The sequence below is a fragment of the Shewanella psychrophila genome, assembly GCF_002005305.1.
Taxonomy (GTDB): Bacteria; Pseudomonadota; Gammaproteobacteria; order Enterobacterales; family Shewanellaceae; genus Shewanella; species Shewanella psychrophila.
On the sequence record NZ_CP014782.1, the window covers coordinates 1,153,432 to 1,211,102 of the forward strand.

Annotated in this window: 50 protein-coding genes and 6 tRNA genes (2 of these 56 only partly in view); 21 read left to right on the forward strand and 35 right to left on the reverse strand. The window is 44.9% G+C overall.

From position 1 onward, the window contains the following. From tssM to sps_RS05210, 15 genes are all read right to left on the reverse strand, one after another. On the reverse strand, nt 1-3,404 hold the 5' portion of the coding sequence (gene tssM / locus sps_RS05140; protein WP_077751548.1) for a type VI secretion system membrane subunit TssM. It extends 160 nt beyond the left edge of the window; the window shows 3,404 of its 3,564 coding nt (coding positions 1-3,404); the start codon lies at nt 3,402-3,404; its stop codon lies off the left edge, out of view. 18 nt (nt 3,405-3,422) lie between these two features. Further along, nucleotides 3,423-4,826: a type VI secretion system protein TssA gene (gene tssA, locus sps_RS05145; RefSeq protein WP_077751549.1), complete on the reverse strand. Its 1,404-nt coding sequence runs from the start codon at nt 4,824-4,826 to the stop codon at nt 3,423-3,425. A gap of 5 nt (nt 4,827-4,831) precedes the next feature. Next, nucleotides 4,832-5,470 carry a type VI secretion system-associated protein VasI gene (gene vasI / locus sps_RS05150; protein ID WP_169915686.1) on the reverse strand — a complete coding sequence of 213 codons (639 nt, stop codon included), beginning with the start codon at nt 5,468-5,470 and terminating at the stop codon, nt 4,832-4,834. Beyond that, the gene (locus sps_RS05155) at nt 5,470-7,029 is read right to left on the reverse strand and encodes a sigma-54-dependent Fis family transcriptional regulator (RefSeq protein ID WP_077751551.1); all 1,560 of its coding nucleotides are present in this window, start codon (nt 7,027-7,029) and stop codon (nt 5,470-5,472) included. The genes vasI and sps_RS05155 overlap by 1 nt, the downstream gene beginning before the upstream one ends. After that, the gene (tssH, locus tag sps_RS05160) at nt 7,029-9,614 is read right to left on the reverse strand and encodes a type VI secretion system ATPase TssH (RefSeq protein WP_077751552.1); all 2,586 of its coding nucleotides are present in this window, start codon (nt 9,612-9,614) and stop codon (nt 7,029-7,031) included. The genes sps_RS05155 and tssH overlap by 1 nt, the downstream gene beginning before the upstream one ends. A gap of 9 nt (nt 9,615-9,623) precedes the next feature. Continuing rightward, nucleotides 9,624-10,409 (reverse strand): type IVB secretion system protein IcmH/DotU, encoded by a 786-nt coding sequence (gene icmH, locus sps_RS05165; RefSeq protein WP_077751553.1) that lies wholly within the window; start codon nt 10,407-10,409, stop codon nt 9,624-9,626. A 4-nt stretch (nt 10,410-10,413) separates the two neighbouring features. Further along, the gene (gene tssK, locus sps_RS05170; RefSeq protein WP_077751554.1) at nt 10,414-11,748 is read right to left on the reverse strand and encodes a type VI secretion system baseplate subunit TssK; all 1,335 of its coding nucleotides are present in this window, start codon (nt 11,746-11,748) and stop codon (nt 10,414-10,416) included. A 2-nt stretch (nt 11,749-11,750) separates the two neighbouring features. Continuing rightward, nucleotides 11,751-12,224 (reverse strand): type VI secretion system lipoprotein TssJ, encoded by a 474-nt coding sequence (gene tssJ, locus sps_RS05175; protein ID WP_077751555.1) that lies wholly within the window; start codon nt 12,222-12,224, stop codon nt 11,751-11,753. Continuing rightward, nucleotides 12,224-13,576 (reverse strand): type VI secretion system-associated FHA domain protein TagH, encoded by a 1,353-nt coding sequence (gene tagH, locus sps_RS05180; RefSeq protein WP_077751556.1) that lies wholly within the window; start codon nt 13,574-13,576, stop codon nt 12,224-12,226. The genes tssJ and tagH overlap by 1 nt, the downstream gene beginning before the upstream one ends. An 11-nt stretch (nt 13,577-13,587) precedes the next feature. After that, a complete protein-coding gene (gene tssG / locus sps_RS05185; RefSeq protein WP_077751557.1) occupies nt 13,588-14,595 on the reverse strand; it encodes a type VI secretion system baseplate subunit TssG in 1,008 nt (335 codons plus the stop codon). Further along, the gene (tssF, locus tag sps_RS05190) at nt 14,559-16,325 is read right to left on the reverse strand and encodes a type VI secretion system baseplate subunit TssF (RefSeq protein ID WP_077751558.1); all 1,767 of its coding nucleotides are present in this window, start codon (nt 16,323-16,325) and stop codon (nt 14,559-14,561) included. Before tssF ends, tssG begins: the two co-directional genes overlap by 37 nt. 1 nt (nt 16,326) lies before the next feature. Next, entirely contained in the window at nt 16,327-16,752 is a 426-nt protein-coding gene (tssE, locus tag sps_RS05195; RefSeq protein WP_077751559.1) for a type VI secretion system baseplate subunit TssE, read from the reverse strand. A gap of 4 nt (nt 16,753-16,756) precedes the next feature. Next, nucleotides 16,757-18,232: a type VI secretion system contractile sheath large subunit gene (tssC, locus tag sps_RS05200; protein WP_077751560.1), complete on the reverse strand. Its 1,476-nt coding sequence runs from the start codon at nt 18,230-18,232 to the stop codon at nt 16,757-16,759. Between the two features lie 88 nt (nt 18,233-18,320). Continuing rightward, nucleotides 18,321-18,809 (reverse strand): type VI secretion system contractile sheath small subunit, encoded by a 489-nt coding sequence (tssB, locus tag sps_RS05205; protein WP_077751561.1) that lies wholly within the window; start codon nt 18,807-18,809, stop codon nt 18,321-18,323. Nucleotides 18,810-19,655: 846 nt separating this feature from the next. Next, a complete protein-coding gene (locus tag sps_RS05210) occupies nt 19,656-20,030 on the reverse strand; it encodes a hypothetical protein (RefSeq protein WP_077751562.1) in 375 nt (124 codons plus the stop codon). Between the two features lie 436 nt (nt 20,031-20,466). Between sps_RS05210 and sps_RS05215 the strand changes: the two genes are divergently transcribed. Together sps_RS05215 and sps_RS05220 are read left to right on the forward strand one after the other, a co-directional pair. Then, a complete protein-coding gene (locus tag sps_RS05215; protein WP_077751563.1) occupies nt 20,467-21,660 on the forward strand; it encodes an efflux RND transporter periplasmic adaptor subunit in 1,194 nt (397 codons plus the stop codon). Between the two features lie 3 nt (nt 21,661-21,663). Beyond that, nucleotides 21,664-24,885 (forward strand): efflux RND transporter permease subunit, encoded by a 3,222-nt coding sequence (locus sps_RS05220; protein ID WP_077751564.1) that lies wholly within the window; start codon nt 21,664-21,666, stop codon nt 24,883-24,885. A 106-nt stretch (nt 24,886-24,991) separates the two neighbouring features. On the opposite strand, the gene sps_RS05225 is transcribed toward sps_RS05220, so the two are convergent. From sps_RS05225 to punC, 3 genes are all read right to left on the reverse strand, one after another. Then, complete coding sequence (locus sps_RS05225) at nt 24,992-25,846, reverse strand: META domain-containing protein (RefSeq protein WP_077751565.1); 855 nt, start codon at nt 25,844-25,846, stop codon at nt 24,992-24,994. A gap of 382 nt (nt 25,847-26,228) precedes the next feature. After that, nucleotides 26,229-26,319: transfer RNA gene (locus sps_RS05230), tRNA-Ser, on the reverse strand. Nucleotides 26,320-26,440: 121 nt separating this feature from the next. Beyond that, entirely contained in the window at nt 26,441-27,700 is a 1,260-nt protein-coding gene (gene punC / locus sps_RS05235) for a purine nucleoside transporter PunC (RefSeq protein ID WP_077751566.1), read from the reverse strand. Between the two features lie 131 nt (nt 27,701-27,831). On the opposite strand from punC, the gene punR reads away from it, so the two are divergent. The 6 genes from punR to sps_RS05265 all read left to right on the forward strand — a co-directional run bounded on the left by punR (nt 27,832) and on the right by sps_RS05265 (nt 31,101). Continuing rightward, nucleotides 27,832-28,734 (forward strand): DNA-binding transcriptional activator PunR, encoded by a 903-nt coding sequence (gene punR / locus sps_RS05240; protein WP_077751567.1) that lies wholly within the window; start codon nt 27,832-27,834, stop codon nt 28,732-28,734. A 204-nt stretch (nt 28,735-28,938) separates the two neighbouring features. Next, nucleotides 28,939-29,601 carry a Bax inhibitor-1/YccA family protein gene (locus sps_RS05245; protein WP_077751568.1) on the forward strand — a complete coding sequence of 221 codons (663 nt, stop codon included), beginning with the start codon at nt 28,939-28,941 and terminating at the stop codon, nt 29,599-29,601. A 141-nt stretch (nt 29,602-29,742) separates the two neighbouring features. Then, nucleotides 29,743-30,132: a sulfurtransferase complex subunit TusD gene (gene tusD / locus sps_RS05250; protein ID WP_077751569.1), complete on the forward strand. Its 390-nt coding sequence runs from the start codon at nt 29,743-29,745 to the stop codon at nt 30,130-30,132. Continuing rightward, a complete protein-coding gene (gene tusC, locus sps_RS05255; protein WP_077751570.1) occupies nt 30,132-30,488 on the forward strand; it encodes a sulfurtransferase complex subunit TusC in 357 nt (118 codons plus the stop codon). Before tusD ends, tusC begins: the two co-directional genes overlap by 1 nt. Beyond that, a complete protein-coding gene (tusB, locus tag sps_RS05260; RefSeq protein ID WP_077751571.1) occupies nt 30,488-30,769 on the forward strand; it encodes a sulfurtransferase complex subunit TusB in 282 nt (93 codons plus the stop codon). Before tusC ends, tusB begins: the two co-directional genes overlap by 1 nt. Further along, nucleotides 30,766-31,101, forward strand: coding sequence for a TusE/DsrC/DsvC family sulfur relay protein (locus sps_RS05265; RefSeq protein ID WP_077751572.1), 336 nt, complete (start codon nt 30,766-30,768; stop codon nt 31,099-31,101). The genes tusB and sps_RS05265 overlap by 4 nt, the downstream gene beginning before the upstream one ends. 99 nt (nt 31,102-31,200) lie before the next feature. Here sps_RS05265 and sps_RS29060 read toward each other — a convergent pair whose 3' ends face one another. The 7 genes from sps_RS29060 to lrp all read right to left on the reverse strand — a co-directional run bounded on the left by sps_RS29060 (nt 31,201) and on the right by lrp (nt 38,373). Next, the gene (locus sps_RS29060; RefSeq protein WP_257788642.1) at nt 31,201-31,323 is read right to left on the reverse strand and encodes a hypothetical protein; all 123 of its coding nucleotides are present in this window, start codon (nt 31,321-31,323) and stop codon (nt 31,201-31,203) included. 125 nt (nt 31,324-31,448) lie between these two features. After that, the gene (gene serS, locus sps_RS05270) at nt 31,449-32,735 is read right to left on the reverse strand and encodes a serine--tRNA ligase (protein WP_077751573.1); all 1,287 of its coding nucleotides are present in this window, start codon (nt 32,733-32,735) and stop codon (nt 31,449-31,451) included. Between the two features lie 18 nt (nt 32,736-32,753). After that, nucleotides 32,754-33,128: a fluoride efflux transporter CrcB gene (crcB, locus tag sps_RS05275; RefSeq protein WP_077751574.1), complete on the reverse strand. Its 375-nt coding sequence runs from the start codon at nt 33,126-33,128 to the stop codon at nt 32,754-32,756. Then, nucleotides 33,121-34,452, reverse strand: coding sequence for a replication-associated recombination protein A (locus sps_RS05280; protein ID WP_077751575.1), 1,332 nt, complete (start codon nt 34,450-34,452; stop codon nt 33,121-33,123). The genes crcB and sps_RS05280 overlap by 8 nt, the downstream gene beginning before the upstream one ends. Before the next feature lie 16 nt (nt 34,453-34,468). Then, a complete protein-coding gene (lolA, locus tag sps_RS05285) occupies nt 34,469-35,095 on the reverse strand; it encodes an outer membrane lipoprotein periplasmic chaperone LolA (protein ID WP_077751576.1) in 627 nt (208 codons plus the stop codon). A 70-nt stretch (nt 35,096-35,165) separates the two neighbouring features. Next, nucleotides 35,166-37,685 carry a DNA translocase FtsK gene (locus sps_RS05290; RefSeq protein WP_149027218.1) on the reverse strand — a complete coding sequence of 840 codons (2,520 nt, stop codon included), beginning with the start codon at nt 37,683-37,685 and terminating at the stop codon, nt 35,166-35,168. A 181-nt stretch (nt 37,686-37,866) separates the two neighbouring features. Then, a complete protein-coding gene (gene lrp / locus sps_RS05295; protein ID WP_077751578.1) occupies nt 37,867-38,373 on the reverse strand; it encodes a leucine-responsive transcriptional regulator Lrp in 507 nt (168 codons plus the stop codon). A 179-nt stretch (nt 38,374-38,552) separates the two neighbouring features. Here lrp and ald point away from each other — a divergent pair, with 179 nt between their 5' ends. Then, the gene (gene ald / locus sps_RS05300; protein ID WP_077751579.1) at nt 38,553-39,668 is read left to right on the forward strand and encodes an alanine dehydrogenase; all 1,116 of its coding nucleotides are present in this window, start codon (nt 38,553-38,555) and stop codon (nt 39,666-39,668) included. Between the two features lie 147 nt (nt 39,669-39,815). Next, entirely contained in the window at nt 39,816-40,769 is a 954-nt protein-coding gene (gene trxB / locus sps_RS05305) for a thioredoxin-disulfide reductase (protein ID WP_077751580.1), read from the forward strand. A 147-nt stretch (nt 40,770-40,916) separates the two neighbouring features. On the opposite strand, the gene rplT is transcribed toward trxB, so the two are convergent. From rplT to thrS, 4 genes are all read right to left on the reverse strand, one after another. After that, nucleotides 40,917-41,276, reverse strand: a complete 360-nt coding sequence (gene rplT, locus sps_RS05310; protein ID WP_077751581.1) for a 50S ribosomal protein L20 — start codon at nt 41,274-41,276, stop codon at nt 40,917-40,919. A gap of 17 nt (nt 41,277-41,293) precedes the next feature. Then, nucleotides 41,294-41,488, reverse strand: a complete 195-nt coding sequence (gene rpmI / locus sps_RS05315; protein ID WP_005503401.1) for a 50S ribosomal protein L35 — start codon at nt 41,486-41,488, stop codon at nt 41,294-41,296. A gap of 84 nt (nt 41,489-41,572) precedes the next feature. Then, nucleotides 41,573-42,115: a translation initiation factor IF-3 gene (gene infC, locus sps_RS05320; protein ID WP_077751582.1), complete on the reverse strand. Its 543-nt coding sequence runs from the start codon at nt 42,113-42,115 to the stop codon at nt 41,573-41,575. A gap of 3 nt (nt 42,116-42,118) precedes the next feature. Continuing rightward, the gene (gene thrS / locus sps_RS05325) at nt 42,119-44,047 is read right to left on the reverse strand and encodes a threonine--tRNA ligase (protein ID WP_077751583.1); all 1,929 of its coding nucleotides are present in this window, start codon (nt 44,045-44,047) and stop codon (nt 42,119-42,121) included. Between the two features lie 299 nt (nt 44,048-44,346). Between thrS and sps_RS05330 the strand changes: the two genes are divergently transcribed. The 3 genes from sps_RS05330 to sps_RS05340 all read left to right on the forward strand — a co-directional run bounded on the left by sps_RS05330 (nt 44,347) and on the right by sps_RS05340 (nt 45,682). Continuing rightward, nucleotides 44,347-44,607 carry a hypothetical protein gene (locus tag sps_RS05330; protein ID WP_077751584.1) on the forward strand — a complete coding sequence of 87 codons (261 nt, stop codon included), beginning with the start codon at nt 44,347-44,349 and terminating at the stop codon, nt 44,605-44,607. Between the two features lie 121 nt (nt 44,608-44,728). Then, the gene (locus sps_RS05335) at nt 44,729-45,460 is read left to right on the forward strand and encodes a pteridine reductase (RefSeq protein WP_077751585.1); all 732 of its coding nucleotides are present in this window, start codon (nt 44,729-44,731) and stop codon (nt 45,458-45,460) included. A 21-nt stretch (nt 45,461-45,481) separates the two neighbouring features. Then, the gene (locus sps_RS05340; RefSeq protein ID WP_077751586.1) at nt 45,482-45,682 is read left to right on the forward strand and encodes a CPXCG motif-containing cysteine-rich protein; all 201 of its coding nucleotides are present in this window, start codon (nt 45,482-45,484) and stop codon (nt 45,680-45,682) included. 47 nt (nt 45,683-45,729) lie between these two features. Here sps_RS05340 and sps_RS05345 read toward each other — a convergent pair whose 3' ends face one another. After that, nucleotides 45,730-46,344 (reverse strand): riboflavin synthase subunit alpha, encoded by a 615-nt coding sequence (locus sps_RS05345; protein ID WP_077751587.1) that lies wholly within the window; start codon nt 46,342-46,344, stop codon nt 45,730-45,732. A gap of 32 nt (nt 46,345-46,376) precedes the next feature. Here sps_RS05345 and sps_RS05350 point away from each other — a divergent pair, with 32 nt between their 5' ends. The 6 genes from sps_RS05350 to sps_RS05375 all read left to right on the forward strand — a co-directional run bounded on the left by sps_RS05350 (nt 46,377) and on the right by sps_RS05375 (nt 48,720). Then, entirely contained in the window at nt 46,377-47,753 is a 1,377-nt protein-coding gene (locus tag sps_RS05350) for an MATE family efflux transporter (RefSeq protein WP_077751588.1), read from the forward strand. A 357-nt stretch (nt 47,754-48,110) separates the two neighbouring features. Beyond that, a tRNA-Val gene (locus sps_RS05355) sits at nt 48,111-48,187 on the forward strand. A gap of 32 nt (nt 48,188-48,219) precedes the next feature. Continuing rightward, nucleotides 48,220-48,296, forward strand: a tRNA-Val gene (locus tag sps_RS05360). A 44-nt stretch (nt 48,297-48,340) separates the two neighbouring features. Then, nucleotides 48,341-48,417, forward strand: a tRNA-Met gene (locus sps_RS05365). 44 nt (nt 48,418-48,461) lie between these two features. Next, nucleotides 48,462-48,538 (forward strand) — tRNA-Met (locus sps_RS05370). Nucleotides 48,539-48,643: 105 nt separating this feature from the next. Continuing rightward, nucleotides 48,644-48,720: transfer RNA gene (locus sps_RS05375), tRNA-Val, on the forward strand. 196 nt (nt 48,721-48,916) lie between these two features. Here sps_RS05375 and sps_RS05380 read toward each other — a convergent pair. Both sps_RS05380 and sps_RS05385 read right to left on the reverse strand, forming a co-directional pair. Next, on the reverse strand, nt 48,917-50,158 hold the full coding sequence (locus tag sps_RS05380; RefSeq protein WP_077751589.1) for a malic enzyme-like NAD(P)-binding protein: 1,242 nt from the start codon (nt 50,156-50,158) through the stop codon (nt 48,917-48,919). A gap of 244 nt (nt 50,159-50,402) precedes the next feature. Beyond that, the gene (locus tag sps_RS05385; protein WP_237157995.1) at nt 50,403-51,245 is read right to left on the reverse strand and encodes an outer membrane protein OmpK; all 843 of its coding nucleotides are present in this window, start codon (nt 51,243-51,245) and stop codon (nt 50,403-50,405) included. Between the two features lie 305 nt (nt 51,246-51,550). On the opposite strand from sps_RS05385, the gene sps_RS05390 reads away from it, so the two are divergent. Next, the gene (locus sps_RS05390; protein WP_077751591.1) at nt 51,551-52,672 is read left to right on the forward strand and encodes a pyridoxal-phosphate-dependent aminotransferase family protein; all 1,122 of its coding nucleotides are present in this window, start codon (nt 51,551-51,553) and stop codon (nt 52,670-52,672) included. An 801-nt stretch (nt 52,673-53,473) separates the two neighbouring features. Here sps_RS05390 and sps_RS05395 read toward each other — a convergent pair. The 3 genes from sps_RS05395 to sps_RS05405 form a co-directional block, all read right to left on the reverse strand. Further along, on the reverse strand, nt 53,474-54,910 hold the full coding sequence (locus sps_RS05395; RefSeq protein WP_077751592.1) for an NCS2 family permease: 1,437 nt from the start codon (nt 54,908-54,910) through the stop codon (nt 53,474-53,476). Between the two features lie 578 nt (nt 54,911-55,488). After that, a complete protein-coding gene (locus sps_RS05400; protein WP_077751593.1) occupies nt 55,489-55,923 on the reverse strand; it encodes a GlcG/HbpS family heme-binding protein in 435 nt (144 codons plus the stop codon). A gap of 135 nt (nt 55,924-56,058) precedes the next feature. Further along, a complete protein-coding gene (locus sps_RS05405) occupies nt 56,059-56,859 on the reverse strand; it encodes an IclR family transcriptional regulator (RefSeq protein WP_077751594.1) in 801 nt (266 codons plus the stop codon). A 338-nt stretch (nt 56,860-57,197) separates the two neighbouring features. Between sps_RS05405 and bhcB the strand changes: the two genes are divergently transcribed. Then, nucleotides 57,198-57,671, forward strand: partial view of a beta-hydroxyaspartate dehydratase BhcB gene (gene bhcB / locus sps_RS05410; protein ID WP_077751595.1) — the beginning only. The gene runs 504 nt beyond the window's last position; 474 of the gene's 978 nt are visible here — the first part of the coding sequence; the start codon lies at nt 57,198-57,200; the stop codon falls past the right edge of the window.

Genomic DNA, 57,671 nt, shown 5'->3' on the forward strand with positions numbered 1-57,671 from the left:
AGCAGTCTGAAAAACGCCCAAGGCCCCTCGAATACCAAAGATCTAGGCGAAGCATCGGTCTTACTCGGTACCAGTGTCAGCTTGCTTACCGCCGAGTCCCGTAACGTGTTGGGCCACACCAGCGCGACTCCACGATGAGGACCATGGGTATACTCGACAAATTGGCCATCGATGTTCATCACACTGCGGCGTTTATTGGGGCTCATCTGCAGTGTCTCCAAAGAAAACTCTACATCCAAATTACCCTTGGGATTGAAGAAGGCCTGCTGGATACGTTTAGCTTGCTCCAGAGACTGCAACACCTCTTTACGCACTAAGGTCGAATCATCTTTACTGAACTGATTCAGCGCATCGAAATTTTCTTCAAGAAACATCTTCATCTGATCGTTGTAGAAGTTGTTTAATGTGCCCTTAGGACCGAAGAAGCGTTCGAAATCATCGATAGAGACTTGTTTATTCGATTTAGGGTTAAACGGATAGCGTGAAGCCAGGTTTTGTTGAAAATCCTGGAATACTTCGTTATACCAGCGCACCTCTAAATGCTTGATGGCACTTTGCAGCACCACTTTCCAACTCTCACTGGCCAACTTACTCACCATGGCATCCACAGGTTTAGGCAAGCTTGTGGCAATACGCTCTAAGGCATAGATAGGATCGGCGTCGTTGAGTGTCAGGCGCTCCTGGGCCGCCTTGAGTGCAGCCTTACCCACATCCGGTGCGTCCTGAATCGATTTAAGATAGGCGTGCAATCGCTCAATAGACCCCATGACTTCGTCAAGGTAAGCGGGCTGCTTCCCTTCACCCTTGAGCAGATGGTTCAGAGCGGTAAAATCACTGTCTATCTTTGCCGCTATCTGATAACGGGGAGATTCCATGATGACATCACGGGCACTGGCATCATCCGGCATGGAGGGGAATAGCTCAGTGTTGGTGGTCAAGGTGTCTAACAAACGATTGATAGGACGATTGCTGATAGCAAAGTTATCAATCACCATGACCCCATGATTAATATCCCGAAAATCTTTCAATTCGAAATCATTGAGTCCCCTACGCCAAGATGACTTGTAATCTAAAGTATACTGATTGATGATCTTGTTTCTCAGGGCTATCTTGTCTGCATCACTGAAATCTGTCGTATCGGACTGACCCAGTACCCAACTGTCTATCAGCGCCAGATCTGCCACCGAATCAGACTTAGGAATAAAGTAGCGCTCAAACCCTTGCTTGCTGAGCAAACGGGGGATCTTCATCCCATCACCATGATTCTTTATCTCTTTACGCTCTTCAAACACCAGTTCATAGGCCGGTCCCGTGGCCAACTTCAGATCCAATGCCCCGCCTAACTCGGCCGAGGCCGATTGCCTAAGTTGCCTGTAGACCCTCTGTTCGATGGGCAAGGTGCTCAATTCCGCCTGAGTCTTAGCGATCAACTTATCGTATGATTTGAGTGTATCTTCCGCTTCTATGACGCCGGCTAACCTCATGGCCTGAAGATCCGTATGCAACAAAGCATAATCCAAATGCTCCATCAGCTGAGTCTGCAAGATGCGATCGCCTTCGTAAGTCTTCTGCCACACCTTAGAGAAATATGCCTTAACAAACTCATCCTGACGGCCGCTTTTATCCACCATCATGCGAAACACCCTGAGGATAGCCAGTTTTTCATTACTGTTCTGGGGCGCGTCAGACATGTCGATGGCAACTTGTTTAAGCAATGCCGGTAGGTAGCGGTATGACAATAACCTCAGGTAGGTCTCCTCTACTTTAGGGCCTATGGTGTGTCCCTGATAGAGACCGAAATCTGAGATCAATCTTGGCTTATCGCGGAAGAAACCAAACTCTAAGGTGGCTGCCCGTATGGTATTTAAGGGTGGTATGATGCTCTTACCCAGTAGATCGAAGCTGGAAAGTTCATTGAGTTCATTAAACTCGGTCACCTTGTTTAATACGGCATCCGCCTGCTCACCGTTGAGTAGATAATATCTGTGCCAGGTGCCGATTAAGAGGACTGAGGCTATGGTGCATGCCACAAAAGATAGGGTCATCAGACGACGTTTCTGTTTCGCCACCTTGAAATTATCCGATGCCAGTCCTGCCTCGGGATAGATGATCTGCTTAAACAGAGATTGAATGAAATAAGTCGTCGAGTTCTCACTCTTCTGGGCACTGTTGATTGACTCCCTCAGGCCATATCGACGTGAGGCACTGTCTACATAGGCATTAGTCGGCACACCTTGTTGATAAACCGAGGTGAAATAAACACCACGGACCAGTGCTGAGGTAGAAAATTGATCGCTGGCCAGCGCATCGCTAAAGAACTCTTGTAACACCTGATGAGAACCCGCTATCTGACGAGTAAAGCTATAGATGGCCGCCCGCTCTTCCTTATCACGGCACTGCAACAGTGCACGGGGAAGATGTGCATTGATACGCTCAATAAAACCAGAGTAGTCTTCATCGAACTCCTTGAGCCAACTGTCCAGATCGTTGACCGAATTGAGTGAGAAGGTGAACCCCATGATCTCATCTCTCTGGGCCTGATTGTAGTGGCGGAAGAAGGGCTCGAAGCCAAGCAAGAGATCTAATTTAGTTAAAGTGATATAGACGGGCAGACGTGTAGACAGGGTCTCCATCAATTCACGCAGACGAGTTCGAAGTAGTAAAGCATACGCCTTACGTTCAGACGTCGCCGAGCCGATAACGTTAGCCATATCCAGCGCCAACACCACACCATTGAGAGGCCTGCGACTACGGGTACTCTCGAGCCACTCGACAAAATTAATCCACAGACGCCTTGTCATCTCGCCTTCGTTACTGCCTTCCACCTTTTTCTGCGTCAGCAGCTCACCATCGGGATCGATAAGCACGGCATTATCACTGATCCACCAATCGAATGAGTAAGGGTTTTCAGACTTCTTACCCGAAGCGCGCATCACTGAGGAGAACACAAATTTCTGCCCCGAACGGTTTATCATACTGGTTTTACCGGCATTCTCGATCCCGAGCACCAGATACCAAGGTAAGGCGTAGAGGTAGTTGCGAGTGTTGAGACTCTCTTTGAGGCCTGACATTACATCATTAAGCTCGACCTCTTGACGCTCAACCATGCCCTTAATAGGATCATCTTTGAGCTGCTGAACCTTCTCATTATCTGCATTATATTGGTTCAATTTACGCCATTGAAAGAAGCCCCATAGGGCGAAACACGACAGCGAGAAGATAGTGCTGGCCACCACTCGGGAACCGACACTTTCGAGCACATGCTCGGAGTCAATCTCCAACCAAGGTCCAGCCCACCATATCCCCACATTGAGCAACACAAAAATGGCCACCAATAAAATGGGTAATGCCGATTTAAACTCTGGTAATAGCTTGATAAAAAATGATTTCAGCTTCGACCACATATACTTAATTCCCTGTACTTAATCCAAATTTGCTTTTTGTTTGAGGCGAGCCATTAGACCTGGCTCCCAGTCTGCCAGAGCCGTGCTATTGGCCTGCTCATATAAGATCCGATAATCGATATCGGCCATGGCTGACAGTTGATGATCGCTCTTGAGATCTGCTGCCAATAGGCGCAGATAAAAATTGTCTCTGGGCTCAGATGCCCGCTGCAGATGGTCATTGAGGCTGGCAAATGCCATGGATAAACCACCGGACTCGGCTAATTCCATCACCTCATTACCTTGCAGTTCCCATCCCTGGCCGCCACCATCTGCCGTTGCTCTGCCATAGCCTTGCTCAAGCCAGGCCTGAGTGTCCTTACTAGCAAAAGGCAATCCGCCCTTGAACGACATGTTCAACAACTTAGGTAACCTGTCTACAAAGGCGGCAGTATCTTCATGAATGGCCTTGGCCCACTGCGTTTGACCCAGCGCCACCGCGATACGGGCGCTGAGGTGATGGCCGTCGAGCCAGAACGGACTCAGAGTAAGGCTAAGCTCTACCCTTCTCAACAAAGCCATATCTGCGCCTCTCTCTAATTGACTCAGATATTCGCTGACTCTGTCGGCGGCGATCGGCATCAAACTGGTTTCCCCTGCGGCATTGGCATTCTCGGGCACTCCGGCCACGGAAAACCAAGTGGCAAACCTGCGGATTTTGAGACTGAGCCCGGTTCCAGTTTCAAATTCACTAATAAAATCAGCCACCTTAAGTAGAGTCTGCTTGGTCGCTTTGTCATTGCTAGAGTCTATTTCCAACTTAGGCGCGATGACTTGAGCCGTCGCAGTTGTAGAAGTGGTCTGACTCACGGCGCTGACTACTGTCGCCTTGGATTCACCTTGCTCAAACTGGCGAGTAAGACGCACCTTGAGCCCGTCGAGTGCATCAATTGGCAATTCCAGCCCTTCGGCCGTGTCCATTAACTCACTCAGCCAGCTCAGCAGTTGCGCTTTACTGTCCGGATCGCTAAATTGACTATCGAGGTTTTCACCAGCTTTAACTGTGCGCTGAACGATTTGCGCGAAGTACTTACGTCTAGGCAACACGCCTCTGGGACCAGGAGCCGGGAAACAGGTTTCCCAATAACACTTCATGAATTCATTGAGACTCGTCAATGACAGGCTGAATCTGTCGATACTGGCCTGATGTTGCAAGCACTGCATCAGGTAAGTGATCAACTTGAGATCTTTACTGCGGGTCTCAAGCAAGGTCATCACGCCGGATTCGACCTCCCCCCACTGCACTTCGCTATGAGACAGAGAACCTACCTTCATTAGCTGAGCTTCGACAAAGTCGAATAATGCATCATCGTGCAAGCGATCGCCCACTGGGCTTGCCGCACTGATGGGCTCGACTATTTTTTTAAGATATTGTTGTGACATATTATTTACCAGCGACAAACTTTTCGTAAGGGCGTGATCGCCTGCTTCAGCCCAGTGGTATCGAACTGCAAGCCATCAATCTCTTCGGTGTCTGAGTGTAATATCAGTGCGTTATCCGCCAACATGGACTTCATAACTTTAATGGCTGGCAGGCCACGTCCGGTTCTGAAAATATAACCTGAGTTATCGCTCTGCCAACGTTGGCCCTTACTGGCAGCGCTATTGACAGCTACCTGCATCGAGCCCGTTTCGAAATAGTGCGATAACACTATCTCCACCCGACTGATCCCATCGATACAACTCAACATCAATATGGGTCTCGGCGGCACTGCACCTATGGCAGAAGCGGTTAACCAGACATTGTCGTTATCCTCTTCACGACCGAGAAAGAAACTTGAACCAGCTTGCCTTTGCTCTTCGTTTTTTGTGGCACGTAACCACTCCACTGCATGTGTCGATGTCTGAAGTGCTGTGTGTTGTGCCATCAGAGGTGTTGCAAACACCTGATCGAAACAATATAAGCGTTCGAGTTTACTGGTGATGTTGACGCAAAGCTGGGCATCTTTGAGCACTTGTGGCGCTGCGTGACACATAGCCGGTAACAACAATAATCCTGTCAGGATCCATCCCTTCACCTGTGACATTATTCGTTTATCTCCAACTTTAAGCATTTATGCGAGAAGGTCCGTTTGGGCATGCCCAGACTCATGGCGGCCTTGGCCCTGTCGCCCTTAAATTTATCCAGCCTGTCACGGATCACCTGTCGTTCAAATTCCGCCACCGCGAGCCTAAGATCTTCGATATCACCAAAGTCTCCCTCAACAGACGAGATACATCCAATGTCGATTAACTCAGCAGATTCAAACTCGGGTAATGCAGATACCTCTAGCTCACCATGGTGACTCGTCAGGGCGCAGGCATACTCGATAATGTTACGCAACTCACGTACATTGCCAGGATAACTGTGACGCTTGAGTTTGAGCAGCGTCTCGTAACGTACCCCTGTGATCTCTCTCCTGTGGTGACGATTAAAACCATTGATAAAATGATTCACTAGCAGAGACAGATCATCGAGACGCTCATTTAACGCTGGCACATGAATGGGGAACTGGCACAGACGGTAGTAAAGATCTCGGCGAAACTCGCCGTCATCGACTCTCTGTTTGAGGTTCACATGAGTCGCAGCGACTAAGCGAAAATTTGAGTGTTCCTCTTTCGATGCGCCCAAGGCCCGAAAGTGGCCTGACTCGAGTACCCGTAATAACTTAGATTGCAGGTTAAGTGGCATATCACCGATCTCATCGAGAAACAGTGTGCCCTTATCCGCCTGGGCTATCAGTCCCCTCTTTTTGGCATGAGCACCGGAAAAGGCGCCCTTTTCATAGCCAAACAGCTCAGATTCAAGCAAGTTTTCCGGAATGGCGGCGCAGTTGATAGCAACAAATGGTTCATCATGACGCAAGGAGTGATCGTGAATGGCTTTGGCTACCAACTCCTTGCCAGTCCCGGTGGCTCCCTGCACCATCACGGACAGATCGGTACCCGAGACGCGTAAGATCTCACCCCGCAGCTTATACATTTTATCAGCTTCGCCCACCAGAACCTGTGACAGGGCCTTAAGGCTCTTCTGATGACGAATTTCATCCTTGGCTTGGGACAATGAGTCGGCAAGAAAACTGGCTTGGCCCGACTGACTCGCCACGGTACTGAGCAGCTGCCAGTGGCGCATAAATACACCACAGTAATGTTGCCATTGCTGATCCTGTAACATCTCCTTAGTATCCGCCACCGAGACCGCAAAAATCAGCAAGCCAGAAACATGCCTGTCTTGGATCAAGGGAAACATCAGCAGATTGATCTCCTGAGGAAGTCCTGACACCAGCTGAACAAACTTAACTTCCTCGCGCCAGTAAGCCAAGCTAAAATAATCCAGCACCATAGGCTTACCCGTCTGTAACACATGGGCAAAAGGATGACTAAAATCAGTGACATCCCATTCGGCCTGGGGATCAACCTTGAGGCAGTTATCAGACCTAAACTGCGACAGAATTAAGCGTCGACCATCCACAGAAGGCACCAGTAAGACACAGTCACTCAGGCCCAGCTGTTGCTGTAGCGTCTCCATCAACTGAGCCGTTAACTCATGCTTTTGGGTGCATTCGAGCAGACTTGAGGTCTGCTCTAGCCACTGCTTACTGGTCACTAACTAACCTCTCCAACAAACTCACCATGATGACACGCTAAACGGATCTCATTCACGGACTGCTTATTGGCAAGCTTATTGAGTAATGCCAAGGCGATGGGAGGTAACATCTGCCCATCTATGATGGCTTCAAGCATACGAGCACCGTTTTCAGTGCGGCCGGTACGATTGATTATTTCATCGACAAGCGCCGGGTCGCACTCTACCCGCGCCTTGTATCTGAGCTCGAGTCGCTCAGTCAGGGCGGCGAGTTTAGACTCGACTATCTGTCTTAATACGGCTTCACCTAATGGCAGATAAGGCACTATCTCCATGCGCGCCAGCAGAGCAGGCTTAAAGAAATCGGCTAACTCAGGATAAAGCTTATCTTCCAGGACCTCCGGCTCATCGGCATGCTCGACTATGGTCTGATAGCCTAGGTTAGAGGTCATAAAGAAGAGAATATTCTGGCAATCTATTAAACGCCCCTCGCCGTCGGCCAGCTCACCCTTGTCAAATGCCTGATAAAAGAGATTGAGCACATCGGGATGGGCCTTCTCCACTTCATCGAGCAACACGATAGAGTAAGGCATTTTCCTGATAGACTCGGTCAGGATCCCCCCTTCGCCGAAACCCACGTAACCTGGAGGCGAGCCTATAAGGCGAGATACCGTATGCTTCTCTTGATACTCAGACATATTGATGGTGGTCAAAAATTGCTTGCCGCCATATAACTGCTCGGCGATCTGGATAACCGTTTCGGTTTTACCCACTCCGCTGGGGCCCACAAGCAAGAAGGCACCTTTAGGTCTCCCCGCCTTGCGCAGATCGGCGCGCGCCGTCAGCATATTTTTATGCAAACGGGAGATGGCAATTTCCTGTCCCTTAACCGATGCACTCAGAAGTTCTGGTAAATGAGTGATTTTATGCAGCTCATCACTGTTCATCTGTTCAACAGGAACACCTGTCCAATCGGCGATCACTGCGGCTATCTGCTGTTCATCCACCTGAGGGATAATGAGTTTATGAGCCTGACTCATCTCATCGAGCACAGACTCTATGGCCTGAAGTTCGCTGCGCAGTGTTGAATCATCCGTTTGTTCATCCTCGAGTATCGCTTGCCTCAAAGATATGATCTTCTCGACGATCTCCTTTTGCTGATACCAAGATGACTCGAGCAGCTGATATTCTTCACGGGCAGTGGCGATATCTTCAGCAAGCTTAGTCAGATACTCCTCATCCACGGCCTGACCTAGATTGAGCTGGCGGGTCAAAAGCGCCACCTCAACTTCTGTCTGGTGGATCTGCCCTTCTAATTCAGCCAAACGACGAGGCGGAGAGCTAAGATTGATGGCGATGCGAGCACATGCAGTGTCCAGCACGTCGATGGCCTTATCTGGCAGTTGACGGCCCGAGATGTAACGATTAGACAGATGCGCCGCGGCTTTCAGCGCGCAATCTTGTATCAACACCTTATGAGCCGATTCATAGACGCCGTGTAGACCGCGCATGATGGTCACAGCCTGCTCAGGTGTCGGCTCATCGAGTTTGACCAATTGAAAACGTCGGGTCAGCGCCGGATCTTTCTCGAAGTACTTCTTATATTCTTTCCAGGTCGTGGCACCTATGGTGCGCAGCTCGCCGCGGGCCAATGCAGGCTTAAGCAGGTTAGCCGCGTCGCCGCCCCCCTCCTGATTACCCGCGCCAATCAAGGTATGTGCCTCATCGATAAAGAGTATGATGGGCGTCGCCGATAGCTTAACTTCTTCTATCACGCCCTTGAGGCGCTTCTCAAACTCACCTTTCACCGATGCCCCCGCCTGTAACAGGCCAAGATCTAAAGAGAGAAGCTCGACCCCCTTGAGTGAGTCCGGCACCTTGCCAGCGACTATTCGCAACGCCAGTCCTTCGACCACGGCGCTCTTACCCACACCGGCATCACCCACCACTATGGGGTTGTTCTTACGACGCCTGGACAGGATGTCGATCATCAGGTTGATCTCATCATCTCGGCATAAAACCGGATCCAGCTCCTCATCACGGGCCTGCTGAGTGAAACTGCTGGTGAATTTATCCAGTGCTGAGTTTGCCGTCGCCACAGCTTGAGTTTGTGGTTGACTCGATTGACTCTCAGACTCAGAAGAGCTTGCGGTCAACGCATCGAAGTCTTTGCGCAGGCTTTCACGATTGATATCGGCGAAATAGTTTGTCAGCTCAAAAGGCAAATAACGACTCGACTGCATCAGCGCTGCAATAAAAATCGCGCCGGATCTCAACTGAGTCTGTCCCAGCTCAGTGGTGGACAGTAACCAGGCATCCTGAAGTAGCTCCACCAACAAAGGCGAGAATGACGGATAAGTATCTAAGCTCTCGCCCCTTGGCAAAGCCTCCCCGAGTACCGATTTGAGCTCGTCTAAATTACAATCGGCTTGCTTAAGGATCACCCTCACATCTGACAGGGGATTTTCCAATAGGCTATATAGCAGATGCGCTAAAGTTATCTCTTCATTTCTTCTGCTGATACAGAAAGAAGCGGCCTCTTCCATGGCTAATTTATTGATAGGATTTAATTTAGTAATGAGCGTACTCAATTCTATACGGATCATAAAACGTCCTTAATTTAAGATCTGATAAAGTTTGTCCAACACGCCGGCAGACTTATTGGCAAGGGACACAGAATAAAAGATGAAGATCACGGTTAGCATGGCAAAAAATCCTGCAAACACGGTCCAAATGGGCATCTGTCTGCCGATCTGAAAGCGGGTATTGACCACATGTTCGGTGGCACTGGTGAGCAGCTGTGGCTCCTCCTCCCTTAAGTTCCTTAAGGTCTCAAACAGGCGATTGACTATCTTGTCAAACTCTTCTCGCCCATTAGCCATGACCTTATATCTGCCTTCAAAACCCAGGCAGAAACACAGATAGATGAACTCAAGCAACTCCTGATAGGTTCCAGGCTCAGTCTCCAGGCGTTGTAAAATGCTGAAGACTTTCTCGCCGCCCCAAGTTTCATTATGAAATCGGGTCAAGAGTGAGTGTTCGGCCCAGACACTATCGGCTCCCCAGGCGGTGTTCATCACGGCCTCATCGATAAAGCAGCACAGCACATAGCGATAAGCCAATATAATGGCACGGTCATAACCGGACTCGGTGAGCTCTGCTTCTATTGCGGAGATATCATCGACACTATTATCGTAAAGTTGTTGCACATCCTGTAAGTCCGCCAGTTTCCTGACCCTGAGCACCATGCCAATCAAAGGAGACGCCGCATCTATCAGTTGATTGATGTTGTCGCCGCGCAATTGGAACCAATACTCTTTATCGGCGTCGATATTGCTCACTTCATCGAACAAGACATCGTCCAGTTGTTGCTCGGTGAGGGATTGTTTCTGTGGTTTCATCGCATTAACTCCTTATTGCCCAGAACTGAAGTTCCAGCTCCGGGAAATCACCGGCAACGTGGAAGGCAAAACCACTGGAATGATTCAGCATCTGCCATGATGGGCTTGAGCGGTCTAACTGAAAGTAGGTATAACCTGCGTGATACGGTAACTGCCTAGGAGCGACAGGCAGAGGCGTCAGACCCACACCCGGTAGTTGCAGTGAAATAAGTTCACGGATTTTCTCAACCGAGGCAATTTTGGTCTGCTGAATAAACAATTTCTTCAGCTCCTCCAATGGGATCTTGGCTCGAACCGCCAGGATAAAGTCGGCATCCTTGATGAGTTCAGGATCCTGAACCGGCGCTACCATCAGACCATACTTACGCTTATGCAGCTGAAGAGACACGGCTTTTGGCTCGAGAACGATACTCAACGACTGACGCAACATGGACATCAGCAGTGAGAAAGACTTTACCGGCATGTCATGATCATAGGGGCTGAATGTGGGGGCTAATCGGCTGTCGTCGGTGAATGAAAATAATTCACCACAAATACTGACTAACTGCAGATAAAGCTGCTCCGGATGCAGGCTTTTTAATTGAGAAATATGTTGCAGGATGGGCTGCATACGGTTCAGTGACTGGAGTAGCATGAAATCGGACACATCTGCCACACCACCTTGACTGGGAGACCCGATACGTTGAGCGATATTTTTTGCTCGTTCGCGCATCATACCCGCCATCTCACCGATGAAACGGTGCAGAAATGGCACCCCGACAACATTGAGATTACAAGGAATAAAATTGGGGTCCAGTACCACACTGCCATCGGGACGCTTTTCCAATATCTTAGCGATGGCTACCGAACTATAGGCACTACGATCTTCCTTCTCCAGCATCAAGCGCATATGCAGCGGACTCACTTCTATTGTAGAAAAATCCCCCTGTGAGCTGTGTAAATCACGTACTTCGTGGCGGCGCATCACATAGCGGGAATTACCAGACTCTGAGGTTTCGGCTACCTCGGTTATCGAATCACTGCGAAGGGACAAGGCCAGGTAAACAATCTGGTTAGCCAGGGATCCATCCACGACCTCCAGGGCATTAGGGAGGAGATCTTCCTGAGGCATATTAAACACAGTGCCATCGGGCATCACTCCCTTGGCTCTTTGTATGGCGATACGACCGAAACTCAGGTACTCAGGATTCAATTCCAGTTCAGAAATTCCATATAGATATCCGTTTACCGAAGACAACCTCACATCGGTAACATATTCAAAATATCTTTGCTGCTGCTGAAAATGTTGTGGTTTGATGAATAGACCTTCGGCCCAAATTACTCTATTTCTTGACGACATGTTTATTCCACTTTATCCAGTATGACTTCCTGTTCTTTAAGCAAGATCAGTAGATGGTACTCACGGCCAATTGATTTTATTTTGATGACCTTCTTCCATTGAGACACTTCAGGATCGCCGTATTGAGCCATCACACCGATATAACGAGTGTCTTCATCGATAGCTTTAGGCTCGATAAACTTAAATTGGCCCGGGAGCATGGTGTAGTCACTGTGATCGACATAATTGGTTCCCAGCGCATCCTCATGATCTTCGATCAGCGAATCATAGTCGGCAGCGAGCAACTTAGAGTCATCCTCGAGCTCAAACACCTGAAAGGCTAACGGCGACGGTTTACCTTCCATATTTGGATTAACTTCATCCAGGGCGAGTATGCTGTAGGTCAGTATGGTCGGCAGATCTTTAGGCTTGGAGCTACTGCATGCAAATAACTGACTCAAGAGTGCCAACATGAGAACCGCGCGCAGACGATTCATCAACAATCCCTTTGAAGTTCACGCAGCTTGCGATCGTAAGCCTGCTCGAAGACTTCCCAAAACAGTTTCTCGAAGCCTTTCTGGCGATTGGAGGTAAGCTCGGCATAGTATTTCTCATACATAGACCAGGCCCACTTATCACCAGTCTCAAGGCTAGCATCACTGCTCTTTCGGTACTGATTGAAGCGTTTAAGTAACTTCTCCGGAGAGAAAGCCATCAAGATGTAATCCAACGCCTCGGCTATTGCCGTTTGCACCGCTTGATTATGATGCTCAACCGACTTTAAGCTCTCAGAAATTGCCGCAGCGGGCGAGAGATGTACCGGACTCCTGTCATTATCAAACAGAGTCTTTATGGTGTCTTCATAATTCAAACCCAGTCTCAGGGGGTTATCCTCGATGGGCTGCAAGTTTTTATTCATCAGCTGATAGCGACCTTGGCTGGCCGTATCATGCAGCGACAAGATGCCGGAAATTGCGGCATTAAGTGACGTGCCCAAATCCACAGAGATGGCCTGCATCTGCTCACTATTTCGCACATCACCAAGCTGCACGCCTAGACCGCGAAACAGAGGACCGGCGGTGAGGTGATTACCCACAGGGTGAATTGATGACACTGAGTTGTTGTCAAGATCCGTATGCAATTCAGATTCCAATAAATCTAATGTTTTTTCGTCCATGGTAAAATTATCCAAATAAGTATGTTTCTTCAATGCGATAGCCGAGTCTTGGGTGTACTCGGAATCTGCCTGCATGGTTAACTCTTTATCTGAGCTGAGGATCTGACTGTCTATCAGACTCACCTCTGTTTCTTGCTCTGCCTCTAAATCGGAGGTAAAGCTCATCACTTTATTTCTCCCCTGCTGGGCCAATGCATCCAAAGCTTGCATGGGGTCGTCGATGGCGGTTAGCTTCACATCGGGAGCCGATCCCGCCGACAATGCCGACGTCTGGGTGAGATCCGATAAGGTTTGCTCATCAAACATCTCAGATAACTGCTTAGTCATTGCAGATGAACGCTCGTTCTCGCTCCCCAGTGAGATTCTTACCTTGTAGGGGCCGATGGAAATTTCATCATTTTCATTCAGGCTAGCCATACGATTGAGGCCTATTGGCATAGACGATTGATTGACAAAGACCTCACCACACAGGTCTTCGACACAAAATTGTTCATCTAGCCATAGAATGCGACATTGCTGCGCCTTAACTTCATTTAAACGGTTCTTTAATTGCCAATCAGAACCCGGATCGCTACCTATGACTCCGCCTTGCTGAGTAAAACGAATGTAAGGTAACAGTCCCGTATCAAGCATTTGAGAATTAACAATATTTAATGAAATTACTTTATCCACTTTGACCCTCTTTACTGCCTAATTTGTATCAATACTTGCTGACTTTCAATCTCTGCCTGCCCCAAAAATGATGACCAGCCGAGTTGAACCCCCTTGCCTTCTCCCAGACTTAACCGAGGGATTTCATCCGTCTTAAGTGTCAGCTCAAAATCGAATGCCATCTGCTCCCTGAGAATCACTTCCATCACCTTACATAGGGCCTTGTACTCCTTACCTGAAGGCAGGAAGTCCTTAAAACGCTCCAGAGATAAGTTTTTAATGCACAACACAAACTTACCGGTAATATCACCGACTCTTGAGCCCAGCATGGTGTCTTGACCTAGGGACACATTTCGCTGACCTAAGAGACAACGTTGCGAGTCCGGGATCTCTACATGACGAAATTCCCACTGCCTAATAGACACGTCTTCAAGTTCAAAACAATGAGCCACGATGCCCGCTACGGTTTGCGGCGAGCGACTGCGTCCCGCTAATGTGCCGGCATAAGCCAGCATCTTGCACCAGTTGATCGGCGTATCACCGCGAATGTCTTCATTCGACAGCCCCACCAAGGCAAATACCTGTGTGGAAAACTTATCCACAGCGTCATCTTGAAAACGTATGTAGTAGCGATACTTACGCCAGGAGCGGTAAAACAAAGCGATTAAGCGGTTATTAAAAAAATCCAGGAAATCGCGCCTGATATTGGTCTCATCATAGATGAGTTGCTCCAGCATATAGCTGGGCAGCGGTGATTGAGCCCCATTTAATCCGAGAAACGTCGTCTCTAACTCGACTCTGTTCCCCGCATGTCTGCTCATTCCTGTCACATCGCTCGGCGCAAATCCCAAACTTGGATTGGCGGTAAAAAATAGCTTACCCAGACTCTCCCAAGATTGATCTTCGGGATCGTTTCCCTCTAATTTATGCAGTAACTCAACAAGCTGAAAAAAATTATACGATCTTACATTCTCTACGAGTTTGTGCCCTTCATTCTCATCAGCTAGATCAGAGGTTGCTGGCCAATCTGAATATCCCATGTGTACTTTTCCTGATTGGCTGCATTGATCACAATCAACTCATGAAATGAATTGATACTGGCGTAAAGGGCGAAGAACCGGCTTAGCACAGTACCGAACAAGTAGAGATCCCCTTCGGAGCCGAAACAGGTTTGATCCAATACAATTTCAGACAGCAGGCCGCGTACTGGTAGACCTCGCAATATGCGTTCGGTTGGTCTGGATTCGATACTGACAATGCCATCGAGACGCTTCTGGGTCACTCGTTCGGCCTGACGGTCGATTAATGCCTTAAAGTCATAGGCTCGAATGATCGAACACAGGGCATCTTTCGAGAGCAGAGATAAATAGTTAAGAGATAAGTTTGAGATAAGCGTCCATAGCATGCTGCCATCGAGCACGGGTCTCAGGGATGCATTGGGCTCGGTAATATTCTTAAAGGTGGCGAAATTGGGAGAGCTGTCTGTAGCGATACAGATATCCCCCTTTCCCAGTTGCATCGGCAATTGACGGTTGGTACAGGTCAGAGACAAAGATACCGCCTCGTTACCATCGAAACTTAAGGTTTCATCCCCTCTGACAAAGGAGAGGAAATGATCGAAGCCATCTTCACGAATACTCTCCTTGACCCGGAGACGATAGTAGAGAGCCACACGATGTCTGACTCGCTCGACTTCGTGTTGGAAACTCTCGAACGGGCTATAAATCCGCTCTTCGCCGCGCATTCTGCCTGAATCTGAATCCAACCAACCCTGTACCTTGTCGACGCTGAATATCTCGAAGTTCTCCGGCGAACGGCTAGATGGAAAAATGGGGTATTCGATCTTCTTACCTGTGAGGTCGATGGGATCGGCATCATGTTTAAACAGGTTCATCACAGGCACACAATAGAGTTGGAACGTCTCTTGTTTAATAAACACGTCCGCGGGTAAGGTGCGGGAGAAAGTTAATTTAAGCGAGAAGTTACCCGTGAGGCCACTTGGCAAGCATTTATGGATCTTACAAATGTCGAAGAACATGAAGGCATCAGGGAACGCTAGGTATTCCTGTAAAATTCGGTAGCCTTCATAGACATTCTTAGGATAGGGCAAGATACCGTCACCACTGTCGAATCCCACACTCTTGAAACAGCTTTTAGGCAGAGAGTACTGCTTGTCTCCGACACAGATAGCCATTCCCTCAAGATAATGATTCAGCCAGAGATAGAGCATTTGCGCACTGTAATGTTGTCCACCGAGATAGAAACGAAGATCTTCGAGTCCTATCTCATTTAAGGGCAGATCGCTCAAATTGCTGAAATGGATATCGATAATGGACGCTTCTCGCGAATGAAAATCCTCTACCTTATCCACCAGCAGAGGGTAGACATTGACATCACGGCAAGTGGAAAAATGACACACTTGCCCAGCCACAGGTCTGCTATTCAACATGCAGCCCTTCTCTATCCCTTGTCTGTGACTGATGCCACGTTCTAAGGGAGAGAAACTGACGATACTGGTGCTGGGAACCGGGCGCAGGTAATTAGGCCATAGCATGTTGATCATAGAGTGAGTGAGTTCGGGAAACTCATCTTCTATTTTTTCCCTTAACCTGCCGGTCAAAAATGCAAATCCTTCGAGCAAGCGCTCGATATCCGGATCGGTATTATTGCCGTGTAGGTAGCGCGCAAGATGAGGGTGAAGATCGGAAAATTGCTTTCCCTGCTCCCTCAGAAACGCTAATTCATCCCTGAAATACTTGTCTTGAGACACTCTAACTCACCCTATAGGTCCGATTACTGTCGAGAACGAGATCGATCTCGACCTTTTCCTTTATCGATTTAACGCTGATCTTGCCATGAATATGAAATCGTAAGCTAAAAGGACAGGTATCGTCGTGTAGCACTCGAATATCCAGCTGAGTAAGCCTAGGTTCGAAACGTTCGATACATGCCTTAATGCCGGCTTTGATTCTGACTCCCAAATCGAAACTGCCTGAATTTGCGTCGTTGAAGTCGAACAAACCAAGTTCAGGGCAACTTTGGGATTCTCCGACCCGTGTATTAAGCAGGCCGGAGATATTACGTTTTATCGAAGCAATGACATATTCAATGGACTCTACCCCGGTCAAGGGGTGTTCTATGTCGCAACCTAATCGCTCAAAGAAGCTGACACAGTAGGTCCTGTCATTGGTGTACAAATCACTACTCCTGGTCTAAACGACCTACCAAGGAAAGCTCAAAATTTGCCCCCATGTATTTGAAATGTGGGCGAACTGACATGGAGACCTGATACCAACCTGGCTCACCTTGTACGTCCATAACTTCAATCTTGGCAGCACGCAACGGACGGCGACTTCTTACTTCAGCCGGTGGGTTTTCCTGATCGGCGACAAACTGTTTCAACCAAGTATTCAATTCACGCTCAAGATCTTGACGCTCTTTCCATGAACCGATCTGTTCCCTTTGTAGCACCTTGATGTAGTGTGCTAAACGGTTGATGGTCATCATGTAAGGGATCTGAGTTCCTAGTTTATAGTTTGTCTCAGCTTCCTTGCCTTCCTTGGTATTAGGGAATACTTTTGGCTTCTGGATCGAGTTCGCAGAGAAGAAAGCGGCATTATCGCTACCTTTACGCATGGTTAAGCTGATAAAACCTTCATCGGCCAATTCAAACTCTTTACGATCTGTGATCAAGACTTCAGTTGGGATTTTTGCCTGTAATGCGCCCATAGATTCGAACACGTGCACAGGGAGATCATCAACTGAACCGCCACTCTGTGGACCAATAATATTCGGGCACCAGCGATATTTTGCGAAACTCTCCGTCAGACGTGTGGCCAATGCAAAGGCTGTGTTGCCCCAAAGGTAATCTTCATGGCTCTCGCTGACATTTTCACGGTAATTGAAGGAACCGATAGGATTATCAATGGGATCATATGGCACACGCAGCAAGAAGCGAGGCGCAGTTAATCCCAAGTACCTAGCATCTTCAGACTCTCTCAATGAGCGCCATTTTGTGTATTTAGGACTCTCGAAAGTAGACTGAAGATCTTTTAGGTTAGGCAGCTCTTCGAAAGATTCTATGCCGAAAAACTCAGGTGCAACCGATGAAAGAAACGGTGCATGTGCCATGGCGCCAATGGCTCCAACATATTGAAGCAACTTCATGTCTTGTGATGAAGGCGTAAAGGCGTAGTTACCCACGATAGCACCTATGGGCTCTCCACCAAATTGACCATAACCTGACGAATACACGTGCTTATAAAGACCAGACTGTACTGTTTCAGGCGCAAATTCAAAATCATCCAGTAACTCATCTTTAGTCACGTGGAGGAGTTCAAGCTTGATGTTTTCTCTGAAATCGGTTCTATCGACTAACAGCTTAAGGTTTCTCCATGAAGACTCCATCTGCTGCACAGTCTCGTTATGAAGCACCGCATCCATCTGACTGCTGATTTTCTTGTCCAACTCGACTAACATCTTATCGACAAGTGCTTTATTGACCGGCTCACTGCTATCACGACTGGCAATCACATTGCTGATAAATGCCGCCACACCTTTCTTAGCAATGTCATAACCTTCATCGACGGGAGTGATCTTGGTTTGAGCTAATACTTCATCCAGTAAATTAGCACCGAGGGCTTGGTTGCTTTCAACCGCTTTATCCATAGCTTCCATGAATTTTATTCCTTAAATGGATCGTCGAATGACGAGATCGGTTTATCCCTTCATTCGTATAAAATCTGAGTAAATAATACTGTCTGGATTAACTGTCTAGCTTTTGAAGTTCTGCCAGTAATTGTTCCCGAGAATCTTCGGTCTCAATGAGTTCTTGCAGCTTGGTTCTAAATGAAGGGATATTTCCCAGTGGCCCCTTTAGGGCAACTAAGGCTTCTCTCAATTCGATAAGTTTTTTAATTTCCGGAATTTGTTCCGCAATAGAATCGGGAGAAAAATCTTTTAATGATGTGAAGTTTAATTCGATATCCAGCTCATCAGATTCGTTATCTGTCAAATTATTGGCTACGGTAGCTTTAATTGACAGTTCACTTTCTTTCATGACAGATTCGAAATTATTTTTATTGATTGAAACGGATTTTCTTTCTTCGAGCTGAGTATCTTCGGGGTGTCCTTTAAAATCACCAACGATCAACATTTTCAGCGGAAGTTCCATTTCAGCCTGTTGGTCGCCTGTTGCGGGTACATATTTGATGTTTATACGTTCTTTAGGTGCAACTGTGCCATCTTTTGCCATTTTAATATCTCCATATACGGCTATATAGGTAAAAACCTAATCCAAACAATTATATATTTACTACATTGAAATATGTTTCTTAAGGGTATCCCCCCTCTTTCTACCTATTGACTTACTAAATAAGATAGTGTTCCTAGATAAAGTCAATCAAGTAAATAGAATACGCTGATTCTAACTAACAAATTTTTAATCGCAAGCGAATAATTCACAAACATTAATTAAGGCAAGTTGCATAAATGTTAATAAAAATAACTGGAACAAGTGTCCCACATAATAGAACAAATCAGTAAAAAACCCAGCTCACCAATAATAAACAGCATGTTACATCATGATTATCACTACAAAAAAATGTAGATTTAGTTCGTTTTATCGATACAAATAAATACATTTAGCCGAGTATTTATAATTAAAAAAATAATCTTTTATAAGATTTTTGAATAATAAAACTCAGGAATAAATTTTCATTTCATCTAGATCATGAATTTCATAACTGCTAATTAATATATTTGTTTATATAAATATTTATCTTAGGGAGAGATCTTAGATTAACCTTGTAAGCCTTTGACCATTGCGTTCTAAGACAATATTTTGTATAAAGTAAAAAAATGCCAATCATCCAGTTCTCGTCTTAGATTCCTTGCATTTTTTAGGAAGAAAATAGTGAACGCCACGATTAAAAATGAGATGAGCGAATGTTCGCTAATAATTATTTTTATTCTCCATACTTAGACAGATTGAGCTGGATGAGAGGAGGTTGGAGGGTTGCAGGCTTTTAAAGCGGGCAACCGACAAAGACAAATTAATGAAAGTAACAATTTTTCATGATTTGAACGAGTATATATCGCCTTATCTCTTCCTGCTTCCAGGTAAGGATTTAGGTAAGGCGTTATTACAATATGGATCGTGCTCTGCATTATCTTTCACATTCTGATCCACATACTTATAAAAACCCTCTTTGACCTTAGTCCATACTCCAAGAGAGAGCGCGCCACCCTGAGCTTGAATTAATCTTTCGAACAAGTCCAGATCACAATGACTCGCATCGTAGGCAATTTTTAATGTCTTTACTGACTCATCATATGAAACACTATCGATACCGACAATCAGATCAATACTAGACACTAGTTTGTCTCTGTTCTTTGGTGTTATCCCCTCAAGCTTTAAATACCTGACGACTAAGTTGGCTTCTTTTACACCAAACCTATGATCTAAATCACTCATAATATCTCCTTGATCTTAGCATGAGCAAAATTGAATTTATCAAAAAATTCTGTCTGTTTATCTGACAGGTGTGTGCAGTTAGTCAGTTCAGATTAACACTCAGACCTAAAGAGATCGTGATGTCGATCAAATTATGGGCGATAAATGGGAGATCTGTAGATTAGTTAAATATGTTTACATATTGCGCAAACTATAACCAATACGGTGACCGAGTTAAAAACCTGTATTTACAACGATTAAGACAACGCCACCTTGGTCACAAAACCATCATGAATGACGACATACAATTTTACACAATGGACATGTAACATCAGCACAGATGATTTAACATATATAAGTCAAAAAAAGTCTTTCGCCAATGTATTAATTTGAATGAGCCACATAAGGCTGTTCTACAAAAAATATAAAATCCAAGCTTCAACAAGAGGAAGTGTTCGTGGCTACAAAAAAACAGATTATATTGCCTATTGTCGTATTATCCCTCGGGATCGGTGGTTTCCTTGCAATGTCAGCCTTGAAAAAGCCCCCCCAAGAGAAGGAAGCGGTAGACAATACGCCTTTAGTCGCCGTTAAACAGGTTGAATTCAGCCCTATGACCTTTTCAGTTAGCTCCTACGGCGTAGTCAACGCAAAGTATGAAACTGAACTGGTTTCACAAGTTAATGGCGAAATCATTTACCTGTCCGAAAGCTTCGTTCGCGGGGGATTCGTTAAGAAAGGCGACATGCTCGCGAAAATAGATCCCAGTGATTATGATGCCGATCTTATCGATGCTAAAGCGAGCCTTGCTTCGGCAAGAGCAACCTTAGTGCAGGAAAAAGCTTATGGAAAGGTTGCTGAAGAGGAGTGGAAGCGCATTAAAGATGGCGTCCCCTCAGAGTTAAGTCTACGTAAGCCCCAGCTCGCCCAAGAGATAGCCAAACTTAATTCCACAGAAGCAGGCCTTAAACGTGCTCTGCGCAACGTTGAACGTACAGTGATCAAGGCACCCTACGATGCCCTCATAGAAAGTCGCAACATTGGTTTAGGTTCTTATGTGAGCATGGGAACTCCCCTAGGAAAAGTGTTAAGTACCCATAAAGCCGAAATACGGTTGCCTTTAGCCGATAAAGAGATCCAATACCTGATCAATAAAGGTAAGCATGCACAAGTGACACTCGTTGCAGACCTTGGCGGCAAGCCGCAGGAGTGGACAGGCACCATAGTGCGTAGCGAAGGGGTTATCGATAAACTCAGCCGTATGACCTATCTGGTCGCCGAAGTCCTAGACCCTTATGGGTTAGCATCAAAAAAGAGCGAACTCAGGTTTGGTTCTTATGTTACCGCTAACATTGCAGGCACTCAGGCAGGTGATGTCACTGTGTTACCAAGGCACCTTGTAGTCAATGGGCAAATTGCCGTATTGGATGATGATAATAAGCTGACCTATAAAACCGTTAACGTCATCCGTCAATTCGGAGCAGAAGTGGTGATATCCGCAGGATTAGATCAAGGCATGAATGTGATCACCTCAGCCCTCGATTATCCCATTGAAGGGATGCAACTCGCGCTACCGGAAGACAAACTGCTGCAGCAAGACGATGAACCCGAAGAGTCTGAGACGCAACTCGCCATGGAAGAGAAGGAATAATCCATGTCAGATAACAAAGAATCTCAGGTACCTTCTAGTGCCCACCAAGATACACAAACGGGCATCATAGCCTGGTTTGCCCGCAATAGTGTTGCAGCTAACCTCTTGATGCTCATTATTATATTAGGTGGTCTCTTGACCGCCGACACGATACGTAAGCAGTTTTTCCCTCAGATAGAGATCAACTGGGTCGAGTTTAACGCCTTCTATCCCGGCGCGGCGCCACAAGAAGTAGAAGAAGGGATCACCATAAAAGTTGAAGAGGCGCTGGAGAGTGTCCAGGGTCTCAAACGTGTGATCACCTATTCTAATCGAAACTCGGCCACGGGATATTTTCGAATCGAGGACTCTTACGATCCACAAATCGTGCTAGACGAAATCAAATCTGAAATCGATTCCATATCCAGTTTCCCCGATGGTATGGAGAGGCCTAAAGTCGAGCGTATTAAGTTGCGTCAGGAAGTGCTCTATATGAGTTTGTACGGTGATATGACGCCGAAACAACTCAAGGAATTAGGTGAGAAAATCCATGATGAGTTGATGCAGTTACCTTTGGTGAATATCACCGATTTTTATGGCGGACTGGATTATGAGATAGCTATCGAAGTCAGCCGTGACAGGTTGCGTGAATTTGGACTCACCTTCAACGATGTCGCCGACGCAGTTAGAGGTTTCTCCCGTAACATGTCTGCGGGTCAGATCCGTGCCGAAAATGGTTACATCAACCTTAGAATTCAAAACCAGGCTTATGTAGGCTATGAATTCGAGAACCTGCCTTTAATCACCTTGCAAGATGGCACCAATGTGCTCTTAGGTGATATAGCCACTGTGATAGATGGATTTCAGGAAGGCATTCAATATTCGAAGTTTAACGGTAAAAACTCGGTCACCTTTTTTATCGGTGCGGCGAATGATCAAAGCATGACAGATGTGGCCGAAGTAGTTAAAGCCTACGTGGCTCAGAAACAGGAAGTGCTACCAGACGGGCTTAAACTAGAGACCTGGGTTGACATGACCTACTACTTGGAAGGCCGTTTAGATCTCATGTTAGATAGCATGAAAACTGGTGCAGTACTTGTCTTTCTTATGTTAGCCCTGTTCCTGCGGGTGCGCCTGGCATTTTGGGTCATGATGGGTCTACCGGTTTGTTTCCTTGGCACCCTACTCTTCATGCCTATGCCTATGATCGATGTCACAGTGAATGTGATCAGCCTGTTTGCCTTCATCTTGGTACTGGGTATCGTGGTGGATGATGCCATCGTCATGGGGGAAAGTGCCCATGATGAATGTGAAAAGAATGGTCAAAGCTTGGAGAATGTCATCCGTGGTGTGAAGCGGGTCGCCATGCCCGCAACATTCGGCGTACTGACGACCATAGCGGCATTTTTGCCACTGACCCTCGATGATGGTCCCTCCTCAGCTTTCGGTAAAGCCATAGGCTATATCGTGATCTTATGTCTGATATTTTCACTGGTCGAGTCTAAGCTCATCTTGCCATCGCATTTGGCCAGAATGAAACCCAGAACCAAGGTAAAACCAGGCTCGAGAAATCCTTTGGATTGGTTACGTAATGGCGTGAACTTTATCCAAGGCAAGGTCGATTCAGGTTTACAGTATTTTATTCAAAATATATATCGGCCGGCACTTACCAGCGCCGTCAAGTATCGTTATACCGTTATTATGCTGTTTATCAGTTTCATACTGATCTGCGCCGGACTCTATGCTGGTGGCATGATCCGCTTCATCGGTCAGCCCAAGATCCCTCATGATTTTCCTCGAGTGAATTTCGAGATGAACGTGGATGCATCGGAGAAAGCGACGTTATCTGCGGCACTCGCAATTGAAAAGGCTATTTATGACGTAGATAAACGGTTAGAAGAGCAATATGGCCAAGGCATGATCTCAGACATGCAGGTCGATCTTAGGGGGCGTACTTCGGCTGAAGTAATGACCAAGCTGGTGGATCCTGAACTAAGGCCATTAGATACCTTTGAGCTTGCTGAGTTATGGCGCCAAGCCATGCCGCTCATACCGGGAATGAAGTCATTCGAAATTCAGGATAACTTGTTCGGTGGTGGTCGTGACGATGGTGATATCAGTTTCCGCCTGGAAGGAAAAGATGAGCAGCAATTGATTGCTGCCTCGAAAGAGCTCAAGGCTAAACTTAACTCCCTCAAAGGTGTGGGTGATGTCAACGACAGTCGCCAATCCAGTGCGAAAGAGGTGCAATTTGAGCTCAAGCCTCAGGCCTATGGTCTGGGTCTTACTTTAGCCAATATAGCCTCCCAGGTGGGTAATAGTTTCTATGGCTTAGAAGCCCAACGTATCTTGAGAAATGGCTCTGAGATAAAAGTGATGCTGCGCTACCCAGAGAGAGAACGAAACTCCATCGCTCAGGTCAGTGAGGTATTGATTGTCACCCCACAAGGTGCCGAAGTCCCCCTCTCTGAAGTGGTCAATATTACAGTCACTCAAGGGGTCAATGGCATTCGCCGTGAAAACGGTAACCGAACCATCAATGTATGGGCCTCAGTGGATGCCGATCAGGCCGAGCCCTTCAAACTGGCTCAGGACATTCGTGATAACTTTATGCCTCAGCTGCTAAAGAAATATCCGCGAGTACAAAGTGAAGTGTCGGGCAATATCCAGGAGCAGATGGACAGTGCTAAGACTCAACTGAGAGACTTTATCATCTCCATGTTGATTATCTATAGCCTATTAGCTATCCCACTGAAGTCATACTCCCAGCCTCTCATGATCATGTCTGTTATCCCCTTCGGCGTCATAGGCTCAGTGCTTGGTCATATGATCATGGGAATCGACTTAAGCGCACTCTCCCTATTCGGCATCATAGCTGCAGCGGGTGTAGTGGTGAATGACTCATTGGTGATGGTCGATTACATCAACAAGTCCCGTGAGGCTGGAATTGCGATGAAGACGGCGGTACTTGAGGCGGGTTGTAGACGTTTCCGAGCCATTATGTTGACCTCACTGACCACCTTTATCGGCTTGATGCCCATCATGACAGAAACCAGTATGCAAGCTAAGATGGTGATCCCTATGGCGACCTCCCTCGCCTTCGGTGTCTTGTTTGCCACTGTGGTCACTCTGATGCTGATCCCTTGCTTGTATCTTGCTATTGAAGATATTAAAAAGTTGGTCGGCAGCAAGTCACGTGTTCAGCATGACGATGATCACGCCATGGAGCCAGAGTTGATAAAATAGGTCTTAGATTTATATCAACTAAATAAAATGCCGCTCGACATTTCGAGCGGCATTTTTATATTATACTTTCCTGATCTGGCAAACCTATTATTTGTCAGAATAAAGACTAGTTCATGTAACGAGACTCGAAAGTCGCGATTAACTCACCCTTGTTGCTCTTTACTGTCAATGCTTCTCCATTGACGCTGTAGCTGGCAAACTCGCCGATAGATTTAAGGAATGCTTGCTCCTGCTCCATACCTTCCATACACATCTTACGCGTACCCGCTACTGGCCCCATGGTTAACTTACCTTCATTAGCCTCGAAAGCGCCGGTGAAGTTATTACAACCAGAGAACCCCTTGATGACATTTTTCTCAGCAACGAATTGGATAAAGAGCTCTTTCTCGCCGGCGCCCAATTTCGCAGGGGCTTCAGCCAAACTCATCAATTTCCAATAAGTATTAGTAAACTCGGCATTGGCTATGTTATCTGATTCGGCCGTCTTTGCATGAGCGACTCGGTCCACTTTAATCTCGATAGGCTTAGTCTGGCCCTCGGCGAATGGATCTATGCTAGTCGTCGATGTGAATATTAGGCTGTCTTCGACTTTAATCGTCGCACGCAGGCTATATCTGTTTCTATCTTGTATCTTACTGGCATCATATTCGATACTCACGGCATAAGGAGGTGTGCCAATACCTTTTACGGACTGAGTAGCGATCACATCTGAGGCTGCATCTGCCTTAGAAATATCTTCCAGTGTCACCTCGAGTACAGCATTAGGTGGCAGCATTCTACGATCTAGATAGATAACATTGATATCCAGAGTTTTCATTGCGGTGACCTCAGCTGTGACTTGTTTTACAGTTGTCGCTGTATCTTGATTCGGCGTCGTAGAGCCACTATCACATGCCTGTAATACGAAAGCAGAAAGTAAGACCGAAGAGGCTAAGGCGAGTTTGTTCATTCTAAACTTCATAAAGTAATTCCTTTTATGTACCGCTACAAGATGAACACGCCATCCTGTAAAAAGCCCGACAGTGAACTAATTGAGACTAAAGAACAAGAAATTACCGCAAAAAACAGAGTAAATTAACAAAGTAATAGCCTTTGAAAACTTATGGTTATACAAGAAGCAACAGACATGATGAACCTACTACACACTGTTAAAATTTAAAAGTTCTTCAAATTAGCAGCGAGTAATATGGTATCTAGTATGCCTATTTCGTGCTTACATCAATCAATAAAATAATACGGAGAGAAAGCTGACTTTACACAAGAGGAGCCCAAAGGTTCACATGCCTATCAACTTCTTAAACGAAAAAAGGCCCATCATTTCTGATGAGCCTTTTTCTTAAATGTGGCGGAGAGATAGGGATTTGAACCCTAGATGGGCTATAAACCCATGCCGGTTTTCAAGACCGGTGCATTCGACCACTCTGCCATCTCTCCGAACGCCGCGAATAATATAGTGACACATCAGTCTTGTAAAGGCCTCAAATGCACATTTTCATCATAAGAAGCCCTAAATGAGATTGAACGGTCAATATTGACACGGTTTGACTATTTTATGTCAACTTTTATCTGTTTTATCACTGTTTAGCGCAATACGAGCAGGATCAGGTGTGACAAAATTAGCTTTTACCTGAGACCAGGAACTCTGCTTTCTCAACCAATAGCCTGCGAAAACACCAATTGCACAGACAAGTATTCCCCAGCCTATTGCGACTTCCCCAAGCGCTGCCCAGATAGCAACTAAACTTGAAGCCCCAAAGGCAATACTTATCTGTAAGAAGTTTTGCAGACCAGCCGCCTTCGCCGCATTATCAGTAAACTCTTGTAGCGCATTGTTGACGACTATTGGGTAGATTGCGCCATTTGCGGCGGCTAAAACTGAGAAAGAAATTAACAATGGCAGCAAGCTATCGAAAGTAAACACCAGTGTACTTGCCACTATGGCTAATACGCACAGAGTGAATACAATGAGTAACACAGAGAGTGATTTTTCAGTCCCAACTTTCTTTATCAATATTTTACTGGCATAACCACCGACGATAAACATAACAGTCTGTGGAATGAAACTCAGCCCAATCTCTTTGGCGGCGAATCCATGTTGCTCCATGACGATTGGCCACACAGTTAGATAGGCAAAAAATGCACCGGAGCAAGCACCGAAGATAAGCACATTACCCAGATACTTTGTATTTTTTAACAGACCCCAATTAGAAATCGCGCGAGTCTGACTTGCCTCATGATCTTGAGTCATTTCTTTGGGCACAAATACTATTGTCATCAACATAAGGAAGACGGCCAGCCCGGTTAAAATCATGAAAATACTCTGCCAACCTGTGCTTTCTAATACTAATGCACCTAATAAAGGCGCTAAAGCAGGTGAAAGCGCCACTAGGGGCATGATGTTCGAAAATACTCTCTGAGCCTTGGCTGCATCGTATTTTTCTATGACAATAGCTTGCCAAATAACGCCGGCACTACAAGCTCCTAGTGCTTGAAAGAAACGCGATACATTAAAAGCGAATACCGTCTCACTCGATGCAATTGAAAAACTGGCAGCTGCAAAAATGGCTAAACCAACGAGCAAAGAGTTACGCTTGCCGATACGTTGAACTAATGGACCATACAATAGTTGGCCAATAGCCAGACCAGCAAGAAAGCTAGTGAGTGTACTGGCAACTTGGGCTGGTGATGCTTGCATAGTATTTTCAATCGCTTTAAACGCGGGAAGATACATGTCGGTGGCAATAAAACCTAGCATGCTGAGCAAAGCTAAGTAAGATAGAAAAAAGAAGTACTTGGTATTATTTACTGAATTCATAAAAGATTACTACTAATAAGAAACTAAAGATAATTACATTGGCTGCGCAGTCTAATCACTTGCAATACTGAAGTGAAACGTTTAATTTTGATATCAGCCTTCAAAAAAACTCACAGCAAGGATATGCGGGTATGCTTTCTGAACAATCGCTGCAATTGATCGACATGGTAGCACGGGTGGGTAGTTTCACTGCGGCGGCCAATAAATTACATAAAGTACCTTCGGCTGTCAGTTATGCAGTAAAACAGGTAGAGGAAGAATTAGGCGTCACTTTATTTGAACGCCATCACCGCAGTGTCAGCTTAACCTTAGCCGGTGAACATTTCGTTAAACAAACTCGGGTTTTGTTAACGAACATGGCCTCAATGAAAGATGATACCAAACGTATCGCTAATGGTTGGCAACCGACATTATCCATCGCCTTCGATAATATTGTTCGTGCCGACAAGATCAGTGTACTCATTGCCGATTTCTATCGGGAGTTCACCAATGTCGAACTCATCATTCGCATCGAGGTATTCAATGGAGTCTGGGAGTCAATTGCTACTGGACGCAGCGATATTGCCATTGGGGCGACCACAGCCATTCCTGTTGGCGGCGAGTATCATTTCAGGGATATGGGTGAAATAGAATGGGCCTTCCTCGTCAGTAAGCATCATCCACTGGCTAATATCGAACGACCATTAACCGATGATGAATTACGCCAATATCCTTCAATTTGTCTTGAGGATACCTCTCGTGAAATTCCCAAACGTATGACCTGGTTATTGGATAACCAACGCCGCTTAGTGGTTCCCGATTGGATAAGAGCAATAAACTGTTTCCGTGAAGGCCTAGGTATAGGTTATATGCCGCTACACTTTGCCGAGCCATTTATAAATGCTGGCGCTTTAATACTCAAAGATCTAGAGCGACCAAGGACCCCAAGTCCATGTTGCTTGGCTTGGAATGGTGCAAATAAATCACCAGCCATGTCTTGGGTACTGGATTATTTAGGCGATAGTGAAAAATTACACAAGGATTGGTTTCTATAAACACAGAAAATCACACATTATTCACCGCTTGAAGAGGCAAAATACACTTTGTGTCTTTCACCCCTTATCAAGCTAAGGTATGATTCTATAACGTGCAAACATGTATAGGGCTTAATCAAGGAATATGGAACTCTTTGACTTAATCACCCTCTAATTACAAGCATCAAGTACAACACTCGATTTTAAGGGTCACTGGAGAGATTTATGACGCAACAGACAATGTATTCAACAGGAGCTTCCACACTGGAAGTGAATAAGCTTCTAAAAAACACTTACATGCTACTTTCAATGACATTAGCTTTCTCTGCCGTGTGTGCAGGATTAGCCATGGCATTGGCCATTAGCCCCATGATGTCACTCGGACTATCGATTGGTAGCTTAGTCTTGTTATTTGTCACATTGAGAAAAGCAGACACAGGTGCTGGCCTTTTTTGGGTATTTGCCTTTACCGGTATGCAGGGTGCTTCTCTTGGGTACATCCTAAATCATTACGCGGGCATGGCAAACGGTCCTCAGTTGATCATGCAGGCATTAGGCTTAACTTCAGTGGTTTTTATCACTCTTTCTGGATACGCCATTACCACTAAGAAAGATTTCTCTTTCATACGTGGTTTCTTGATTGCCGGCCTTGTTATTGCCATCGTAGCGGGTATAGCGAATATCTTCATCGGGAGCGGTGTGGTATTTATGGCGCTGAATGCAGGTATTGCATTACTGATGACAGGCTTCATCCTTTATGATACTAGCCGTATCGTAAACGGTGGTGAAACGAACTACATACGTGCCACTGTCGCCTTGTACCTGGATTTCATCAACCTGTTCATTGCCCTTCTTCATCTAATGGGCATTGGTGGCAGCGACGATTAATCACAACTGACGATGTATTTCCCCTCGAGGAAATAACACGTTTCAGTTTGCGTTAATACGTTATAATGGCCCCATAATGGGGCTATTTTTTTGCCTTTCTTAAAGTAATCATCATAGTCACAGCTATTGTTAAGTATAACCATGAGCAAATTTATCATTCAGGTCAATGGCGCAGCTTATTCGAGTTCAGCCAGTTATAACGCCTACCAATTTTCAAGAGCAGCCCTCGAATCGGGTCACGAAATCGTTCGTGTCTTCTTCTATCAAGATGGCGTCTTCAATACAAGTAGCCTCAATAGCCCAGCATCGGACGAGTTTGATCTGACGCGCGCTTGGATTGAGTTATCAGAAAAATATCGCCTCGAGTTAGTTAACTGTGTTTCTGCCGCGTTAAGACGAGGCATCATTTCTGAGACTGAAGCCAAAGAAAATCAGGCTTCCCATTGGAATATGCATGCCCCCTTCACTATGGGTGGCCTGGGTGAATTAGTCACAGGGTTAGAAAGCGCTGACCGATTGGTGAGTTTTTAATGAAAAAGCTAATGATTATTTTTCGTCGTGCCCCTCACGGTACACCTCATGGCAGAGAAGCCTTAGATCTCGCCTTACTCAGTGCCAGTTTCGAGCAAGAAGTCAGCTTAATTTTTGTCGATGAAGGTGTACTCCATCTGCTCCCGGAGCAGCAACCTGAATATGCCGGAGCAAAAGACTATATCGCGACATTCGGAGCACTAGCGCTATACGATATCGAAACCGTGTTGGCTTGTCAGAGCTCGCTAGAGCGCTTCGGGCTGGTCAATAGTGAGTTAACCATCTCGGTTGAAAAGGTCACGAGTCAGAACATAACAGCCCAGTTACAGGTAGCAGACGAGGTTTTAGTTTTCTAATGATCTTACACCATATACAAACTTCACCGAATCAAGACAATGCATTAAGCTGTGCCCTTAACTATGGCGGTCAAACTGACAGTTTTTTACTCTCAGGCAATGGCGTTTATGCCACCTTAGAAGCTAAATGGAAAGTTGCGCTGCAAGGTAGGCAGGTTTTCTTGCTAAAAAGCGACGTAGAGGCTCGTGGACTCACTCTGCAACTCAGTGACTACACATGTATCGATCATAAAGAATTTGTACAACAAGCGTTAATTCATAAAAAGGTGATCACCTGGTGAACCACATAGATTATCAAGACAAAAAAATAGAGACAGACCCTCAAGGATACCTTAAGCAGGTCAGTGATTGGAATGAAGAGATTGCCAAGATTATCGCCCAGGATGAGGATATTGAGCTCACCACTGCACACTGGGAAGTGATCTTTTTCGTACGCGACTTCTACTTAGAGTTTAAGACCAGTCCAGCGATTCGAGTATTGGTCAAGGCCATCGGCCAAAAGCTAGGCGCTGATAAAGGTAACTCCAAATACCTGTACACCCTATTTCCGATTGGACCGGCGAAACAAGCGACTAAGATAGCGGGTCTGCCAAAACCAGCAAAGTGTATATAATACCAATAGGTATAATCTGATTACCCCCTTGAACAAGCATTTTTTCTCACAAAAAACCTCTATCGAGCTGATGTTGCTCAATAGAGGTTTCAAATGAAGTTAGATAATATTCTTTAGAATAATTAATGCGGCTTCGCCAAATGTCGCAAACATGATCACGCCAAATGCACAGATGATCACCACATAGCTAAGCCACTGAAAGTAGCGCCTACCACTATCCATTTGCTATTCCTGCTTTGTTTTGTTCTTTTGATTTTTAAAACAGTATTGATTAATACCAATGGGTATCACTCACTGCCACCAAGTCCCATAAGCGCTAAGTGGCGTGAGTTAAATCATAGCTAATATTAGCCTATTTTTTCGAGTCCATTCATATACGGACGCAACACTTCTGGCACTGTGATACTGCCGTCTGCATTCTGATAGTTTTCAAGCACTGCGACTAAAGTACGACCAACTGCGAGTCCAGAGCCATTTAAGGTATGCAATAATGCAGGTTTCTTAGCTGACTTTGCCTTGTAACGAGCTTGCATACGACGGGCCTGAAAATCTTGCATATTGCTACAAGATGAAATCTCTCTATAGGTATTCTGAGCCGGCAACCAGACTTCGATGTCATAGGTCTTGCTCGCGCCAAAGCCCATATCACCGGTACAAAGAATAACGGTGCGGTATGGAAGATCCAACTTCTGCAGCACAGTCTCGGCATGACCCGTTAATGCATCTAGCGCAGCCATCGAATCTTCAGGCTTGACCAGCTGAACTAGCTCGACTTTATCAAATTGGTGCTGACGAATAAGACCACGAGTATCACGGCCATATGAGCCTGCCTCACTTCTGAAACAAGGCGTATGAGCGGTGAACTTAAGCGGCAGCTCATCTTCATCTATGATGGTATCACGAGCGATATTGGTCAATGGAACTTCAGCCGTTGGGATAAGGCTAAGACCCTGGCCTTCTTCTGTAGCAGGTTGAGTGTGGAATAGGTCTTCACCAAATTTCGGTAACTGCCCCGTACCTAACAAGCTGTCTTCGTTAACCAGTAAAGGGACATAAGTCTCTGTATAACCGTGTTCATCTGTGTGTAAATCTAACATGAACTGAGCCAGTGCACGATGCATACGAGCAATCTGACCTTTCATGATGATGAAACGAGAACCGGTTAATTTAACCGCATTCTTGAAATCTAAGCCACCGAGTGCCTCACCAAGATCCACATGATCTTTGACTTCAAAATTGAATTCTTTAGGTGTACCCCAGCGACGAATTTCGACGTTCTCACTCTCGTCTGCGCCCAAAGGGGCTGACTCGTCGGGTAAATTAGGCACGCTCATTGCGATGGCGCTAAGTTCTGCTAATAGTCCTGATAACTCAGATTTTTTTGCATCCAATTCAGCACCAAGATCGCCCACTTTAGCCATGATAGGCGCAACATCTTCACCCTTTGCTTTCGCCTGACCGATTGATTTCGAGATAGCGTTACGGGACGCTTGCAGTTCTTCGGTAGCCATTTGCAATGACTTACGCTTTTCCTCTAACTTACTGAGACGGTCAACATCCAGAATAAAACCTCGGGTGGCCAAACGCTCAGCCGTGACTTCTAATTCGTTACGCAAAAATTTTGGATCTAACATGTTTTATATTCTTAATAGTTAAATGCGAGAAAAAACCAACTGCTGTCCCAAATAGACCATGAATATACACAGGCAAAGGTTCAGAGTGATATTAAAAAATGCCTTTAACCAAGCCCCACTCTGAATGAGTAACAGAGTTTCGTTGGAAAAAGTTGAAAATGTGGTGAGTGCGCCTAACAGACCTACACCAACCATAGCTTTAATTTCAGGACTGACTTCACTGACCTCGCCCAAAGCATAAATAATGCCCATCATAAAGGAGCCCAGGATATTGACTAACAGTGTACCAAAAGGAAATGCAGAGCCAAATAGCTGAACCATGAAAATTGAGATCAGATAACGAAAAACTGCACCAATCGATCCCCCCAGGGCAACAAATAGAATATTATTCATACCGTTTAACCTCACTGTCTTTATCGAGCTGAGCAAGATGCTCTAATTTGGCCTTGATCCGCTTCTCGAAGCCATGTTCTGTTGGGTAATAAAATCGGCTCTGAGCTAACCTTTGAGGAAAATAATTCTCCCCACTGGCATAGGCGTTAGGTTCATCATGGGCATAGCGGTAACCTTCACCATAACCAAGATCTTGCATTAACTGAGTCGGTGCGTTACGTAGATGCTCAGGTACTGCATCTTGACCCGTTTCTCGCGCCAGTTGACGGGCGGCCTTGAACGCAGTATACACAGCGTTACTCTTGGGCGCACTGGCGAGATAGACGATGGCTTGTGCTAACGCGCGCTCACCTTCTGAAGGGCCAACTCGATGAAAACATTCCCATGCGTTAAGTGCAACAGTCATGGCGACTGGATCGGCATTGCCTATATCTTCAGAAGCTATGGCAAGTAGCCTACGTGCAATATACAGAGGATCGCAGCCCCCTTCTAGCATTCGACAGAACCAGTAAAGCGCAGCATCGGGTGCAGAACCTCGAATCGATTTATGTACTGCAGAGATGAGATCGTAGAACTGATCGCCATTCTTATCGAACCCCGCGAGCTGTTGACCGGCAACTTCGATGATCATCTGTTCGGTGAATGACTCACCATCGGCAATCATGTCACTCATCAATTCAATTAAGTTAAGGGCTTTACGAGCATCACCATCACATACATTGGCCAGTTTTTCGGCCACAGGATCTGGTATGTTAAGCTGCCTTTTACCCAGACCACGCTCATCATCCGTTAATGCCTGTCTGACAATTTGAATTATCTCATCATTAGTCAGTCTCTTAATCAGATAGACCCGCGCTCGGGATAACAGAGCATTATTGATTTCAAATGAGGGGTTTTCTGTGGTCGCGCCGATAAAAATGACCGTTCCATCTTCGATAAACGGTAAAAAAGCATCTTGCTGACTCTTATTAAACCTGTGTACTTCATCGACAAAGAGTAAGGTTCTTTGACCACGAGACTCTGCGACATTTTTAGCATGTTCTATCGCCGTGCGGATCTCCTTCACGCCGGAAGTGACCGCTGAAATACGTTCAACATGGGCATTGGCATAATGGGCTACGAGCTCGGCCAGCGTCGTTTTTCCCGTCCCCGGCGGCCCCCAGAACAACATCGAATGAGCCCGTCCGGCTTCGAGAGCTGTTCGAAGCGGCTTGCCCTCACCTAGCAGGTGAGATTGACCTATATATTGTTCCAGCACTTCGGGCCGCATACGTGCGGCCAAAGGTCTGAAATCCGGGGCGAAATCGAAACTAAAACTAGACACTTATCTCTCTTAGCTGTTAATTAACGGCATTTAAGCGTTGATCGTCAATATCAACATCATCAGGCAGGGTAAACTTAAATAATGACTTCTCTGCATCAGTGATGGGAGTCTGATCAGATAACTCAAATGAACTGACATTGCCCTGCTGATCTTCTAGCACCATCTGAGTCAAGGTCTTGTCTTTAAAACAGACCTTGACCGACTCGACACCGGCATCGACACTCTTAGGTTTTATATCGAAACATTCGCCTTTCAGGCTCACTGAATACTGCGCCCAAGTTGCTTCATCTCTATGAACGAGCAGAGCGATGGGCGACGCCGTGATCGCTTGATTAAGATCCATCACAGAGACCTGCTCGGCAAATGGGTTATAGATCCACACATCGGTACCATCAGCGACAATCAGCGACTCGTCAGGTTCAGTAAGATGCCAGTAAAACTGATTCGGGTAAGCTAAAGCAAACACGCCATTGCCTTTTTGAATCTGTTTATTATTAATGTCTGTCACGACTTGACTGAAGTTTGCTTTAAGTGTCGCCACTTGTTCTAATTTGGCTCTCAATGCGGGCGATTCATCGGCAACGGCAAACTGTGATGCCATCAAGGGCAGTGCCATTGCCAATAAAGTTATACTTTTTCTCATGATCTTTCCTTCTAACAAATTCTGTTCTCACCTTCGGTCAAAGTTTACAACTTCACTGACCAAAGACTCACTAATAGGTTTTAGGCGGAGGTGGCGCCAGTACTTCTCGATTACCGTTATGTCCCTGAGAGCTGACCACTCCTTGAGATTCCATATGTTCAATGATCCGCGCTGCGCGATTGTAACCTATCTTAAATTTACGCTGTACACTCGAAATAGACCCTCTGCGTGTTTCGGTAACGAAGGCAACAGCCTCATCATAGAGTGCATCGGTATCATCATCTGATTCACTGGTCTCACCTGGCAGCAACACCTGCTCTCCTTCGGTGGAACCATTAATAATTTCATCAATATATTGCGGCTTGCCTCGGCTATGCCAATCTGCAACAACCGCGTGAACTTCATGATCATCAATAAAGGCACCATGCACTCGAATGGGTACACTGGTACCAGGAGGAAGGTATAACATGTCACCCATACCCAATAAGGTTTCCGCACCCTGTTGATCTAAAATGGTACGAGAATCTATTCGACTAGACACCTGGAACGCCATTCGCGTTGGTATGTTTGCCTTAATAAGTCCGGTTATCACGTCCACCGAAGGTCTCTGTGTGGCGAGAATCAAATGGATCCCTGCGGCGCGGGCCTTCTGTGCAATACGTGCAATTAACTCCTCAACCTTCTTACCCACAATCATCATCATGTCGGCAAATTCATCAACGATGACCACGATTGAAGGTAACTTTTCTAGCTCTGGAGCCTCTGGTTCCATGCTATCCGATGATTTCCATAAAGGATCAAATAGCGGAGCTCCCGTCGCTTTTGCATGTTTAATTTTTGCGTTATAGCCTTTAAGATTTCGTACACCTAAGGCAGACATCAGCTTATATCGGCGCTCCATCTCACCGACACACCAACGCAAGGAGTTAGCCGCTTCTTTCATGTCGGTAACGACTTCACACAACAAATGCGGAATACCTTCGTAAACTGAAAGCTCCAACATTTTAGGATCGATCATGATAAAGCGTACATCATCCGGGCCAGACTTATACAGCAAACTCGTGATCATCACGTTAACGCCGACAGATTTACCAGAACCTGTCGTACCAGCAACCAGCAAGTGAGGCATCTTGCCTAGATCTACGACCACAGGATCACCGGCGATATCTTGACCAAGCACCATACTCAGGTGTGACTCATTTTCCGAAAACTCTTTACTGTCGAGCACATCCCGCATGAATACGGTTTCGCGGAACTTATTAGGCAATTCAAGCCCGACATAGGCTTTCCCTGGAATAACTTCAACGACTCGAACACTCTCAGCCAGTAACGAACGAGCCAAATCTTTCGATAAATTGGTGATTTTAGAGGCTTTAACACCCGGCGCCAAATCTAGTTCGAAGCGTGTAACCACGGGACCGGGAAAGATGCCTATCACTTTGGCGACAATATTAAAATCGGCAAGCTTAACCTCAACCAAGGCGCCGACCTGTTCTAATTCTTCACGACTAATGGGATTCGTCTTCCTATTGGGCACATCGAGTAATGTAATACACGGTAGCGGCGTCACAGGCTTCTTGGCTTGTTCTACATCTTGACCCGGTAGGACCACGATACCATCGACGATTTTTGCCGACTCTTGTACTTGGCTTTTTGCGCTACCTTGTTCTTGACGTTGAGCTTGATTAACTGCGCCAGTGGATGCCTTAGTACCGAAATCGATAGTATCATCAGTATTTGCGTCTGCACTTGGCATTTCAATGACACCCTCGGCTTCCATGCTTGGAAGCTGTGTCCTTGCTTCAAACTTAGTTTCCTGGATGTCATTACTGGCCTGTTCTAAATCTTTATAATCAAAGCCATCCTGAGCCTCGCTATTATCATGCCACTCTACACGCTCAGCTCTCAGGGCACGCTTTTCTTTAAACTTATCGAACACAGACATAAAGCCTCGAGTGTCTTCAGTCTCAGAAGTTCGGCTTTTAACGCGCTCGGGTAATCCACGTAATAGATTAAAAATCCAGATGGCACCGTGTCCGGTAAGATCGATAACCGTTAGCCAGCTGATCCCCGTTAAGAGTGTAAAGCCTGCACCAACGAAGCAGAGTAACAAGAGTGTCGTGCCTAGCTGATTAAAATAAGGCAACATGGCATCACGGATCACATCACCCGATACACCACCGGCAGAGAAATCATAGATATCATTGACATTCATGCTGCCTAAAGCCGCTAAGCTGAATACGATCAACAAAAAGCCAATAAGCCTGAGTCCCACAGAGAAATAATCTATTTCTAATAACTTATGGGTACGTTTAAATAGCAGCCAGCCCGTTAATGCCACGATAATAGGAATAATGTAGGCGGTATATCCGAAAAAATAGAACAAGACATCGGCCATCCAGGCACCTACTGCACCAGTGACATTCTGAATATCACCCTCGAAATTTGACTGACTCCAGCCAGGATCTGAAGAGTCAAAACTACTGAGTGATAGAAGTATATATGTTGCCAGCATGCAGCATAGGATGAGGCTCCCCTCTAAAAGACGCTGCACTCCGCTGAGCGTTTTAACACTATTTCCCTTAGCCAAATGAAAACCCATAAAAAGATGAAGACAGGTGAGCTTAAGATACCAAATATGACAGGGGTTTGCAGCGATTTAGCCTAGTTATAGGCATTATCTTTATGATAATTAATGATAGTGCGCATTTTTCGCTCAAAATAAAAAAGGAGCCATACTTGGCTCCTTTTGGGTACGTTACTCACCGAGTCTATAAAGTTTCGGCTGTAACGTTGATTGCAACTTTATTGGTTTGCTTAACTTCTTCCATCACAACGTAAGTACGAGTGTCAGAAACCGAGGGCAACTTGAGTAAAGTTTCACCTAATAAGCGTCGATAAGCCGACATATCTGATACACGTGTTTTCAACAAGTAGTCGAAATCGCCAGACACTAGATGACATTCTTGAATGTCGTCCAACAACTGAACTGCACGATTAAATTTATCAAATACTTCGGAACTATCACGATTCAGTGTAATTTCCACAAACACCAGCAATGAAGCACCCAAGAAATGGGGATTCACTAATGCAGTATATCCATTGATATACCCCTGCTTCTCAAGTCTTTTAACTCTCTCAAGGCAAGGTGTGGGGCTTAAACCTACTCGTTTAGACAGTTCAACATTAGAAATGCGTCCATCTGTCTGTAACTCATTAAGTATGTTTCGATCTATACGATCTAAGTCTTTTATAGGACTTTTTTTATTATTAAGCATATTTTTAACCTTGCTTTATCACTAAAACAACATTTATCACTACGTATGTCAAAAGTTCAGCAGCATAAACTACTGAAGTAATACTATACTAGATTTCCCTGAAACAATCACGTTCAGGACACGACAAATAACAATTAAACCCATAAAACATGGGTTTTTATGCAGATTGAGGCTCGAAGATGATAATTGGTGTACCTAAAGAAATCAAAAACCACGAGTATCGTGTTGGTATGGTCCCTTCAAGTGTACGTGAATTGACTATTAAAGGTCATGAGGTATTCATTGAAACTAACGCTGGAAACGGAATTGGTTTTACAGATCAAGATTATATCGATGTTGGGGCATCTATATTAGGCACTGCTGCCGAAGTGTTTGCCAAGTCAGAAATGATCGTAAAAGTGAAAGAACCACAAGCAGTAGAACGTGCGATGTTGCGTGAAGATCAACTGTTATTCACTTACTTACATCTGGCACCAGATCTCCCACAAACTGAAGACTTAATCAAAAGTGGATCAGTTTGTATCGCCTATGAAACAGTCACCGATGACCGGGGCACCCTTCCCCTACTTGCACCTATGTCAGAAGTCGCAGGTCGTATGTCTATCCAAGCCGGTGCTATGGCCTTGGAAAAATCTATGGGTGGACGTGGCATGCTACTTGGCGGCGTACCTGGTGTTGAACCAGCTAAAGTCGTCATCATAGGTGGTGGCATGGTGGGGACTAACGCGGCTCAAATGGCTGTAGGACTTGGCGCCGATGTCGTTATCTTAGACCGCAGCATAGATGCATTACGTCGTCTTAATGCTCAGTTTGATAATCGCGTTAAGGCCATCTATTCTACTGCCGATGCCATCGAAAAGCATGTATTGGAAGCCGATCTTGTGATTGGTGGTGTACTGGTTCCTGGCGCGGCGGCGCCTAAGCTTGTGACTAAAGAACATATCGCTAAAATGAAGCCTGGCTCTGCAATCGTCGATGTTGCCATCGATCAAGGTGGTTGTATTGAGACATCACATGCAACCACACACCAAGACCCAACTTATATCGTCGATGATGTGGTTCATTACTGTGTGGCTAACATGCCCGGCGCTGTTGCACGTACTTCAACGTTTGCACTTAATAATGCCACATTGCCGTACATCATTAAGCTTGCCAATCTTGGTTATAGAAAAGCTCTACTCCAGGATAAGCATCTCCTTAATGGCCTAAACGTCATGCACGGTAAGATCACCTGTAAAGAAGTAGCCGAAGCATTAAACTTAGAGTTCGTCGAGCCAAAGATCTTACTCAGCTAATCAATTGAGTGAGTTTGTGTTACTAAAGGGAGCCTAGGCTCCCTTTTTTCGATTAGAACAATCTAAAAGAATCGTCAGACAAGACTTTACCCCATGTAGGAAATTCCATACAATCGCTGCAATTTGCTAAAAAGCACGGAGAAAAGAATGAGTCAAGTTAGACACTGTGAACTGTTGATTTTAGGTTCAGGCCCGGCGGGCTACACTGCTGCAGTATATGCCGCTCGCGCAAACCTGAAGCCTGTATTAATAACAGGTATACAGCAAGGTGGTCAGCTTACGACCACAACAGAAGTTGAGAATTGGCCAGGCGATGCCGACGATCTTACCGGTCCGGCATTAATGGAACGTATGCAGAAGCACGCCGAGAAATTTGATACTGAAATCATTTTTGACCATATTAATGAAGTCGATCTCAATGTTCGTCCATTCAAATTAAAGGGCGACAACGGTGAGTTCACCTGTGATGCACTCATCATCTCAACAGGTGCTTCAGCCATGTACCTTGGTTTAGACTCTGAAGAAGCCTTCAAGGGCAAAGGTGTTTCTGCCTGTGCAACCTGTGATGGTTTCTTCTACCGCAACCAAAAGGTTGCCGTTGTCGGTGGTGGCAATACCGCCGTTGAAGAGGCACTTTACCTCAGTAACATCGCCTCTGAAGTTCACCTTATTCATCGCCGAGATACATTCCGCAGTGAAAAAATCTTAACCAAGCGCCTCATGGATAAAGTTGAGAATGGAAACATTATTCTTCACTTAGACAACACATTAGATGAAGTCCTTGGTGATGAAATGGGCGTAACCGGCCTTAAGATGAAGAGCACTAAAGATGGTGCTTGCAAAGAGCTTGAATTAATGGGCGTTTTCATCGCCATTGGTCACAGCCCAAATACCGGCATGTTCGAAGGTCAATTAGAGATGAACCATGGCTACATCAAGGTGCAAAGTGGTCTCAATGGCAACGCCACTCAAGCCAGCATCGACGGTGTTTTTGCTGCAGGTGACGTGATGGATCAGCACTATCGTCAAGCTATCACTTCGGCCGGTACAGGTTGTATGGCAGCACTCGACGCCGAACGTTACTTAGATGCGCTGAAGTAACTCGCATTTTCTCACTTAGTATTTTATAAATAGTAGGCTATTGCCTACTATTTTTTTGCCTGTGTTTTGATACATCCACCATCAAGTATTCAAATCTCAGACACAAAAAAAGGACCCGAAGGTCCCCTTTTAAGATCAACTAACTAATTACTTAGCTAGAGCATCTTTTGCTTTTTCAACTAGAGTTGTGAAAACAACTTTGTCGAATACTGCAATGTCAGCTAGTATCTTACGATCGATTTCAATAGAGGCTTTTTTCAAACCATTAATGAAACGGCTGTAAGACAGACCATTTTGACGAGCTGCCGCATTGATACGTGCAATCCAAAGTTGACGGAATTGACGTTTCTTCTGACGACGGTCACGGTAAGCATATTGACCAGCTTTAGTTACTGCTTGCTTAGCAACACGGAAAGTACGAGAGCGAGCTCCGTAATAACCTTTGGCTAATTTAAGTACTTTCTTGTGACGAGCACGAGCGGTTACACCACGCTTAACTCTAGGCATTGTTCATTACTCCTTTATTAAGCGTATGGTAGTTGACGTGCAATTGCTGGCATGTCGGCTTTGCTAACTAAACATTTAGCACGTAAGTGACGTTTACGCTTAGTGCTTTTCTTGGTCAAGATGTGACGTAAATGAGCTTGCTTACGTTTAAAACCATTGGCGGTTTTCTTAAAACGCTTCGCTACACCCTTGTCAGTTTTCATTTTAGGCATTGCTAAAACTCCGCATTGGGATATTAATAAAACGCAAGGCGAACAGAGACCTTTACAGACCCCTGCTACTTTTATTTGGCCTTACTATTTCTTTTTCGGTGCGAGTACCATCACAGCTTGACGACCTTCCATTTTCGGGAAGGACTCCACCACTGCTATCTCAGTCAAATCATCTTTGATACGATTCAAAAGTTTCATACCAAGACTTTGGTGAGCCATTTCGCGACCACGAAAACGCAGCGTTACTTTCGCTTTGTCACCGTCAGTTAGAAAGCGAGTCAGGTTGCGTAGTTTTACCTGATAATCGTTTTCATCGGTACCGGGACGGAATTTAATCTCCTTCACCTGCACGATTTTCTGCTTCTTTTTTTGTTCTTTTTGAGCTTTCGCTTTATCAAAAAGGAACTTTCCATAGTCCATTATACGGCAAACCGGCGGCTCAGCGTTAGGACTAATTTCAACAAGATCGACACCAGCTTCATCAGCCAACTCTTGTGCTTCACTTATTGATACTACTCCAATAGGCTCACCTTCTAGACCGTTCAATCGTACTTCCTGCACGCCGGTGATGAGTTCGTTTATTCCATTCGGGGCCGCCTGGCGCCCTGCTGTTTTTTTGATCTTTATGACCTAATCCTCCAACAAAATGAGACTACGGAGCGAAATTTGTTTGCTGATCTTGGCGGCGAAATCTTCGATTCGCATTTTGCCTAAGTCAACACCATCTCTGGTTCGCACCGCAACTTCCTTATTTTCCATTTCTTGATCGCCTACGACCAATAAATAAGGAACACGCCTTAAGGTGTGCTCGCGTATTTTAAAGCCTATCTTCTCATTCCTCAAGTCTTTAGAGGCACGAATTCCGTTTTCTTTTAATAAATTGACTACTTCATCGACATAATCCGACTGTTTGTCGGTAATGTTCATGACAACGACTTGCATCGGCGCTAACCAAGTCGGAAATTTACCCGCATATTCTTCGATAAGAATACCCAAGAAGCGTTCAAGTGAACCTAATATCGCACGATGAATCATCACTGGCGTCTGTCGGCTGTTATCTTCGGCGACATAAGTCGCACCTAAACGACCAGGAAGTGCATAATCGAGCTGAACCGTGCCACACTGCCACGCGCGATCTAGACAATCATGCAATGTGAACTCAATCTTAGGTCCGTAGAAGGCGCCTTCTCCAGGTAAGATTTCAAATTCGATGTCATTAGCAACCAGCGCTTGCTTAAGTGCTTCTTCGGCTCTGTCCCACATTTCATCGTCACCGATACGTTGCTCAGGACGAGTCGAGAGTTTAACCACAATATTTTTAAAGCCGAATGTTTCATAAGTATCGTAAACCATCTGGATACAGGCACTGACTTCTTGCTGTACCTGATCTTCGGTACAGAAAACATGGGCATCATCTTGAGTGAAACCACGAACACGCATTAGGCCATGGAGGGAACCCGATGGTTCATTACGATGACAACAACCAAACTCAGCCATACGCAATGGCAGATCTCGATATGATTTAAGACCTTGATTAAAGATCTGTACGTGACCTGGGCAGTTCATCGGCTTAATCGCATATTCACGATTTTCAGATTTAGTGGTGAACATGGCCTCAGAATACTTATCCCAGTGGCCGGAACGCTCCCAAAGTACGCGATCCATCATGAGTGGGCCTTTCACTTCTTGATAAGTGTACTGACCTAGCTTTTGACGAATGAATTTCTCAAGTTCAAGGAACAAACTCCAACCATCATTATGCCAAAACACCATGCCAGGCGCTTCTTCTTGCATATGATACAAGTCGAGTTGCTTACCTATCTTACGATGATCGCGCTTAGCCGCTTCTTCTAAACGATTAAGGTGAACCTTAAGTGCTTTCTTATCTGCCCATGCCGTACCGTAGACACGTTGCAACATCTTATTATCTGAATTACCGCGCCAATATGCACCGGCAACACTCATCAGTTTAAAGTTTTGGCAGAATCGCATGTTCGGTACATGAGGTCCACGACACATATCAACATATTCTTCATGATGATATAACGCCGGCTGGTCATCTTTACTGATGTTCTCATCCAAGATAGCCATCTTGTATGTTTCGCCGCGCGCTTCAAATGTGTCACGGGCAACTTGCCAGCTCCCCACTCTTTTCTCAACTTTATAGTTTGTCTTTGCAAGTTGAGTCATGCGCTTCTGCAGCGCATCTATGTCTTCCTGAGTCAGCTTGTGCTCGAGATCGATATCATAATAAAAACCATTATCGATAACCGGACCGATAGCCATCTTAGCTTCAGGCCATAATTGCTTAAATGCATGGCCAAGTAGATGAGCACATGAATGGCGAAGTATCTCTACCCCCTCATCGTCCTTTGCTGTGATGATCGATAACTCAGAATCAGTGTCTATGATGTCACAAGCATCTTTAAGCTCACCGTTCACTCGACCGGCAATACAAGCTTTCGCAAGACCAGGGCCAATATCGGCGGCGACATCTAAAGTAGAGACTGGGTTAGCAAACTCACGTTTGCTTCCATCAGGAAGTGTAATAACAGGCATGAAAAATCCTTATGCAGTGGTGACCCCCACGTAGGGCCACTTGCTAATATAGAGTTAAAGTAAGAGCGCCAATGGAGTAAGCCATTACAAGAGTCTTAATCACCTTAGGCGCAAGCGGGTAATTCTACGAGATCTTTCCCCATGAGTGCAAGCTTAATACCTGAGTCGAGCCATTGATGTGAAAGTCAGCGACGCGGCGACTAATGTCATGATTTTAAAATTTTATTGTCACTTTTTCTTCATCGAAGTCATCTAGCCTAGTGCCATCTACTCTCGCGAGACAAGATCTGGAAGTTAACATGCAAAATTCATTCATACTAACGAGTGCACTACAACAAACATCAGCCTCAGGGCTAGGCCTTCAGGAAACACGCCCTGCACTCGCTCAGCTCCCGGTCACCCCGAGTGCTCTGGTGGAGGAGAATATCAATGAAGGCACTCGTTTCTCCCCGAAACTTCATCGCGATCTTATACAAGAGATTCAAACTAGCTTAGATGAACAGTTTGACCTACTGACTCCCCCATGCTACCAACAAAGCCTGTCGCCTCGTTTTATCTAACTGCATTCGTTAACAATAAATTCTGTAGACCTAACATTGCTTTTTCCCTTAGCCTTAGAGGAAGATATTACTTGGTAATTATTTTACCTCGATATTTTTCACTATATATAGAGAGATAAACATGACGCAATGGGCATTGGTAACTGGTGCAGCAAAACGAATAGGCCGTGAGATAGCAATAAAGCTGCACTCCAGTGGCTATAACATCATCATTCATTACGGCGTCTCTGCCGAGGAAGCTAAATCACTGTGCCAGAAACTCAATAAGATTAGAGAACACTCTTGTGTCACGGCACAAGCCAATCTATCTACTGAAGCTGGCATAAATACCTTAGTAGAGGCTGCGACTCAGTTCAAACTTTCGATTCTTATCAACAATGCATCAGAGTTCTACCCAACACCATTAGCCGATACGCAGTTTAAGGACAGCCAACGCTTGTTAGCCGTAAACTTACTGGCGCCCTACTTTCTAGCCCAGCGATTATTTCCTTTATTAAGTAAAAGTAATGGGGCAATCATTAACTTGCTCGATATTCACGGTCAAAAACCGCTTAAAGACCATGGCTTATATTCTATTTCTAAAGCGGCGTTACAGATGGCGACTTTATCTTTAGCCCAAGAAATGGGCCCTGGTGTCAGAGTCAATGGCATAGCGCCCGGTGCGATACTTTGGCCAGAAAACAGTCACAATGATGCTCAAGAAACTATAATTAAACAGATCCCTTTAGCTAAGTGTGGCTCACCCGCTGACATTGCAAACACGGTTCAATTTTTAGTCGACAGCCATTATATTTCTGGACAAATTATTGCTATAGATGGCGGCCGTACAGCGATTGGCTACATGGGAGCATAAAAGTATAAGACAGGAGTGTTTATGAAATTTGCCACTCAGACCATCAGTTGCCCCCACTGCGGACACCATCAACATATAGATGTTGATGGTACCTGCGGTGATCAAGATTACTATGACGATTGCCGGATCTGTTGTAATCCGATACATCTAAGGATTCATCTCGATGAGGCTCGCCATAACATTGAGCTGTATATTGATTCTGGTGACGAACAAATATACTGAACATCGACTCCCAGGAGCCGAGTTGTCGGGTCAACAGGCAGAAATAACTATGTGATACCTCTTTGTGCGAGCACACGCTCGACAGTATCGACTATGGCTTGTGTTTGACTGTCTATTTCAATATTTAACTTATCACCGACTGAAGCACGGTCTAAGTTAGTGAGTTTCAAGGTTTCCGGTATCAAATGTAACATGAAGGTATCCTTAGTCGTTTTCCCCACTGTCAAACTACAACCATTCACGCCAACAAAACCTTTGTAGAGAATGTAATTCATCCACTTTTCATCTACGTTGAGCTCAATATTAAAATGTTCCGCGGTGTTGCTAACCCCACAGATTCTCGCCTGTGTGTGTATATGGCCAGAGAGAATATGACCACCTATCTCACTACCGAATGTCAGCGACCGCTCTATGTTCATCAGTGAGCCGACTTGTAGTTCTGCGAGATTGGTCACACTCAATGTCTCTTCCATTACATCGAAAAACACCCTATCATCTGCAATTCGTGTAACCGTTAAGCAGACCCCGTTGTTCGCAACACTTGCGCCTGTTATGAGCCCTTCACGTAATTCGGGTTCCATAGCGATCTCTAGCGTATTTAAGCCATCTTTCTTATTTATCGCAACCACTTCGCACGTGGCTTGAACTATACCTGTAAACATTTTATCTCTCGTTAGTATTTAAGGCAGTTTTCATGAATCAATTCGGCTTTCAGGCCAAACGTTTAGTACAACTCGCACTCCCTGTACTCATAGCCCAAGTAACGCAAACCATGATGGGTTTTATCGACACTGTTATGGCAGGTCGAGTCAGTGCAGTCGATATGGCTGCCGTAGCAATAGGGACTAGCTTGTGGTTGCCAGCACTGCTATTTGTTCAGGGGTTGCTCCTCGCGTTTACCCCAGTATTTGCCCATCATCATGGGGCAAACAACCAAAAAGCAATACAACCTCTCGCCTTTCAAGCTGCCTATATTGCCATAATAGGCAGTCTAGGTGTGATACTGTTTCTCAGTTTCGCTGAAAACATCTTTATCATGATGCAATTAGATCCTGAACTCGCACGCCTAAGTATTGGGTATCTTGATGGCTTCGCCTGGGGTGTACCCGCATTCGTCTTATATCAAGTGCTCAGAGGCTGTAGCGAAGGGATCTCTTATACATTACCAACGATGGTAATAGGGTTTGTCGGTTTAGCGGTCAATATTCCGGCTAACTATATATTCATCTATGGACATTTTGGCATTGAGCCTATGGGCGGTGCAGGCTGTGGTATTGCAACAGCGCTGGTATTTTGGGCCATGTTGATTGCTATGGTGATCTATATGCAACTGCATAAACGCTTTGAAGAGTTAGCCCCCTTTAAGTCTTTCCATAAGCCTCATTGGCATACTATCTGGGATATGACTAAACATGGGTTCCCCATTGCTATGGCTCTGTTCTTTGAAGTCAGTCTATTTGCTGTTATTGCTCTCTTACTTGCGCCACTCGGGGCAAATGTGGTTGCAGGGCATCAAATAGCACTTAACTTTTCATCCATCGTATTCATGTTACCGCTTTCTATTGGTATCGCTGTCTCGATACGTGTCGGCTATTATTTAGGCCAGGATAAAAGTGAGATTTCAGCACTCGTCACTAAAGTAGGGTTAATTATCTCATTTACGCTAGCCATGCTAACTGCAATTATCACGGTTCTATTCAGAACTGAGATAGCCCACTTATATAACAATAACCCTGAAGTGGTGACTTTAGCCGGAAGCTTGATGTTCTTTGCCGCGCTTTATCAGTTATCAGACTCTGTACAAGTTGTCGCTGCAGGAGCACTACGAGGCTATAAAGATACCCGAAGTGCCTTGTATATTACATTAGTGTCTTATTGGGCTATTGGCATGGTGATAGGTTACCTACTCGCCAGAACGGATATCGTGGTTCCGGCCATGGGCGCACAGGGGTTCTGGATAGGATTAATAGCTGGACTCACAAGTGCAGCAATATTATTTGCCATAAGATTACGTTATATCCAGAAATCAGGTTTCAAGAAAGCGGCTTTAGAAGATAACCCTGCACAGTAAATCCTCCCTCTAGGGTATAATTTAGGTGAGCAGTGCTAATATATTGATTGAAAAGTAACTTGTGAGATAAGCTTCAAAGGCTTTTCTCACATATTTCGCACTAGAAAAGAGCAAGTTGCACAGCAAATCGCCGTTTAACCAATAAATGTATATTTTTACTTGCAACCTAAGCACCATACTCCTACTATAGCGCTCGTTCCAAGGCACTAGCCAAACGAACAAAGTAAAGTCGGACACGGGATGAAGCAGTATAAAAGCTACTCGGACTTAACTTTTTATGAAATCAAAGCGAAGGTCGTTGCCTTATTTTATAAAACGTAATCCAGCTCCCGCAACCAATTCTTTATTAAGTGTAATACAACCGTAGCTCAGTTGGTTAGAGCACTACCTTGACATGGTAGGGGTCGGTGGTTCGAATCCACTCGGTTGTACCAATTCTTAAAAGAAGAAAGTGAAACGACACAATACAACCGTAGCTCAGTTGGTTAGAGCACTACCTTGACATGGTAGGGGTCGGTGGTTCGAATCCACTCGGTTGTACCAATTCTTTATAAGTAGAATTAAAACAACTTATGGCGTTCATCGGACGCGGGATGGAGCAGTATGGTAGCTCGTCGGGCTCATAACCCGAAGGTCGTTGGTTCAAATCCAGCTCCCGCAACCAATTCTTTATAAGCAGAATTAAAACAACTTATGGCGTTTATCGGACGCGGGATGGAGCAGTATGGTAGCTCGTCGGGCTCATAACCCGAAGGTCGTTGGTTCAAATCCAGCTCCCGCAACCAATTCTTTATAAGCAGAATTAAAATAACTTAGTGGCGAAGGTGTCGATGCCCTACCCTGATAAAAAATATTCCAGTTCACTCAATCATCGTTAAAAAAAATACAATACAACCGTAGCTCAGTTGGTTAGAGCACTACCTTGACATGGTAGGGGTCGGTGGTTCGAATCCACTCGGTTGTACCAATTCTCTAAAAAAGAGAATCTAGCCAGCGAGAGTTGGTTTTTTTGTGCCTAAATTCCCAGAACTCCCCAAGCCACGAGCCAACAGTCGGCTCCTATAGTCTCAACAGACGCACTTATCGATTCCTATAACACCAGAATTAAAAAAGCTCAGCCTGTAAGACTAAGCTTTTTATGGGCATAAAACGACGATATGCAACTAATCATTATAGTGATCAGGCATGGGCAGAATGGCTACGCCTGAGTCTACGGCAGCTTGAGCGACGGCTTTAGCCACCTTATTACACAATCTAGGATCCATAGGACGTGGAATGATATAGTCACGACTGAAAGTTAACGCGCTTTCACCACTGGCTTTCAGCACACTTTCAGGCACGGGTTCTTTTGCTAACGCACGTATCGCATGTACCGCGGCTATTTTCATCTCCTGGTTTATTTCTCGCGCTCTTACGTCCAATGCCCCTCTGAAGATAAATGGAAAGCACAATACATTATTCACTTGGTTTGGATAATCGGAGCGGCCAGTAGCCATAATAAGATCATTCCGGACCGAATGAGCAAGCTCTGGTTTTATTTCTGGATCTGGATTTGAACACGCAAAAACAATGGGCCTTTCAGCCATTTTTACTAACTGTTCTGTAGAAAGCAGATTAGGCCCAGATACCCCAACAAACACATCCGCTTCTTCAATGGCATCATCTAAGGTGCGTTTATCTGTATTATTGGCAAATAAGGTTTTGTACTCATTGAGATCTGTCCTGCGAGAATGAACAATCCCTTTGGTGTCCAACATATAAATTTTTTCTCGCTTAGCGCCACATTGAATAAGTAGTTCCATGCAGGCAATCGCTGCTGCTCCTGCACCTAAGCAAACGATAACAACATGTGCAATATCTTTGTCTTGAATGTCTAAGGCGTTAAGCATGGCTGCTGCGGTGACGATGGCCGTACCATGTTGATCATCGTGAAATATCGGAATGTTGCAGCGCTCCTGTAAGGCTTTCTCAATGATAAAACAATCCGGGGCTTTGATATCCTCAAGGTTTATACCGCCAAAAGTGTCAGCTATGCTTGCTACTGTGTTAATGAACTCCTCCGGAGTCTCATGAGTTACTTCTATATCGAAAGAATCAATATTGGCAAAACGTTTAAACAAGAGCGCCTTACCTTCCATCACGGGCTTTGAGGCCATAGGCCCTAAATTACCTAACCCTAAAACAGCACTCCCATTAGAAATGACTGCGACAGTATTTCCTTTACCTGTGTACTTATACACATTTTCGGCATTATCAGCTATCTCACGACAGGGCTCAGCAACACCAGGGCTATAGGCTAACGAAAGATCTTCGCTAGTTTCAGCCTCAGTCGTTATTTCAATGGCTATTTTTCCAGGAGTCGGAAAAGCGTGGTAATCCAGCGCACGTTGTTTAAAATCGCTCATAAGTAACCTTCAAGTATCTATAAAAGTGTGACTGAAATTCAGCTAACTGTGGATTTAAAATCAGAAAGTGTCATTAGCTCGTTGCTGATTTCATCATTGTTCATTTTGAAGAGTTAGCAAACAATGGAGCCCACTGCATACTAACTCCTAGGTTCTGCTAGTTTTACGACTCAGATCCCTCGTTGCTATCTAGATAGCTAAATGGAACGCCATTCATGAGGGCTAAAGCCCATAGACTGGTGAGTTAGAATCGCCATACAGCTAAAAACTGTGCAGTGTTATCATCGGTTCCTTTTTCACCTAACTTGTTTTTCCAGTATTGGTATTCAATACCAACAAACAGCTGGTTTGCTTTGGTCCCTAACACTTCACCTAAATCTAATCGAAGCTGCGGCTGGAATAAAATCCAATACTCAAGATCTGTAGTGCCAAAGTTATTGGTTTGCTGACGACCGTCAATGTATTCTAAGTGCCCTTCTATACTCCAACTTGTTGAACCTAGTTTGAAAGGATATGCCCAGGCGAAATCAACCATAAAGCTTGAGTCTTCATCAACAACGGTAAACACAGGAGATGAGGCGCTACCACCGCCTTGATGCATGTAACCCGTTACATCTATTTGCGCAAAAGCAAAGCCTGGTAAATCTAATGAGAATCTAACGCCAGGCAGCACCCACATACTGTCTACTTCTGGAGCAAAGTTAAAACCAGCCACTAAGCCTATATCTTTTACTGGACCAAAAGAGAGGTCGTTACCGGTAATGGCGCCTAAGCTAAAGTTTGAATACCACTCACCATAAAACTCACTGCTATCCTCAACGGGAAAGTTGGCATTGTTGTTTACGTTGTAGCGACTGTAGTCAACGAAGAAAAAATTATCACCGTATTCCCAGCCTCCAGCATGTTGAAAAGTGATAATGGTTGTGTCGGCTGTACCACCTGTACCCACTTGCTCTAATTCACCAAAAGCTTGTAGCTGTACTTCAGTGTTGCTCCATAACTCTGCCGAAGTGCTAGTCGCTATTAGTGCTGACGATGCAACAACTGCTATAGCAATAATATTGTGGATTTTATTGGTCTTCATCATTTACCCTTCTAAAGTTATATTATTTATATTTGTATAAGGCCTAAGATTTATAAACAAACCACTGCGAAGTCAAATAAACTTATTAACGTCTGGTTAGATTGAACGATTTAAATAAGCCCACAGCACCCTGTTAACACCAAGTTAAATCAAATTTAAAGTTACAAATATTGATACTCATGTCAACTTATATTTTAATCAGCTTTCTTGTTAACTTCTTTTTTTAAAAGCGGCCAAGCCTAAAAACTTGACTGACGTGTCAGGTTTTGTTATCAAATAATTAAATAATCAAATAAAGGCGTATAAAAATGAATTTTCAATCTTTTAATCCACCCCGTAGGATCTTAATGGGTCCTGGTCCTTCAGATATTAGCCCTGAAGTTCTTGCTTCACTATCAAGGCCAGTCATTGGTCATTTAGATCCACTGTTTGTTGGCATGATGGATGAAGTAAAAGCGCTCCTTCAGTATGCTTTTCAGACCAAAAATGAGTTCACCATTGCACTGTCAGCCCCAGGCTCTGCTGGGATGGAAGCCTGTTTTGTCAATCTAGTTGAAGCTGGTGATAAGGTCATAGTCTGCCGTAATGGTGTGTTTGGCGATCGTATGATCCAAAATGTCACCAGAATTGGCGCAGAAGCGATAGTCGTCGACTCTCCTTGGGGCCGCGCTGTTGAAACAGCCAAAGTAGAGCAAGCATTAATAGCCAACCCAGATGCTAAATTTGTCGCATTTGTACACGCAGAGACCTCTACAGGAGCGGTCTCTGACGCAAAAGCCTTATGTGCCTTGGCGCAAGAGCATAACTGCTTATCAATTGTCGATGCAGTGACCTCTCTGGGCGGTATTGAGCTTAGGGTTGATGACTGGGGCATAGATGCTATCTATTCCGGTTCGCAAAAATGTTTATCTTGTGTCCCCGGCCTATCCCCTATTTCATTCAGTGAAAAAGCGGTCAATGTGATCAAAGAGCGTAAGACACAAATTCAAAGTTGGTTTTTAGATCAATCACTTGTTATGAGTTATTGGTCCGGAAAAGGTAAACGTAGCTATCACCACACAGCCCCAGTAAATTCATTATATGGCCTACATGAGTCGCTAGTTCAATTACAAAACGAAGGCATAGAAAACCGCTGGGCGCGGCATCAGACTCAACATGAAACTCTGGCTAAGGGTCTGAAAAAAATGGGAATTGAGTTTATTGTTCCTGAAGATGAGCGCTTACCTCAGCTCAATGCCATTTACATTCCAGAGGGGGCTGATGATGTAAAAGTAAGAAACTACCTTCTGAATCACTATAACCTCGAAATTGGTGCGGGTTTAGGTGATTTTGCAGGTAAGGCTTGGCGTATCGGAATTATGGGATATGCGGCCAGAAGTGAAAATGTCGCGCTATGCTTAACCGCCCTAGAAGATGCGTTGAACCAGTAAGGAAGCCCCACAACAGCTTCCACAATGCGAAACCAAAAACAGATCCAAACTCGCATTCCGGCATAAATTGAAGCTTAAAAAGCAGGGATTAGCATAAAAACAGGCAAGACTTCTGATGAAGTTTTGCCTGTTTTTTTATAGTAAATTGTCTATAAACTATATTAAACAATAAAATACCCACAAGTTAATCTTTATACAACTCTAGAAGACTCGTTAAAATAAATATATTAAATAAAACAGTAGAGCTAATTAACCACAGAAATAAAGCCCCACCATTGAATTTTTAAAGTTAAAATCATCAGCCACCACAAGAATTAAATTAATTACAACCTGACAATTTAAAACTCATTAAACAATATTAATAACATCCAAAAACTGAACCTAATTCAATTTAAACTCGAAAAGTAAATTAACCAAAAACCATGATCAAACATTAAAATATTAAGTTTAACGTTTTTTACTAGGTATTATTCAAGGTACCACTAAATAAATATGCCCTTCTCCTTTCTGTTCCCCGGTAAATAAGCTAACTGAACTCGGTTCATGACATGTGACTTAACACCAATCAAATAAAGATGCGATCTTGTCGGCGTTAGTGTAGATGGTTGATTTGAAGAAAATGAATAAGGAACAAGTGATCACTGTAGAAGGCGTGCAACACAACACAAGCCGCCGCCACATCAGTATAACGCCAACCCTCTCAGTGTCCCCTTAAGCCATATAGACACATGTCGGTGAAACCACAGATACAAAAAAACCCTTCAAAAGAAGGGTTTATAATATAAAAGTGAACCTATGTAATTAAGGTAGGAAAATAAACTTAGCGACGAAGAGTAAGGTCAGCGCCCACACTCCCTTAGAGACTTGGTCAGACTTACCGGCACCGAGTTTCAACACGGTATAAGTGATGAAGCCAAAAGCGATACCGTTCGCGATAGAGAAGGTTAAGGTCATCATTATCGTCGTACACACTGCAGGCGCGTATTCAGTCAGATCGTCCCAGTTCAGGCCTTTAAGAGAGCTCATCATTAACATAGCAACGTAGATGAGTGCACCATCAACCGCGAAACCAGGTAGCATCTGTGCAAGGGGCAAAAAGAACATGCCCACAGCAAACAACAGGCCAATAGCAACAGCCGTGAGGCCCGTACGCCCTCCAACAGCAACGCCGGCAGCAGATTCAACATAAGAGGTAACAGGAGGACAACCGAAACCAGTACCAATAACAGATGCAATCGAATCAGCTTTTAAAGATTTACTTAACCCTTCAATTTTACCGTTTTCATCTTGCAGGTTTGCACGCTCGGCAACCCCCATCAAGGTGCCCGCGGTATCAAAAATATTAACAAATAGAAAAGTGACAATGACAGGAATTAACGCAACTTGAAACGCGCCAGCAATATCTGCTTTCCACAAAATGGGTTCAAGAGCAGAGAACTCAGGCACAGCCATCAACCCCGTGTAACTCACGAAACCAGAAGCGGGAGCAAAAGACTTTGCCGCTTCTGACACAACGAAGAAATCAGTTGGTAAAACCCAGGTCATGGCAAAAGCAATAAATGTTGTGGTCGCAATACCAATTAAAATTGCACCGAAAACCTTACGGTAACTAAGCACAGCAATCAGTAAAAAGCTTAAGAAACCTAAAGCGGGTGCTTCTGGACCAAATTTACCAAAACCGAAATGGGTTAAGTCCGCAAGCGCGACGATGTTATCAGGATCAGAGACAACAATCCCAGTGAAGCGCAAACCAATAAAACCAAGAAAAAGTCCAACACCGGCTGTCATAGCGAGTCGCAAGCTCATGGGGATACTGTCTAGCATCCACTCCCTGAGGCGCGTGACACTCATCAATACAAACAAGACACCCGAAAGGAAAACGGCACCTAATGCAATTTCCCAGCTATAACCCATAGAGCCCACTACAGTGAACGTGAAGAAGGCATTAAGCCCCATCCCAGGCGCCAGACCCACTGGCCAGTTTGCGTAAAGCCCCATAAGAATCGTTGCAATAGCCGCCCCGAGACACGTCGCAAGAAATAACCCATCGAAAGGCATACCTGTTTTAGACATGATAATAGGGTTTAAAAACATGATGTAAGACATTGTCACGAAGGTTGTAAGCCCTGCTAGAAGCTCAGTTTTCACCGTGGTATTATGCGCTGAAAGCTTGAATATGCGCTCTAAAATACCAGTTTTACTGTCTTGTTTATCGTACGTTTTGCTAACCTGTTCCATAACTACAGTACTCTTGTTGATTGATATAAAAGGTCATTTTTTACTATTTAATATTTGACCTGCTTAATGCTGAACTAAGTATCCAATAGCTAATACCAGCAGTGGCTAATTTTTAGAAAGAGGCTGTGTTGGACCCAATTTCTTTGTAGCTAATCCAATAGAACATAAAAGAAAAACAAAGTTAACAACTAAGACACACTTTGGATTTCACATTATGGAAACGTTTTGCAGGGTAGAAAATTCGACTACAGGGAGAGGCTAATAACGGCATCAATATGAAGTTAAAAACACCATGTCAGTGGCATTATCCAGTCTATCTCACCTCATCTGCGGCATTAGATAGAAGCTTGATAGATTGTATGAATAATCGTTATCGCCTTAAAAGGGACTTAGCAGAACGGTCAACTGGACATAAATCAGACACATCTTTGACTGACAACTGACTTTAGCCGGCAAAACAATGACATTAAGGTGATTAAAGGTTTTAAATATCAAATTTCTACCACCGGGCGATGGTAGGGTTATCAGACACATGTAGGTGTAATGTCATTTACCTAGTCAATAAGTACCTAGGTAAGCTATTGAGAAGCAAATTGATTAAACGTATCTACTCCAGCTTGAGCACAATCTAAATCTTGCGCAGGGGCACCTGAACTCACCCCGATCCCCCCAATCACCTTGCCATCAAATGTAATGGGCAACCCCCCTCCTACGATACAAAAACGACCTCCCATGGCAGTATGGATGCCAAAAAGATGATTGTCATGTCCAGGGACACAGGCTTGATTGACTTCATGAGTCGCCTTACGAGCCGATGCTGCGGTGAATGCCTTATCATGAGACAGGGTAATACTGTGTATTTTACCGCCATCCATACGCTCAAAGGCAATTAAACTTCCGGATTCATCGACAACAGAGATACACATAGGTACTCCCAACGACTTAGCTTTATCAACAGCACCTTCTATAATCAGCTTTGCTTCCGCTTGATTTAATCGATTTACGGTTAACATTTCTTATCCTCATCAACTTAAAAAATAATGCCAATGCGCCTTTACTGCATCATCAATAATCCGACGTATCATCTCAACTGGGACTCGCTAATATGATACTCATGATAGAAGGGCTGGCGTGTTGCGCTTATATGCTTAACCCGGTGAAGCGGGTTCTTCTACATAACCAAGCTCAGCAGATAAATCCTTACCTGCTGCAATTATGTCATGTACCCATTCATTCTTGCGTCGCTCGATGGGAGCTGACACAGATAAACCAGCAACCACTTCACCGTATCTGTCATGTAGCAAGACACCGATACAACCGACCCCCATCTCAGCTTCTTCATTATCGAAAGCATAACCTTGCTCGACACAGGCCGTACATTCATTCACCAGCGTATCGAATGATGAAAATGTCTTACGTGTATAGGCGGGCAAATTAGTCCGTTGAACGTAACCTTTAATCCCTTCTTGACCTTCCATGCCCAACATCATCTTACCGACCCCAGTAACATGCAAGGGAGCCCGACTACCAATAATCTGTTGCACATGCATCATCCTATTTGGAATCGCTTTTTCAATGTAAATGACGACATCACCTTCACGTGTCGTGAGGTTGATGGTTTCACCAAATTTATCCCGTAATTTTTCCATATAGGGTATGGCTACTTTGCGAAAATCGATATTAGTATTGGGGTAATTACTCAGCCTTAAGAGCCTGCCACTTAATAAATACTTACCCTTGGCGTCTCTTTCAACAAAGCGATTATCGATTAACGAGTGCAGTATACGAAAGGCTGTTGAAGGCGCTAAGTTGGTATCTGCACTCAAGGCTTTAAGTGTGACCGGCATGGAGTAGCGTGATATTGCATCTAACAACATCGCGGCTCTATCAATCACTTGAATTCGAGTTTTTGTTTTAGTTTTAGTTTTTTCAAGACTATTACTGCTCATAATCACAACGCTTATTTTGAAAATATAGTTAAAAATACAATAAAACTAATTCCAAAATGATGCAAATTAATTTCACATTATGAAAACCGCAAAAAACCAATTTGCAAACCAAAGATAAACACCAATATTTTCAACTAATTAAACTAATAGCACCGTAGTACACACTTACAGATTCCACAATGCGAAATTCAAACCGATTGCGTGAAATTAGTAGCTTCCATAAAGTGAAATTGAAATTTATCAACTGAAGCAATCACTCGCATCGCTAAGTCAACATTCAATTCGGGTGAGTCGATGTCCGTCTACAACGCTAGCAGGATGAGTATTGAGAGGAAAATATGAGTAGTGCAACCGAACCGACAATGTACATTCCAACCTATGATGATGTGCTAGTAGCTCATGAACGCATTAAACCCTTTATTCATGAAACACCAGTATTAACGTCTCGTTTTTTGAATGAAAAAACAGGTGCAGAGCTATTTTTTAAATGCGAAAACTTGCAAAAAGCAGCAGCATTTAAAGTACGTGGAGCCTGTAATGCAGTATTTGGCCTAACCGATGAAGAAGCTAAAATCGGTGTAGCTACCCATTCTTCAGGCAATCATGCGCTGTCTTTAGCCTATGCAGCAGGACAACGTGGCATTGAGGTAACCGTCGTGATGCCAAGAACCGCTCCTCAGGCTAAGAAGGATGCCGTGATAGGTTATGGCGGTACCATTGTCGAATGTGAGCCATCTACTAGCTCTCGTGAAGCCGTATTTAGCGAGGTGGTAGCACAATCCGGTGCAGACTTTGTTCACCCTTATAACGAT

Bases quoted from the DNA above. Each gene is read 5' to 3' on its own strand.
- tssA (WP_077751549.1), bottom strand. From the start codon at position 4,826: ATGTCACAACAATATCTTAAAAAAATAGTCGAGCCCATCAGTGCGGCA.
- vasI (WP_169915686.1), bottom strand. From the start codon at position 5,470: ATGTCACAGGTGAAGGGATGGATCCTGACAGGATTATTGTTGTTACCG.
- tssH (WP_077751552.1), bottom strand. From the start codon at position 9,614: ATGATCCGTATAGAATTGAGTACGCTCATTACTAAATTAAATCCTATC.
- icmH (WP_077751553.1), bottom strand. From the start codon at position 10,409: ATGAAACCACAGAAACAATCCCTCACCGAGCAACAACTGGACGATGTC.
- tssK (WP_077751554.1), bottom strand. From the start codon at position 11,748: ATGTCGTCAAGAAATAGAGTAATTTGGGCCGAAGGTCTATTCATCAAA.
- tssJ (WP_077751555.1), bottom strand. From the start codon at position 12,224: ATGAATCGTCTGCGCGCGGTTCTCATGTTGGCACTCTTGAGTCAGTTA.
- tssG (WP_077751557.1), bottom strand. From the start codon at position 14,595: ATGGGATATTCAGATTGGCCAGCAACCTCTGATCTAGCTGATGAGAAT.
- tssC (WP_077751560.1), bottom strand. From the start codon at position 18,232: ATGGAAGCTATGGATAAAGCGGTTGAAAGCAACCAAGCCCTCGGTGCT.
- tssB (WP_077751561.1), bottom strand. From the start codon at position 18,809: ATGGCAAAAGATGGCACAGTTGCACCTAAAGAACGTATAAACATCAAA.
- sps_RS05210 (WP_077751562.1), bottom strand. From the start codon at position 20,030: ATGAGTGATTTAGATCATAGGTTTGGTGTAAAAGAAGCCAACTTAGTC.
- sps_RS05220 (WP_077751564.1), top strand. From the start codon at position 21,664: ATGTCAGATAACAAAGAATCTCAGGTACCTTCTAGTGCCCACCAAGAT.
- sps_RS05225 (WP_077751565.1), bottom strand. From the start codon at position 25,846: ATGAAGTTTAGAATGAACAAACTCGCCTTAGCCTCTTCGGTCTTACTT.
- punC (WP_077751566.1), bottom strand. From the start codon at position 27,700: ATGAATTCAGTAAATAATACCAAGTACTTCTTTTTTCTATCTTACTTA.
- punR (WP_077751567.1), top strand. From the start codon at position 27,832: ATGCTTTCTGAACAATCGCTGCAATTGATCGACATGGTAGCACGGGTG.
- sps_RS05245 (WP_077751568.1), top strand. From the start codon at position 28,939: ATGACGCAACAGACAATGTATTCAACAGGAGCTTCCACACTGGAAGTG.
- tusD (WP_077751569.1), top strand. From the start codon at position 29,743: ATGAGCAAATTTATCATTCAGGTCAATGGCGCAGCTTATTCGAGTTCA.
- tusC (WP_077751570.1), top strand. From the start codon at position 30,132: ATGAAAAAGCTAATGATTATTTTTCGTCGTGCCCCTCACGGTACACCT.
- tusB (WP_077751571.1), top strand. From the start codon at position 30,488: ATGATCTTACACCATATACAAACTTCACCGAATCAAGACAATGCATTA.
- sps_RS29060 (WP_257788642.1), bottom strand. From the start codon at position 31,323: ATGGATAGTGGTAGGCGCTACTTTCAGTGGCTTAGCTATGTGGTGATC.
- serS (WP_077751573.1), bottom strand. From the start codon at position 32,735: ATGTTAGATCCAAAATTTTTGCGTAACGAATTAGAAGTCACGGCTGAG.
- crcB (WP_077751574.1), bottom strand. From the start codon at position 33,128: ATGAATAATATTCTATTTGTTGCCCTGGGGGGATCGATTGGTGCAGTT.
- lolA (WP_077751576.1), bottom strand. From the start codon at position 35,095: ATGAGAAAAAGTATAACTTTATTGGCAATGGCACTGCCCTTGATGGCA.
- lrp (WP_077751578.1), bottom strand. From the start codon at position 38,373: ATGCTTAATAATAAAAAAAGTCCTATAAAAGACTTAGATCGTATAGAT.
- ald (WP_077751579.1), top strand. From the start codon at position 38,553: ATGATAATTGGTGTACCTAAAGAAATCAAAAACCACGAGTATCGTGTT.
- trxB (WP_077751580.1), top strand. From the start codon at position 39,816: ATGAGTCAAGTTAGACACTGTGAACTGTTGATTTTAGGTTCAGGCCCG.
- rplT (WP_077751581.1), bottom strand. From the start codon at position 41,276: ATGCCTAGAGTTAAGCGTGGTGTAACCGCTCGTGCTCGTCACAAGAAA.
- rpmI (WP_005503401.1), bottom strand. From the start codon at position 41,488: ATGCCTAAAATGAAAACTGACAAGGGTGTAGCGAAGCGTTTTAAGAAA.
- thrS (WP_077751583.1), bottom strand. From the start codon at position 44,047: ATGCCTGTTATTACACTTCCTGATGGAAGCAAACGTGAGTTTGCTAAC.
- sps_RS05330 (WP_077751584.1), top strand. From the start codon at position 44,347: ATGCAAAATTCATTCATACTAACGAGTGCACTACAACAAACATCAGCC.
- sps_RS05335 (WP_077751585.1), top strand. From the start codon at position 44,729: ATGACGCAATGGGCATTGGTAACTGGTGCAGCAAAACGAATAGGCCGT.
- sps_RS05340 (WP_077751586.1), top strand. From the start codon at position 45,482: ATGAAATTTGCCACTCAGACCATCAGTTGCCCCCACTGCGGACACCAT.
- sps_RS05345 (WP_077751587.1), bottom strand. From the start codon at position 46,344: ATGTTTACAGGTATAGTTCAAGCCACGTGCGAAGTGGTTGCGATAAAT.
- sps_RS05350 (WP_077751588.1), top strand. From the start codon at position 46,377: ATGAATCAATTCGGCTTTCAGGCCAAACGTTTAGTACAACTCGCACTC.
- sps_RS05380 (WP_077751589.1), bottom strand. From the start codon at position 50,158: ATGAGCGATTTTAAACAACGTGCGCTGGATTACCACGCTTTTCCGACT.
- sps_RS05385 (WP_237157995.1), bottom strand. From the start codon at position 51,245: ATGATGAAGACCAATAAAATCCACAATATTATTGCTATAGCAGTTGTT.
- sps_RS05390 (WP_077751591.1), top strand. From the start codon at position 51,551: ATGAATTTTCAATCTTTTAATCCACCCCGTAGGATCTTAATGGGTCCT.
- sps_RS05395 (WP_077751592.1), bottom strand. From the start codon at position 54,910: ATGGAACAGGTTAGCAAAACGTACGATAAACAAGACAGTAAAACTGGT.
- sps_RS05400 (WP_077751593.1), bottom strand. From the start codon at position 55,923: ATGTTAACCGTAAATCGATTAAATCAAGCGGAAGCAAAGCTGATTATA.
- sps_RS05405 (WP_077751594.1), bottom strand. From the start codon at position 56,859: ATGAGCAGTAATAGTCTTGAAAAAACTAAAACTAAAACAAAAACTCGA.